The 54,460-nt window shown below is 70.1% G+C and carries 47 protein-coding genes and 1 pseudogene; 25 read left to right on the top strand and 23 right to left on the bottom strand.

The genetic code is table 11. The annotated features are described in order from the left end of the window. From D474_RS0116740 to D474_RS0116720, 5 genes are all read left to right on the top strand, one after another. On the top strand, positions 1-391 hold a 391-nt coding region (locus D474_RS0116740; RefSeq protein ID WP_017614693.1), incomplete at its 5' end, for an alpha/beta fold hydrolase. Between the two features lie 242 nt (positions 392-633). Next, positions 634-1,581 (top strand): siderophore ABC transporter substrate-binding protein, encoded by a 948-nt coding sequence (locus D474_RS0116735; RefSeq protein ID WP_017614692.1) that lies wholly within the window; start codon positions 634-636, stop codon positions 1,579-1,581. Between the two features lie 15 nt (positions 1,582-1,596). Continuing rightward, positions 1,597-2,628: an ABC transporter permease gene (locus D474_RS0116730; protein WP_017614691.1), complete on the top strand. Its 1,032-nt coding sequence runs from the start codon at positions 1,597-1,599 to the stop codon at positions 2,626-2,628. Beyond that, the gene (locus D474_RS0116725) at positions 2,615-3,625 is read left to right on the top strand and encodes an iron chelate uptake ABC transporter family permease subunit (RefSeq protein WP_017614690.1); all 1,011 of its coding nucleotides are present in this window, start codon (positions 2,615-2,617) and stop codon (positions 3,623-3,625) included. Before D474_RS0116730 ends, D474_RS0116725 begins: the two co-directional genes overlap by 14 nt. Then, positions 3,622-4,380: an iron ABC transporter ATP-binding protein gene (locus tag D474_RS0116720; RefSeq protein ID WP_017614689.1), complete on the top strand. Its 759-nt coding sequence runs from the start codon at positions 3,622-3,624 to the stop codon at positions 4,378-4,380. The genes D474_RS0116725 and D474_RS0116720 overlap by 4 nt, the downstream gene beginning before the upstream one ends. 52 nt (positions 4,381-4,432) lie before the next feature. Here the strand turns inward: D474_RS0116720 and D474_RS34305 are convergent, their stop codons facing one another. The 5 genes from D474_RS34305 to D474_RS0116700 all read right to left on the bottom strand — a co-directional run bounded on the left by D474_RS34305 (position 4,433) and on the right by D474_RS0116700 (position 9,929). After that, positions 4,433-4,753: a DUF6177 family protein gene (locus tag D474_RS34305; RefSeq protein ID WP_394296534.1), complete on the bottom strand. Its 321-nt coding sequence runs from the start codon at positions 4,751-4,753 to the stop codon at positions 4,433-4,435. Then, on the bottom strand, positions 4,705-6,396 hold the full coding sequence (locus D474_RS33440) for a DUF6177 family protein (protein ID WP_239647094.1): 1,692 nt from the start codon (positions 6,394-6,396) through the stop codon (positions 4,705-4,707). Before D474_RS33440 ends, D474_RS34305 begins: the two co-directional genes overlap by 49 nt. A 292-nt stretch (positions 6,397-6,688) precedes the next feature. Next, entirely contained in the window at positions 6,689-7,165 is a 477-nt protein-coding gene (locus D474_RS31815) for a hypothetical protein (RefSeq protein WP_152476884.1), read from the bottom strand. A 1,130-nt stretch (positions 7,166-8,295) separates the two neighbouring features. Continuing rightward, positions 8,296-9,513, bottom strand: coding sequence for a hypothetical protein (locus tag D474_RS0116705; protein WP_017614688.1), 1,218 nt, complete (start codon positions 9,511-9,513; stop codon positions 8,296-8,298). A gap of 68 nt (positions 9,514-9,581) precedes the next feature. Beyond that, positions 9,582-9,929 (bottom strand): DUF6507 family protein, encoded by a 348-nt coding sequence (locus tag D474_RS0116700; RefSeq protein ID WP_017614687.1) that lies wholly within the window; start codon positions 9,927-9,929, stop codon positions 9,582-9,584. Positions 9,930-10,242: 313 nt separating this feature from the next. On the opposite strand from D474_RS0116700, the gene D474_RS0116695 reads away from it, so the two are divergent. Continuing rightward, the gene (locus D474_RS0116695) at positions 10,243-10,947 is read left to right on the top strand and encodes a hypothetical protein (protein WP_152476882.1); all 705 of its coding nucleotides are present in this window, start codon (positions 10,243-10,245) and stop codon (positions 10,945-10,947) included. 7 nt (positions 10,948-10,954) lie between these two features. On the opposite strand, the gene D474_RS0116690 is transcribed toward D474_RS0116695, so the two are convergent. Both D474_RS0116690 and D474_RS0116685 read right to left on the bottom strand, forming a co-directional pair. After that, positions 10,955-11,485, bottom strand: coding sequence for a TetR/AcrR family transcriptional regulator (locus D474_RS0116690; RefSeq protein WP_017614685.1), 531 nt, complete (start codon positions 11,483-11,485; stop codon positions 10,955-10,957). Positions 11,486-11,502: 17 nt separating this feature from the next. Further along, positions 11,503-11,826, bottom strand: coding sequence for a DMT family transporter (locus D474_RS0116685; RefSeq protein ID WP_017614684.1), 324 nt, complete (start codon positions 11,824-11,826; stop codon positions 11,503-11,505). Positions 11,827-12,129: 303 nt separating this feature from the next. On the opposite strand from D474_RS0116685, the gene D474_RS0116680 reads away from it, so the two are divergent. Next, positions 12,130-13,407, top strand: a complete 1,278-nt coding sequence (locus D474_RS0116680) for a L,D-transpeptidase (RefSeq protein ID WP_017614683.1) — start codon at positions 12,130-12,132, stop codon at positions 13,405-13,407. Positions 13,408-13,492: 85 nt separating this feature from the next. On the opposite strand, the gene fmdA is transcribed toward D474_RS0116680, so the two are convergent. Beyond that, complete coding sequence (gene fmdA / locus D474_RS0116675; RefSeq protein WP_017614682.1) at positions 13,493-14,752, bottom strand: formamidase; 1,260 nt, start codon at positions 14,750-14,752, stop codon at positions 13,493-13,495. A 23-nt stretch (positions 14,753-14,775) separates the two neighbouring features. Further along, positions 14,776-14,991 (bottom strand): hypothetical protein, encoded by a 216-nt coding sequence (locus tag D474_RS0116670; RefSeq protein ID WP_017614681.1) that lies wholly within the window; start codon positions 14,989-14,991, stop codon positions 14,776-14,778. A 155-nt stretch (positions 14,992-15,146) separates the two neighbouring features. On the opposite strand from D474_RS0116670, the gene D474_RS0116665 reads away from it, so the two are divergent. Next, positions 15,147-15,581 (top strand): MarR family winged helix-turn-helix transcriptional regulator, encoded by a 435-nt coding sequence (locus tag D474_RS0116665; RefSeq protein ID WP_017614680.1) that lies wholly within the window; start codon positions 15,147-15,149, stop codon positions 15,579-15,581. On the opposite strand, the gene D474_RS0116660 is transcribed toward D474_RS0116665, so the two are convergent. Beyond that, positions 15,569-16,183: a hypothetical protein gene (locus D474_RS0116660; protein WP_017614679.1), complete on the bottom strand. Its 615-nt coding sequence runs from the start codon at positions 16,181-16,183 to the stop codon at positions 15,569-15,571. The two genes, D474_RS0116665 and D474_RS0116660, sit on opposite strands and share 13 nt — an antisense overlap. A 491-nt stretch (positions 16,184-16,674) precedes the next feature. On the opposite strand from D474_RS0116660, the gene D474_RS0116650 reads away from it, so the two are divergent. The 10 genes and pseudogenes from D474_RS0116650 (at position 16,675) to D474_RS0116610 (ending at position 25,690) form a co-directional block, all read left to right on the top strand. Further along, the gene (locus D474_RS0116650; RefSeq protein WP_017614677.1) at positions 16,675-17,157 is read left to right on the top strand and encodes a MarR family winged helix-turn-helix transcriptional regulator; all 483 of its coding nucleotides are present in this window, start codon (positions 16,675-16,677) and stop codon (positions 17,155-17,157) included. Between the two features lie 123 nt (positions 17,158-17,280). After that, complete coding sequence (locus tag D474_RS0116645) at positions 17,281-17,745, top strand: DoxX family protein (protein ID WP_017614676.1); 465 nt, start codon at positions 17,281-17,283, stop codon at positions 17,743-17,745. Positions 17,746-18,032: 287 nt separating this feature from the next. Next, positions 18,033-18,452: pseudogene (locus tag D474_RS33430) on the top strand (trypsin-like peptidase domain-containing protein); the annotation flags it as partial. A gap of 98 nt (positions 18,453-18,550) precedes the next feature. Continuing rightward, positions 18,551-18,982 carry a hypothetical protein gene (locus tag D474_RS33425; protein WP_239647095.1) on the top strand — a complete coding sequence of 144 codons (432 nt, stop codon included), beginning with the start codon at positions 18,551-18,553 and terminating at the stop codon, positions 18,980-18,982. Continuing rightward, on the top strand, positions 18,972-20,456 hold the full coding sequence (locus D474_RS0116635; protein WP_017614674.1) for a hypothetical protein: 1,485 nt from the start codon (positions 18,972-18,974) through the stop codon (positions 20,454-20,456). The genes D474_RS33425 and D474_RS0116635 overlap by 11 nt, the downstream gene beginning before the upstream one ends. 34 nt (positions 20,457-20,490) lie before the next feature. Then, a complete protein-coding gene (locus D474_RS0116630) occupies positions 20,491-21,603 on the top strand; it encodes an AAA family ATPase (protein WP_017614673.1) in 1,113 nt (370 codons plus the stop codon). Further along, the gene (locus D474_RS0116625) at positions 21,600-23,240 is read left to right on the top strand and encodes an SAV_2336 N-terminal domain-related protein (RefSeq protein ID WP_026118556.1); all 1,641 of its coding nucleotides are present in this window, start codon (positions 21,600-21,602) and stop codon (positions 23,238-23,240) included. Before D474_RS0116630 ends, D474_RS0116625 begins: the two co-directional genes overlap by 4 nt. Beyond that, positions 23,237-23,575, top strand: coding sequence for a CU044_2847 family protein (locus tag D474_RS0116620; protein ID WP_040703764.1), 339 nt, complete (start codon positions 23,237-23,239; stop codon positions 23,573-23,575). Before D474_RS0116625 ends, D474_RS0116620 begins: the two co-directional genes overlap by 4 nt. Before the next feature lie 48 nt (positions 23,576-23,623). Next, entirely contained in the window at positions 23,624-24,301 is a 678-nt protein-coding gene (locus D474_RS0116615; RefSeq protein ID WP_017614671.1) for a response regulator transcription factor, read from the top strand. A 3-nt stretch (positions 24,302-24,304) separates the two neighbouring features. Continuing rightward, positions 24,305-25,690: a HAMP domain-containing sensor histidine kinase gene (locus tag D474_RS0116610; protein WP_017614670.1), complete on the top strand. Its 1,386-nt coding sequence runs from the start codon at positions 24,305-24,307 to the stop codon at positions 25,688-25,690. Between the two features lie 206 nt (positions 25,691-25,896). Here D474_RS0116610 and D474_RS0116605 read toward each other — a convergent pair whose 3' ends face one another. After that, the gene (locus tag D474_RS0116605; protein WP_017614669.1) at positions 25,897-26,574 is read right to left on the bottom strand and encodes a TetR/AcrR family transcriptional regulator C-terminal domain-containing protein; all 678 of its coding nucleotides are present in this window, start codon (positions 26,572-26,574) and stop codon (positions 25,897-25,899) included. Between the two features lie 37 nt (positions 26,575-26,611). Here D474_RS0116605 and D474_RS0116600 point away from each other — a divergent pair, with 37 nt between their 5' ends. Beyond that, a complete protein-coding gene (locus tag D474_RS0116600; RefSeq protein WP_017614668.1) occupies positions 26,612-27,478 on the top strand; it encodes a CPBP family intramembrane glutamic endopeptidase in 867 nt (288 codons plus the stop codon). A 22-nt stretch (positions 27,479-27,500) separates the two neighbouring features. Here the strand turns inward: D474_RS0116600 and D474_RS0116595 are convergent, their stop codons facing one another. Then, a complete protein-coding gene (locus D474_RS0116595) occupies positions 27,501-28,448 on the bottom strand; it encodes a TAXI family TRAP transporter solute-binding subunit (protein WP_017614667.1) in 948 nt (315 codons plus the stop codon). Positions 28,449-28,720: 272 nt separating this feature from the next. Here D474_RS0116595 and D474_RS0116590 point away from each other — a divergent pair, with 272 nt between their 5' ends. From D474_RS0116590 to atzF, 4 genes are all read left to right on the top strand, one after another. Next, positions 28,721-30,283, top strand: a complete 1,563-nt coding sequence (locus D474_RS0116590) for an SLC13 family permease (protein ID WP_017614666.1) — start codon at positions 28,721-28,723, stop codon at positions 30,281-30,283. 226 nt (positions 30,284-30,509) lie between these two features. Next, complete coding sequence (locus D474_RS0116585) at positions 30,510-31,235, top strand: GntR family transcriptional regulator (RefSeq protein WP_017614665.1); 726 nt, start codon at positions 30,510-30,512, stop codon at positions 31,233-31,235. A 31-nt stretch (positions 31,236-31,266) separates the two neighbouring features. After that, a complete protein-coding gene (gene uca / locus D474_RS0116580; protein WP_017614664.1) occupies positions 31,267-34,872 on the top strand; it encodes an urea carboxylase in 3,606 nt (1,201 codons plus the stop codon). Next, positions 34,872-36,554, top strand: a complete 1,683-nt coding sequence (gene atzF, locus D474_RS0116575) for an allophanate hydrolase (RefSeq protein ID WP_017614663.1) — start codon at positions 34,872-34,874, stop codon at positions 36,552-36,554. Before uca ends, atzF begins: the two co-directional genes overlap by 1 nt. A gap of 69 nt (positions 36,555-36,623) precedes the next feature. On the opposite strand, the gene D474_RS28990 is transcribed toward atzF, so the two are convergent. The 7 genes from D474_RS28990 to D474_RS0116540 all read right to left on the bottom strand — a co-directional run bounded on the left by D474_RS28990 (position 36,624) and on the right by D474_RS0116540 (position 48,752). Beyond that, the gene (locus D474_RS28990; RefSeq protein WP_017614662.1) at positions 36,624-38,438 is read right to left on the bottom strand and encodes a HelD family protein; all 1,815 of its coding nucleotides are present in this window, start codon (positions 38,436-38,438) and stop codon (positions 36,624-36,626) included. A 374-nt stretch (positions 38,439-38,812) separates the two neighbouring features. Next, positions 38,813-40,813 carry an ABC1 kinase family protein gene (locus tag D474_RS0116565; RefSeq protein ID WP_026118555.1) on the bottom strand — a complete coding sequence of 667 codons (2,001 nt, stop codon included), beginning with the start codon at positions 40,811-40,813 and terminating at the stop codon, positions 38,813-38,815. Between the two features lie 280 nt (positions 40,814-41,093). Beyond that, the gene (dacB, locus tag D474_RS0116560) at positions 41,094-42,734 is read right to left on the bottom strand and encodes a D-alanyl-D-alanine carboxypeptidase/D-alanyl-D-alanine endopeptidase (protein ID WP_026118554.1); all 1,641 of its coding nucleotides are present in this window, start codon (positions 42,732-42,734) and stop codon (positions 41,094-41,096) included. 128 nt (positions 42,735-42,862) lie between these two features. Continuing rightward, on the bottom strand, positions 42,863-45,049 hold the full coding sequence (locus D474_RS0116555; RefSeq protein ID WP_017614659.1) for an ABC transporter ATP-binding protein: 2,187 nt from the start codon (positions 45,047-45,049) through the stop codon (positions 42,863-42,865). After that, positions 45,046-45,963, bottom strand: a complete 918-nt coding sequence (locus tag D474_RS0116550) for an ABC transporter permease (RefSeq protein WP_017614658.1) — start codon at positions 45,961-45,963, stop codon at positions 45,046-45,048. Before D474_RS0116550 ends, D474_RS0116555 begins: the two co-directional genes overlap by 4 nt. Next, a complete protein-coding gene (locus D474_RS0116545; RefSeq protein WP_017614657.1) occupies positions 45,956-46,966 on the bottom strand; it encodes an ABC transporter permease in 1,011 nt (336 codons plus the stop codon). The genes D474_RS0116550 and D474_RS0116545 overlap by 8 nt, the downstream gene beginning before the upstream one ends. Positions 46,967-47,054: 88 nt before the next feature. Then, positions 47,055-48,752 carry an ABC transporter family substrate-binding protein gene (locus D474_RS0116540; RefSeq protein WP_017614656.1) on the bottom strand — a complete coding sequence of 566 codons (1,698 nt, stop codon included), beginning with the start codon at positions 48,750-48,752 and terminating at the stop codon, positions 47,055-47,057. A gap of 542 nt (positions 48,753-49,294) precedes the next feature. Between D474_RS0116540 and D474_RS0116535 the strand changes: the two genes are divergently transcribed. Together D474_RS0116535 and D474_RS0116530 are read left to right on the top strand one after the other, a co-directional pair. Next, on the top strand, positions 49,295-49,771 hold the full coding sequence (locus tag D474_RS0116535) for a hypothetical protein (RefSeq protein ID WP_026118553.1): 477 nt from the start codon (positions 49,295-49,297) through the stop codon (positions 49,769-49,771). A gap of 123 nt (positions 49,772-49,894) precedes the next feature. Then, positions 49,895-50,515 carry a rhomboid family intramembrane serine protease gene (locus D474_RS0116530; protein ID WP_017614654.1) on the top strand — a complete coding sequence of 207 codons (621 nt, stop codon included), beginning with the start codon at positions 49,895-49,897 and terminating at the stop codon, positions 50,513-50,515. An 86-nt stretch (positions 50,516-50,601) separates the two neighbouring features. On the opposite strand, the gene D474_RS0116525 is transcribed toward D474_RS0116530, so the two are convergent. From D474_RS0116525 to D474_RS0116510, 4 genes are all read right to left on the bottom strand, one after another. After that, complete coding sequence (locus tag D474_RS0116525; protein ID WP_017614653.1) at positions 50,602-51,531, bottom strand: glycine betaine ABC transporter substrate-binding protein; 930 nt, start codon at positions 51,529-51,531, stop codon at positions 50,602-50,604. A gap of 169 nt (positions 51,532-51,700) precedes the next feature. Then, a complete protein-coding gene (locus D474_RS0116520) occupies positions 51,701-52,633 on the bottom strand; it encodes a glycine betaine ABC transporter substrate-binding protein (RefSeq protein ID WP_017614652.1) in 933 nt (310 codons plus the stop codon). Positions 52,634-52,786: 153 nt separating this feature from the next. Continuing rightward, positions 52,787-53,719, bottom strand: a complete 933-nt coding sequence (locus D474_RS0116515; protein WP_017614651.1) for a glycine betaine ABC transporter substrate-binding protein — start codon at positions 53,717-53,719, stop codon at positions 52,787-52,789. Between the two features lie 52 nt (positions 53,720-53,771). Further along, the coding region (locus tag D474_RS0116510) for an ABC transporter permease (RefSeq protein WP_017614650.1) at positions 53,772-54,460 on the bottom strand (689 nt) is incomplete at its 5' end.

The following is a 54,460-nucleotide window of genomic DNA, read 5'->3' as shown; positions in this document are numbered from 1 at the left end:
CGGCGACCTCATGCGCGCGGCCCTGCCGTGGATGATCGGCCCGCGCGACAGCAAGAGCGCCCGCCTGCTCAACGTGCTGCACGGGCACGACCACCGCATCGAGGCCTCCGACCCGATGGCGCGCTGGTGGACGCTGGTGGCCACGCACTGCCGCTACGCCCTGACGCCGCCGACCCTGACGCTCGAATGCCTGCGGCCGTGGCACGACACCCCCACTGTGGTGGCGACCGGTTCCGAGGACGTGCTGTTCTCCCCGGCGCGTCTGCACGGTCCGGCCCGGCGCCTGCTGAACGCCGACGTCGTGGAGCTGGAGGGGGCGGGCCACCTGTCCCCGTACGAGCGGCCCGGACGTGTGGCCGAGCTGCTCGCCCGCCTGGACCGCCGCACCTGAGCAGACCCCACCACAGAACGTGGGAACCCGCGCACCCTCGGGTGGTGGCGCGGATCACATACATGCCCCCGAGGCGGCGACTCCCCCTGATGGGTCGGGGTTTCAGGTGATCCCCCGACCCTCATGGGGGCGTGTAATACCCCCTGCCCCTTTTGCCTTCCATTGAGCGACATGTAACTTTAGCCTTGCCTTACTAAGCCAAGCCTTACCTGTTGTGAGGCTGCCCCGAGTCTGGAGTCGTCGTGTCCCCACGTTCCGCCGCCTGGTTCTCCCTGCTCCCCGTCTCCGCCCTGGTCCTGGCCGGGTGCAGCACCGGCGCCTCCGGTGAGGACGAGACCGCGGCCGAGACCGTGGCGGTCGACGCCGAGAACGGCGAGATCGAGGTCGAGGCCGACCCGGAGACGGTCGTGGTCTTCGACAACACCCAGCTGGACATCCTCGACGCCCTCGGCGTCGACGTCGCCGGCATCCCCGCCGCCGACGCCGTCCCCGGCTTCTTCGACCACCACGCCGAGGACGAGACCGTCGAGAACGTCGGATCCCTCTTCGAGCCCGACCTCGAGGCCGTCGCCGGGCTCGACCCCGACCTCATCATCAGCGGCGGCCGCAGCTCCGACGCGACCCCGCAGCTCGAGGAGATCGCCCCCACCATCGACATGACCACCGACTCCGCCGACACCCTCGGCAGCCTCAACGACCGGGTGCTGGCCTACGGCGAGATCTTCGACAAGGCCGACGAGGCACGCGCCCTGGCCGCCGAGTTCGAGGAGCGCACCGAGGAGGTCGGTGAGCTCGTCTCGGGGTCCGGTGACGGCCTGGTCGTCATCACCACCGCCGGCGAGATCAGCGCCTACGGCCCCGGCTCCCGCTACGGCTTCTTCTACGACGACCTCGGCCTGGAGCCCACCCTCGACGTGACCAGTGACGACGCCCGCCACGGCGAGGTGCTGTCCTTCGAGGCCCTGGCCGACGCCGACCCCGACTGGCTCTACGTCATCGACCGCGACACCGCCATCGGCGAGGAGGGCGCCTCCCCGGCGGGGCAGGTCCTCGACAACGAGCTGGTCAACCGCACCACCGCCGCCGAGGAGGACCAGATCCTGTACCTGGACTCCGAGGAGGTCTACCTGGTGGGAGGCGTCCAGGCCCATCTCAACGTCCTCGACGACATCGAAGACGCCCTCTCCTAGGAAGCACGCGTCCACGTGGCCTCCACCACAACCGCGCCGGCACGGCCCGGGGAACGGTCCACCGACCGCGCCCCGGGCAGTGCCGCCCCCTACCTCAAGCTCACAGCCGCCGGGCTGGCCGTGCTCGCCCTCGCCGTGGTCAGCCTTTTCGTCGGGGCCAGTGACATCACCCTGCAGCGCCTGATCGAGGACCCCGAGGCACGCGAACTCTTCCTCATCAGCCGGCTGCCCCGCACCCTGGCCCTGCTGCTGGCCGGCGCCGCCATGAGCGTGGCCGGGCTCATCATGCAGATGCTCACCCAGAACCGGTTCGTGGAGCCCTCCACCGCCGGAACGGTCGAGTCCGCCGCACTGGGCATCCTCGTCGTCACGCTGCTCGCCCCCGGGGCCCCGCTCCCGGTCAAGATGACCGCCGCCTGCCTGGCCGCGCTCGTGGGCACGTTCCTGTTCCTCGCGGTGCTGCAACGGGTCGCGCTCAAGTCGTCGCTGATCGTGCCGTTGGTCGGCATCATGCTCGGCGCAGTCATCAGCGCCATCACCACGTTCATCGCGCTGCGCACCGACCTGCTGCAGACGCTCGGGACCTGGCAGTCCGGCGACTTCTCCGGCGTCATGCAGGGCCGCTACGAACAGCTGTGGCTGGTCGGCGCGCTCGCACTGCTCGCCTACCTGGTCGCAGACCGCCTCACCGTCGCGGGGCTCGGACGCGACATCGCCGTGAGCGTCGGGCTCGACTACCGGACCGTCATGGCGCTCGGTGTGGGCATCGTCGCCGTGGTCAGCGGGGTCGTGGTCTCCGTCGTGGGGACCCTGCCGTTCCTCGGCCTGATCGTGCCCAACCTGGTCAGCATGGTCGTCGGCGACCACGTCCGCCGCGGGGTGCCGTGGGTGTGCCTGCTCGGCGGCGGGGTGCTCGTGCTGTGCGACATCCTCGCGCGAGTGATCCGGGCGCCCTTCGAGATCCCGGTCGGCACGGTGCTGGGGGTCGTGGGAGCGGCGGTGTTCCTGTTCATGCTGCTGCGGAGGAGCAACCATGTCCGTCGCTGAACACGAACGCACGACCGTGGCGACGGACGTACCTGATGCTCGCCGCGGCTTCCCCACCTGGGCGCGCATCGCCGTGCTCGCAGGGCTGGCCGTGGTCTTCTCGATCGCATACCTGACCTGGGGCGTGACCGGGAACGTCGCCTACGTCGTCGAGCGCCGGTCGACCGTCCTGTTCACCATGCTCATCGTGGCCTTCGCCGGTGCGATCTCCACCGTCCTGTTCCACACGGTCACCGACAACCGCATCCTCACGCCCTCGATCATGGGCATGGAAGCGCTGTTCGTTCTGGTGCAGACATGCATGGTCTTCGTGTTCGGGCTCGCCGGGCTGTCGATGCTGCCACCGGTCGCGGCGTTCGTGCTCCAGGCCGGGGTCATGGTGCTGTTCGCGATGCTGCTGTTCAAACGCCTGTTCACCGGCGGGATCGGCAGCCTGCACCTGACCCTGCTGGTCGGGATCGTCTTCGGGATCCTGTTCACCAGCCTCGCCCAGCTCATGCAGCGCCTGCTCGACCCGAACGAGTTCACCGCCCTGCAGAGTCGGCTGTTCGCCCGGCTGACCCGCGCCGACCCGGACCTGCTGCCGTGGGTGGCGCTGCTCGTGGTCGGAATCGGGGTGTACGTGTGGCGCCGACACCGACTCTACGACGTGGTCGGGCTCGGGCGTGACACCGCCGTCAACCTCGGTGTCGACCACACCCGGATCGCGATCCGCACGCTCATGATCGTCGCCGTGCTCACCGCGGTCTCCACCGCACTGGTCGGACCGATGACCTTCTTCGGGTTCATGGCGGCCACGCTCGCGTACCAGATCGCCGGGCGGCACGAACACCGCCACGTCATGCCGATCGCGTTCCTCACCGGGCTGTGCGCACTGGTCGGCGGACAGTTCGTGCTCGAACACCTGCTCGGCCACGCCGGCACTCTCACGGTGGTCATCGAGTTCACCGGCGGTGCGCTGTTCCTGTACTTCCTGTTGCGAAAGGCCGCCCGTTGATCGAACTGACCGAGATCACCAAGACGTACGGGGCCGCGACCGTTCTCGACCAGGTCTCGCTGACCATCGAACGCGGCGGTGTCACCTCGATCATCGGGCCCAACGGTGCGGGCAAGTCCACGATGCTCACGATCATCGGGCGCCTGCTCAAGGCCGACGGCGGCACGGTCACCGTCGACGGCATGGACGTGACCCGGGCGCGCGGGCGGGACTTCGCCAAGCGGTTGTCGATCCTGCGGCAGGAGAACCGGTTCACCACCCGCCTGACCGTGCGCGACCTGGTGGCCTTCGGGCGCTACCCCCACTCCCAGGGGCGGATGACCGGTGAGGACAACGACCAGGTCGAGGCCGCACTCGGTTTCCTGGACCTGGTCCCGCTCGGCGACCGGTTCCTGGACGAGCTCTCCGGCGGTCAGCGTCAGCGTGCGTACGTGGCCATGGTGCTGTGCCAGGACACCGACTACGTGCTCCTCGACGAGCCGCTGAACAACCTCGACATGAAACACGCGGTTGCGATGATGCGGCAGATCCGCCGCGCTGCCGATGCTCTGGGCAAGACCGTCGTGATCGTCATCCACGACATCAACTTCGCCTCGGCCTACTCCGACCGGATCGTCGCGATGCGGGAGGGGCGTGTGGCGCACGCGGGTGCGCCGAAGGACATCATGACGTCCGAGGTGCTGCGCGAGGTGTTCGAGCTCGACGTGCGCGTGGAGGAGATCGACGGTTCCCTCATCGGGGTCTACTACCGGTAGCCCTGCCCGGAAGGTTTGCGGTGCCGTGGTGCGGGACAGGACCGTGCGCCCGTCAGACACGCGCGATCCGGTCGCGGCGCAGGTGTTGCACGAGCAGAGGTACCAGGGGTCCCCTTCGTCGGTTCCCTGATCCCCCAGGTCGTACCAGGCGCCGGGCGAGAGCCACGGGCCCAGGGCACACCGCGCACCAGGCCGTTGAGCGCCTCGGACCGGCCCGACCGTGCCACCCCCACGCACCCAGCGCGAACGCTGCCGGCACGGTCGCTCCGGTGAGAAAGGGCCGCCGCGTCAGCTCGGCAGGGCCACGTCCCCGCCGCACCTCCATCACCTCGAGGGAGCCGGCCGCGACCAGTTCCGACGCCGCCTCGGCCACCGGGCCCAGCGGGTGCCCTGTTCCGTGCGATGCGCGTGAGCACGGCGGGGTCCCATCCCATCGACAGCGGTTCGTTCGTTCGCCCCCATGAGCGCAGGCGGGCCACCCACCAGGCCCTCGGCGAGGAACTCGACCGTGCTGCCCAGTTGCACGTCGGGGTCGGCGGGATGGATGGCCTTCACGGAGACCTTCAGGAGGTGCTCGTCCTCACTCGGATCGGGTTCGGAGCGGGGCGGGAACGCGCGCTGTGTTCCGGGCTGCGGTGACACGAAACCGTACGCGGGGTCCCACGACAACGGCTCGGCGGAGAAGCCGTCCCGGTGGCCTCCGCCCTCGGCCACCACCCACCGGATCAGCGGCGTCGTCAACAGTTCCGCCAGAGACCTGGTCACGCGGGCCCCCGGAGAGGTCACGATCTGCACCCCGCGGCGTTCGCGTGCATGAGCGGCCAGGGCCTCCATCACCCACGTCGACGCCGGGACCAGGGGGCGGTCCTCGACGAGAACGGCGGTGTGTTCGGTGACCGCGGCGGTGACGGGGTCGGTCGGCGTAGCGAGGGGAACGCTTCCCGGAATCGATGGGTGATACTCGGGCTCGTGTACGACACCACCGTGATGCCGGACGAGGGAAGCGCAGAGGCGGCGCACCACCTCACCGGCGCCGCGCCGGGCCACGCCCCAGGTCGTCGCCCTCGCTTCGACCCACCACGGTTGCGCCGGGAGGTCGCCCGGGAGTTCCGCGTCGAGTACGCGCTCGGCCTCCGCCGAGGTCGTCTGCTGCTCGGCCGCGCGGACCGTGGCTACGAGGTGGCCGTCCTCGTCCCGGAGCTGCACGAAGGCGCCGTCGGAGACGAGGCGGACCCGGAGTTCGGGGCCGGCCGCGACGAGCGCGCGGGTGAGCCCGTCGATGCCGGGCGGCTGTTCGAGGAGGGCGGTGAGGGTGAGGCTCATGGGGGACTCGTTCTTCAGAGCGGGGAACGTGCGTGACAGGCCACCGAATGATTCAGCTGACCCCTTGTGCTCTTCGCGTGAGTTCCTGCAGGCTGGATGCGGTCTGTTCCTGATCAGCAGGGTCGAGGTATCCGCCGTTGGGATCTTCGGGGCGGCGATCCGCTCACGGAGAGCTTCCACCGGCGTCATCCCTCGCCCGGCTGCTTCTGCAACCTGGTCGATCCACCACCCCTCCGCTTGCCAGGCAGGGGCCCCTGCTGCAGGGCGCGGTACATAACCCCGGGCGTTCTCAGAGTTGGACGCCCAAAGGTAACCGATGATCATCTCGTTCTTGCGCACGGGACGATAAATAATTTCGCCGTCCGCACGGATCTTATAACCAGCGTCGACCTCAGTTGCCACGAAAACGCCCCATTCACGCCCAGCCAGAAAGACGGGATCACTGAGAAATTTTCCTACGATATCCTCAGGTGGCTCGGTTCCCGGATTGAGAATTTGATCCAGGGCAGGCATGTCAGGGCAGGTATGCAAGTCAGCGCCTGGAACGATCTCCCCGGTGTTCGACCGACCTGGCACTCCCTGCCAGCGTTCGATGGACTCGACCGGGGTGAGATCGGCCTCCGCATCGCTCTTCAGCCGATCCTCCCATATTCCGCACATATCGATTCGAGTGTCGATGTCGACCGCATTCATGACGGGCAAGAATTCTGCATCCCGATCCCCCAGGGCAGCAAGCGCACCGACCCTGAGTGGCCAAGGTTCACAAAATAGTAGCGCACGGGACTCGACTCCTTGCCGAGCATGTTTCCTGAATCTTCCGGCCGAACAGGCGCCTTCCTTTGATTTTCGACATCATAAAGTCGGAACCCCTTCCGGATCCTGCCCAGACATCCAGGACTAGGAAGCATAATTCCGTGCCCTCAGCACTCGACTACCCCTTCATACCGGACAACCCATCTCGAGGCCCCTAATTTTTCCCTTCTTCTCAACTGTACATGGCACGGATTTCCGTGAAGGACTCCAGCTGATGCTCATACAGAGGTCGGTTTTTCTGGTCCATGTGAAGCAACATTGAGAAGAAATACTCACCTCCTTCGGTCAATTTTAGAACGAACTCTTTTTCGTCTGCATTCGCAGAAACATCAAGGTCCGGATGGCTAGCCGAGAGAGACACCTCCAGGCGTTGACCTCCAATTCTTTTCATCTCGAACAGAATGGGTTGATCCGGGAAGTAGGTAGATGATTCATCCTTCCTGGACAAGCCCTTTATTGCACTCAGAAGCCCAAGCCAAAGCGGGACAATATAATCCCACATATCCTTGGTCACCAACGGGACTCCGTTGACCGCCATTTCAATCGCACCCTCCGCATAAGAAGGATCTTCGATCCCTGAACTCCAGCCTCTCAGGGGCACGAATGATCCATCTTCGCCACGCAAAAATGACCTGATCTCCACGTTCACGCCAAATCCTCTAATCTCTGCTTGTACTTCGGGTAAAGCATTCCAACTCTTCCAAAAGTAGTACCTACCACATATTCCTGACCTCGCACCACCCCCGTTACCCGGAAACCTCCGTTAGATCCCTCCTGGAGGATCGTTTCCTTGTTTTGCAGAAGAACTGCCTCGACGATGTTCGGGATATCTTCAATTCCGACCGATTCTTCAAAATAGGTTTGGTTCCTCTTGGTCGACCCATTCCAGTAATCTGGGTGGTGCCTCTGCAGAATGTGCTGCATCCCCTCCCGCTGCAGCAGAAACGAATGTGGTCCGATTTTCGTACTCCGAGGGCGGAATCCTCGAAGGTCGTTGATGACCCTCTCTGGCGGTGCTTTCCTCAGAACCTCTGGAGGACCTCCAGAGGTTCCCCCGTTTCTCTCGTCTTCTCTTGTGCCGGTACCTGATGGTTCGTCATGGTCGCCAGGACGGCCATTGTTTTCGGAGTCGCTCGGTCCAGGCCCTTCGCCGGGTGACGTGGGTGGGTCCCCACCTCCGGTCCTGTCTCCGCTGCCGCCACCATCAGTGGACGGGGCCGGTGACCCGCTGTCCTCGCGCGGGGTGGCGGGCGAGGAGCGGTCACCATCCCGCGGGGAGGGGTTCCCGTTCTCGTTCGGGTCACGCAACGCCGGGGCGTCGGGCGAACCCTGGTCACCGCGTGGTGACGTGGTCCAGGGGTCGGTGGAACGGTCCGCTCCGTCGCTCCTGGTGGTGTCGCGCAGGCCTTGGCTGGTGGGGTCCGGTAGGGCACCGGACTCGTCACGTCGACCGTCGTCGGTCCGCGTCCCGGTTCCGGGCTCGCCCCGACCGGAACCGCCCTCGGGGTTCGTGGAGGCCACAGGCCCACCGCCGCCATCGCGAGGACCGTCGTTGGGCGTCGGACCGTTCTCGCCCGGCCGGCTCGATTCCCCGGAGCGGTTCCCGGTTCCCGGACCGCTCCCCTCGCCAGGGCTGGCGGAGCCGGGGCCCTCCGGCCTTGCAGGAGGCGGCGGGGTCGGCGCCCCCGCCCCCGGTCCCGGCCCCGTATTCGGTGCACCGCCCTGGCCTCCGCCCACCTGCTCGTTGAGCCGCTGCAGAGACTCGTCCATGTTCTGCAGCTACGACGTCGGATCAGGGTGGGCAGCCGGCGACTCCGGCGTGTCCACCGTGTCCGTTCCCCTCGCCCCGCCCGGCGTGATGGGCGCGGTCCCTCCGCCCCGGTCGCCGGCGTCCCCACCGGTGCCGGGTGAACTCGTGTCGAAGCTTCCGGACACGTCACCGGACAGGCGCACCCAACCGAAGGGCGCAATCATGGCGAGCGAGTTCAGCCCACCGTTGACAAAGGTGAAGTAGGGACGGTCCTCGTACTCGCTGACCGGGATGATGGAGTCACCGATCACCGCCAGCGCGGCCTGGCTGTTCTCCCACTGGGCCTCGAGACTGCCTGGATCCTCCCACTCGCCTTGAGCGTTGGAGCCGGCGACCGCGAAGAACGTCTCCTTCAGCTCCTCCCAGTTGGCGACCAGGTTCTCGCCGTGTTGGGTTCCGAGAGGGTAGGCAGCTTGTCCGTCACGCCACAGTCCGGTAGTCATCCCGACGCTCGCCACGATGTCTGCGAAGAAGACGCCGCCGCCCGCGAGTCCGTCCTCGGTGTCCCCGGTCGGTATCGCGGCGGCGCCTCCCCACGGGTTGGCGTCGTCCACCCTGTAATTCAGATCGCCGTAGAGTTCTCGGTTCCGCTCTTCGTCATCCCTCGTCTCGGTCTGGTCGTACTGCGCCTTGTCCGAGTTCCCGATGAACCGCGTGCCGTCGTAGTGCTCGCCGATGGCGTTCGCGCATTCGCGCTCCGCCTCTTGGTAGGCCTGGACCGCCTCGGCCACACGGTTGTTGATGCCGTCGTTGGTGGCGCGGTGGATCTCGTCGTCGAGCCACTCGTCGTCCCAGCCGACCTCCTCGCGGAACTCCTGGGCCTCCTCCTTGAGGCCGATGAGTGTGTTCTTGATGGAGCCTGCGCTGATGGCGAAGCCTTCGAGCGCCCAGGCCGCGTCCTCGGCGGCCGCGGCCACATCGGAGGCGTCCACCGTGATCGGGTCGAGGGCGCTCAACAGGGCCTCGGACTCGGGGGCGACGTAGACCGGGCTCAGCGCGCCCCACGAGGTCTTGATGTCGTCGGCGGTTTCCTCGATGTTCTCGCCGGCCGTGCGCAGGGCCGAAGCGGCGGCCTCGAGCGCCTCGCGGTCGACCTTCGGGATGGGGATCATCGACGGGCTGACACCGCCGTCGGAGGCCGGGGCAGCGCACGAGTCGATGTCGAAGGAGGAAGGGGCGTCGTCCATGGTGTGGGGGGTGGGGTGGGGGACGGGGGGTCACGAACAGGCCCGTGAAAGGGCCGGGCCGAGATGGATCAGTCGGAGTACTGGGGGTCGGGGACCTCGCCGATGTTGTCCTGGGCCTCGCTCGCCATCTCCAGGTCTCCTGCCACGTAGTGGCTGGTCGCCTCGCCCGCACCGCCGACGGCTGAGGCGGTCAGCTCGACGACCCCGCCCACGAGGCCGGACACGTACTCGGCGAACTCACCCAGGGCCGCACTGATCGGCACGCTCCCTGCCGCGTCCTCGCAGTCGGCGGTGGCCTCGCCCAGAGCGAGCGAGTCCCCGGTCAGGCCGCTGCTCCCGTCCTCGTCGCCGATCTGGCCGGAGACGGTGGTCAGGACCCCTTGCACCTCGGGGACCTGGATGTTCCAAGCGGACATGGAGCCTCCCTGCGTCTACGGGCACGTAGAGCGCCTCGGTCGTCACGGATGGTGCCGGTCGGGATTCCTCCGGAGCTTCCCGGACAAGGGCCATGGAAGGGACAGACGGATGTCTCACGTTTCCGAGCCCGCTGTCGTGGGACCGCGTTCGAGCAGGGATGACGTGCCCATCCCTGGAGTGGCATCGGAGGTGTGATGCCGGACACCGGACGCCCATCTCGGCAGACCTTCGAGGATCTCCGGGCACACTTCACGTCCGCGTGCGTCCGACGGTGCCGGGTTTGCGGTTCCGTGGTGCGGCTATGGGGTGACCATGGCGCAGGGACCGAAGGAAGCACCGGGCTCCGGGCGGTTCGCCCCCGGGCTCGCCCTCGTGCGCCTGCAGATCCACGCGCGGAGCGATCCGCGCCGCTACGCGCGACGGGCGGGTCTGGTGTGCGTCGGCGTGACCCTGCTCGTGGTGGTCCCGGCGGTCCTGCTCGTGCTGCCGCGGGACGGCCTCGCGCCGGACCAGGCGTGGCTCGCGCTGGGGGCCGCCGTCGGCCTCGTGCTCGTGGGTGTCGGGGTGTTCGCCCTCTGCCAGGCGTTGTTCCGCTGGGTGGTCGGCGGTACCGAGGTGCCCGCCGTCACCGAACCGCACCGCAGGAGGACGGCCGGGCGGTACGTGCGCCGCGGGCAGCTCAGCGGGGACCCCGCGCTGGATGCGCTCGGGCGGCGGTTGAGCGTGCAGGCCGAACGCATGATGTCACCGCTCTACTGGGCTCCCGTGGCGGTGGTGGCGGTGCTCCACGGGCTGACTCTCGTGCTGCAGTTGGCGGGAGGCCAGGTGACCCCATTGCGGGTGACGATGCTCGTGCTCGTGGTGGCGGTGCTCGTGGTGCTTCCGCTCGTGCTGCGGACGCGCCTCCGCCGGGCTCGGGCGTTCCGGGTCGCCCACGACGCCCGGTACGGCATTCCGGCCCCGAATCCACCGCGGGAGCCGTGGGTCTCCGGTCCGCGCAACGCGCCCCAGCGGTGACCCGGCGTCAGCGGTCGAGGAGCCTGCGCAGGACGCGGTGCGCCTCGTCGGGACCTGGTGCGTCCGCGTCCGAGTAGGCGCCGCGCAGGAACATCCCCTCGATGGCGGTGGCCACGCCGGTGCGCCGCACGGGGTCGGCGGCGTAGGGCGCGAGGAAGGCGTCGAGCGTGGCGGTCCAGCGCTGGATCTCCGGGCGCATCGCCGGACGCCGTGCCGCCATGAGGAAGAGTTCGCACTCGGCGACCAGGTGGGCCCGGGCCTCCTCGGTCGTGGGCGCGATGAGCCGGGCCAGCGCGGCGAGCCCCTCGTCGCCGGGGCCGAGGGCGTCGATGCGTTCGACGTAGAGGTCGTTGACGCTGGTCAGAGTGGCCACGAGCAGGTCGTCGACGGCGGCGAAATAGTNGGCGGCCACCCGCCGCTGGCTCACGGATCCGGCCCCGTCGCGTTCGATGACGCGCATGGTCGCCTCGACCAGCAGGCGGCGGCGTTGTTCGCCCTTGCGCCTGCGGCCGTCCTGGATGCGGTCGGGGTCGGTCACGTCGTCTTCCTCCGGTCTCAGTGCTGTCCGCCCATCTCCAGGGCCATCACGCCGGCGATGACGAGGGCGATGCCGCCGGTCTGCACCCAGGTGAGGGACTCCCCCAGGAACACCGCACCGATCACGGCGACAAGAGCGACACCGACGGCCGCCCAAATACCGTAGGCGACTCCGAGGTCCATGCCTTTGACCAGCGCCTGGGACAGCAGGAAGAACGCCGTGACGTAACCCACGACCACGAAGACCGAGGGCAGGAGCTTGGTGAAGCCCTCGGAGAACTTGAGCGAGGTCGTCGCGAACACCTCGGCGGCGATGGCGCCGGCCAGGAAGATCCACTGCATGGCGCACCTCCTTCTGAAACAAACTGTGCATTTGCTCAGGTTTATCGAGAAACTGGTTCGATCGGACTAGATTCTAGACGCAGGGAGGGACCGAACACAACGGGTGCAACATGGGGCTTCCGGCACATATCCTGGTGGTCCTGACATGTACCCCCAGGGTGTACCGTCGGCGGTTCCGGCCCCCCGGAGCCGCGGGGCGTCGGTAACCGCTCGATACCGATGCGGCCGGGATCCGAACCTTTTTCGCTCTCGTGCGTCCAATACAGGGACACGGCGTTCGAGACAATCCATGGAGGTCCAGACGTGACGGGGAAGACCTACGCGGCCGGCCCGCGCCGGTTCGGTGCGGTGCTGGCATCGCTGGCACTGATCGCCACCGCCTGCACTTCCGGTGACGCGGAGACGCAGGGCAGCGACGAGGCCGACGCCGCCCCCGCCGAACTCTCCATCTCCCCCGACACCGGCGAGGAGAACCTCCCGCCCAACTCCCCGGTCAACGTCGCAGCCGAGGGCGGGTCCATCACCGGCGTCGATGTCGACCAGAGCGTCGGCGAGGACGACGAGGAGGACCCCGACCTCTACGAGATGACCGGCACCCTCAACGACGACGACACCGAGTGGGTCAGCGACTGGAACCTGCGCCCCGGCGCCGAGGTCGTGGTCACCGCCACCGCCGAGAACGAGGCGGGTGAGGAGACCGAGCTGGTCCACGAGTTCACCACCGAGGCCGCACCCGAGGGCAACCGCCTGGGCCTGGCCTCCAACTTCCCCAATTCCGGCGACACCGTGGGCGTGGGCATGCCCGTGGTCATCAACTTCGACCACCCCGTGACCAACAAGGTCGAGGTCGAGAACTCCATGGACGTCGAGTCCGAGGAGGAGATCGCCGGCGCCTGGAACTGGGTCGACGACCAGATGGCGGTCTTCCGCCCCGAGGAGTACTGGGAGCCCCACCAGCAGGTGAGCGTCGACCTGAACCTCGCCGGTGTCGAGGCCGCCGACGGCGTCTACGGCAACCGCAACCACGAGATCGACTTCGAGGTCGGGCGCGAGCTCATCGCGACCATGCACGTGCCCGACCACGAGATGGAGATCGAGATCGACGGCGAGCACGACCGCACCTTCGAGGTGAGCAACGGCGCCGCCAACCGCGAGTTCGACACCACCACCAGCGGCACACACGTCCTCATGGAGCGCCACGAGGACCTCACCATGGACGCCGCCACCCTCGGCATCGACGAGGACGACCCCGACTACTACCGCCTCGACGTCAAGTACGCCGTCCGCACCTCCAACAGCGGCGAGTTCGTGCACGAGATGTCGAGCAACGGCAACATCGGGTCGGCCAACACCTCCAACGGCTGCACCAACCTGCGCATGGACGACGCCCAGTGGTTCTTCGAGAACACCCTGATGGGCGACATCCTCGACACCACCGGCACCGACCGCGAGTTCGAGTGGGACAACGGCTGGGGCTACTGGCAGATGTCCTGGGACGAGTGGCTGGAGGCCAGCGAGACCGGTGAACCGCAGATGACCGACGGCTCGGGCACGCCCGCCCCGGTCCACGGCGACGTCTGAGACACCGGCCCGAACGCCCGGCGGGGGTCGCGGAACCGATCGGTTCCGCGACCCCCGCTCTCGTGTGCACCGGGTCGGCCGCGCCTCAGCCGCCGGCCACGGCGACCTGACCGCGGTCCTTGTACACGGGACCGCCCGCACCCGGGCGGATGTCGTCGGTGAAGATCTCCGTCGGCAGGTACACCGCGCAGCACGCGTTGGGCACGTCCACCACCCCACCGATCCGGCCCTCGATCGGGGAGGTGCCCAGGATCAGGTAGGCCTGCTCGCCCGTGTACCCCCACTTCTTGAGGTAGGAGATCGCGTTGAGGCAGGCATTGCGGTAGGCCTCGGTCGCGTCCAGGTACAGGTTGGTGTTGTCGCGGTGGTCCACGCCCACCCCGATGAAGGTCAGGTACTCGGAGTACTGAGGTGCGACCCGGCCGGGCTGGAAGACCGGGTTGCGGTGGACGCCGTAGGACTCCATGCCGCCCTTGATCACATCCACGTGCAGGTCGATGAAGCCGCCCATCTCGATGGCGCCGCAGAAGTTGATCTCGCCGTCGCCCTGGCTGAAGTGCAGGTCGCCCACGGACAGCAGCGCACCGGGGACGTGCACGGGATAGAGGATCCGCGAACCGCGGGTGAGGTTCTTGATGTCGTGGTTGCCGCCGTTCTCGCGGGGAGGCACGGTACGTGCGCCCTCAGCGGCGATGCGGTCGAACAGGTCGCCCTCGGCGGTACCGGCGAGCGTGCCGGAGGTCAGGGGCGGCAGGGCCAGCGGCGGCACCCGTTCGGGGTCGGTGGAGATGAGGGCGCGCTCGCGCCGGTTCCAGCGCTCCAACAGCTCCTGCGAGGGTGCGACCCCCATGAGCCCGGGGTGGGTGATACCGGTGTACTCCACTCCGGGCACGTGGCGCGAAGTGGAGACCTGGCCCTTGAAGTCCCACACGGCCTTGTAGGCGCCGGGGTAGTAGTCGGTCAGGAACCCGCCGCCGTTGACCTTGGCGAAGATGCCGCTGTACCCCCAGCCCTGGCCGCAGACCGGGCCCTTCTCCGAGGCCTCCTGCGGGATCGCGCCGATGTCGAGGATGTCGACGACGAGCAGGTCGCCGGGTTCGGCGCCTTCCACGCGGACCGGGCCGCTGAGCATGTGGGCGTGGTCGAGGTCGACGCCGCGCACGTCGTCGGCCGAGTCGTTGTCACCGATCTGCCCGTCGGTCCACTCCCGGCACTCGATGCGGAACTCCTGGCCGGGACGGGCGGTCGCTGCGGGCGGGACGTCGGGGTGGAAACGGTTGTGTCCGGGCACGGCCTGCCGGGCCATGGGCCTGTCGGGATCGTGGCTGAAGAGGACCTCGGGCATGGGCAACGGCCTTCCTGTCGTGGTCAGGATCGGTGGGCGATGCGGGGGTTCTCTGAGCTCTCGGCTGCCACGTCGCGCATACGGTGGACGGCCCTGGGCACGGAACGCACCATCGGGGCGGTGAACGTGCGGGCGGCGCGGGCTCCGCAGTCGCATTGCACGCTCTCGGGGGCCTCACCCATGGGGGCGTCGGCTGTGGTCTCGTGGCGTTCCGGGCAGCGGTACAGGTAAGCGGCCATGGCGACCTCACTCGTCGGGTGGGCTGTGGTCTCCGGGGCGGGCCCGATCCTGGTGGGGCCCTGTGTCCGCGTTGCTCTCGCCGCGTGACGGTGGTGCTACATTCACATCGGAAGTTTTCCGGAAGGCCGGGCTTCGGGCAAGGGACGGCGCGCGGATGGGTCGACACACCACGGGCAGGGGCATCGACGCACTGTTCCTGCGCCGGATGGCGGCCCGCCTCGACCGCGGGGCCGCCTCGGTCGTGCGCAGCCACGGGCTCACCGTCGACCAGTGGCGCATGCTCGACCTGCTCGCCGGTTCCGGCCCTCTGCCCATGGCCGCGCTGTGCGAGGAGCTCAGTCTGGCCGGGGCCACCGCCACCCGCGTCGCCGACCGGCTGGTCGACGAGGAGCTGGCGCGCCGTTCCATCGACGACAGAGACCGACGACGGGTGGTCCTGCGCATCACCGGGAACGGACGCGACCTGCGCGCGGACCTCGCCGACAGCGTCGAGCACGCCCAGCGCGAGCAGTGGGAGAGCCTGGACGGCCCCGACCACGACCGCCTGGCGCGGCTGCTCCGCTCGGCCGGCGGGCTTCAGGCCCAGTAGGCGAACCAGAGCGGCCCGGGCGTGATGAACGGGGTCGTGGCCAGGAGTGCGGCCAGCAGCGGGGCCGGAACGGGGTGAGGCGCCCGCGGCCCCGGGGGGACGGGCTCCTCGGACATTCGCGTGCACAGGGCCACCGCGGTCCAGGGCGCCACCACCAGCACCCACAGCAGACCGACAGCGGGGTCGATGCGCGCCGCCAAGATCGCCGGGAACAGGGGCACCAGCCCCAGGAGGGCGGGCACCACCCCGAGCGCCGGAAAGCGGGCCGGCCACCGCAGCCTCGGGCGCCAAGCGCGGCCGAGGTCGGGCGCACGCCCCCGGACGGCGTCGGCGGCGACTCGGAGCGCGGCGCACACGGCGATCGGGACCCCCGCCAGCAGGGCCAGGACGCCGGTGGCCGCGAACACCCGGGTGAGCAGGGGGAGAGAGGACCATACGGGAGCCTGTCCACTGGTGATCGCGCCGTGCGCGGTGAGGGCGGCTGCGGTGAGCGCTCCCAACAGCAGACAGGGCAGCAGGGGCATGAGCAGGGCCGTCAGCAACGCCCGGTAGTGCCGTCGCGTGGTGCGTGCGACCTGCCCCACGGCTACGCGTACGCCCATCGCGATCCCTCCCGAGAAGCCCGTGCCGTAGGCAGATTACCCACGGCGGGAGGGGTACGGGCCTACCAGGCGCGCACGCCCGTGGGCGCCGGCAGGTGTTCGCGGAGCCAGGTCCAGGAGCCGTCGTTCTCGGTGAAGCGGCGCTGGGCCAGGGCGGTGTTCCACACCGCGCGGNCCCCCAGCCGGTACCGGTACCCCGTCAGCACAGCGCACACCTCCCCTGTCGATCCTGGTGGGGACCGTAGCGGGAGGCTGTGACATTTCCGGGCCGCGGACGGTCATCCCCGCCCTGAAGGACGGGGTCTGCACCGCCAAACCAGATCACCGGTCCCTGTGTGTTGCGACGGAGGGTGTGACTCTACAGACCCCGATAACATTGCGTGAGTAAAATGGTGCGGATCGTGAGTGGACTCCGGGTGAATCCGAGGCCCCGGACCACCCCGGTAGCGTTGGCACCAGGTACACAGGCGAGCGGTGTGGGGAGCGGCCCGTTGTCCGAGACTCGGTGGCTCGATGGGAACGAGCAGTGGACCTGGCGCAACTTCCTCACCGCGGTGCACCTGCTGGAGGCCCGGCTCGACCGCCAGCTCAGGCATGACTCCGGCCTCTCCCACTCGGCCTACACCACGCTCGCGGCGCTGTCGGAGACCCCTGGGCAGACGATGACGATGAGCGCTCTGGCCGCGTACCTGCGCGCCTCGCAGAGCCGCATGTCGCACGCGGTCTCCAGCCTGGAGCGCGAGGGCCTGGTGCGCCGCTCCAAGCGGCCGGGCGACCGCCGCACCACGGTGGTCGAACTCACCGGGGACGGCCGCGCCGCACTGGAGGAGGCGGCGCCGGGCCACGTCGAGGAGGTCCGGCGTGTGCTCTTCGACTCCCTGACGCCGGATCAGGTGCGCCAGCTGGACGGCATCAGCACCGCCGTACTCGGGGCTCTCGACCCCGAGGGCGTGGAGCCGCGGTACACACGCTGACCGGACCGCGGGCCTCGATCCGGGCGCGGCTTCGCGGTACGGTATAGCTTCCCGGGAAAAGGTTGTACCTTCAAGTTTAGGTGCCACCCCGACCGAACCCGACTCACGAAGCTGGAGGGCACCATGTCCCGACGCCCGCTCACGTCCAAGGTCCACGACGTCACCGCCCTAGCTGCCCGTGCGGTCGTCGGTGTCACCTTCATCGCCCACGGCCTGCCCAAGGCCACCGACATCGGCGGAACCGCCGCGGGCTTCGAAGCCATGGGCATCCCCGCCCCCGCGGCCGCAGCGGTCGTGGGCGCCGTGATCGAGGTCGGCTTCGGCGCCGCGCTGATCCTCGGCCTGCTGCTCCCGCTGACCGGCATCGCCCTGGCCGCGATGATGGGTGCCGCCCTCGGCTTCGCACATGTGGGCGATGCGTTCGTCGGCGGCTTCGAGCTCCCACTGGCCCTGGGCGTGACCGCCCTGGCCCTCGGCTTCTCCGGCGGACGCCTGGCCCTGGACAGCCTCCTGCCCCTGCCGTGGAACGAGCTCCGGGCCGAGAAGCAGCAGACCCCGGCCACCGAGGAGGCACCGGCCTCCGCGTGACCGGCCGGCCGCTCGAGCGAACCACACGGAGGGCCGCACACCGCATCAGGTGCGCGGCCCTCCTCTTTTTCTCCTCTTTCCTTTGCAACAGGAGAAACAACGCTCACAGATATCACCATTACTTCGCGAGAACAATCCTCGTTCTGTCGGCTCCGGATGGTGGCCCTGAGGCGTTTTGGGGGTAAATACGTAGAGTCGAAGCCAATAAACGCCGTGTTGTTTGGATCCGGTGTTCTGGGACCGTCCCCCCATTTCCCGGGTGCCCAACCTCCGACAACGGGAGCGTCGTGTCCGCATCCGCCCACCACAACAGCACACCCGACTGGCAGTTCAGGATCACCGACCGGGACGGCGGAGTCCTCCACGGGGCCGCGGTGCTGGTCTCCCACGACCACGTCCTCACGTGCGCCCACGTCGTGCGCACCGCCGCCGGCGAGGGCGGCCCCGGCACCCGGGTCCGCCTCGATGCGCCCCGCGGCGATCGCGGCTGGCACACCGGAGCCGAGGTCGTCGAGGACGGATGGTGGTGGGAGGACGCTCCCCCGTGGGACGCGGCCCTGCTGCGCCTGGACCGCCGTGCCCCCGCCGCACCCGCGCCGCTCGACACCCGCGCACCGCACACCTTGACCGACCTGGGCATACGGATCCTCGGGTTCCCCCATGCGCCCGCCGGACGCTGGCTCACGGGGACCGTGCGCGGCCCCGGCGGTGCCCGCCCCGAGTACGTGCAGATCGACGTCGACGNGTCCCCCGCGGCTTCAGCGGGAGCGGGGTCAGCGACCGCGACGGCCGCCTCCTCGGCATCGTGCGGGAGGCCGGCGCGCAGGGGCGGTTGGCGTGGATGGTGCCGCTCACGGCCGTGCCCGCGCTGCGCCCGCCACGCACTCCGCGCCCCGCAGGACCCGCGCCCGCCCGGCTCGGACCCGGCCCCGCACCAGCCCTCGACCACGCGAGCCTGCACACGCTCGCCGAGGCCGTCTCCGACCTGGAGACCGTCGCCTCGCGCGACGTACGCGCCCTCTTCGTCAGCGCCCTCGACCCCCGGCTGCGGCGCAGGATCGACTCCGGAGCGGTCCCCGTCGTCTTCTCCCACCAGCTCGTTCTACGGGCACACCGCGACTACGGGATCCTCGGCGAGGTCCTGGACCACCTGGCGGCGTGGGAGGAGGCCAGCGCACCCATGCGGCGTGTCCGGGAGGCCGCCGCTCCCCTGTTGAGGGGGTGCGGTGACACCTGAGGACCGCGAGAGCCTGGTCGACGCCCTGTGCGAGGTCGCCTACGTGCAGGACCGGGAGGGCCAGAGCGACCTGCTGAGCTGTCTGCCCCTGCGTATCCGGCGCGAGGTCGGAACCGGCCAGGTCTACCGCTTCGCCCTGCGCCTGGTCACCGCCTGCGAGACCCAGGGGACACTGCTGCCGCTGGTGCGGTGGGTGCTGCGCAAGGATGCGCGCAGTGTCGCCGCCGAGGCCCTGGCCACCGAGGCGGCTCCCTACGTCCGCGAGGCCGAGGACTCCGTGCTCGGATCCGTGCTCGTGGACGCCGCCACCGCCGGGGCCACCACCGTCGCCGGGGACCTCGCGACCGTGCGCGCCGAACTCACCCTGCTGCCCTGCGAACCCGCCGTCCGCGAGACCTACCGGTCGATCCGCGCCGACCACGCCGGAAAGGGCGGCGGCCTGCCCCCGCCGGAGACCGCGTGGGAGGCGCTGGTCAACCTCGCCCTGCTCCCTGCCTTCGCAGACCCCTCCCCCGCCGCGCGGTTCTGTGCCTGGCTCGCGGGCACCCACCCCGCGCTGGCCTGCGCCGACCTCCTCGGACAGTGGGGCGGGGCCCTGGGCGCCGACCCCCTGCCCCTGCCCGCGCCCGAGGACCTGCCCGCGCGCCTGGTGGTCCGCGTCAGCCGCAGCTGCCGCGACCGCTACGACCTGGAGAGCTGGTCGGTGCTCAGCGACGGGCGCGGCGGTCCTCCCGACTTCGCCGAACACTGGATGGACCGCGACGTGCCCGGCGAGGACGTCAGTGTCCGGGTGGGAGCCCGCCTCGACCTGCTTCTCGCAGATTCCCGCGCCGCACACCACAGCAGCACCCGCGTCGAACTGGTGACCTCGCTCGATCTCATGGCCGAGGCCGTCGCCGAACGCTGGCAGAACGGGCGCACGCTCCAGGGGCGGCCCCTGGGCGAACGCGCCGAGGTCGTCTACCGCGACGAGGCCCTCCTCGACCGGCGCGACCCGGAGGTCAGAAGTGCCCAGAAACGTTTCTCACAACGCTGGTCCGGCCTTATCCGCGACGGCAGTGCCGCTGTTTTCGACCTCTTCCACACGGCGGACATGAATGAGAGACTGATCGCCAAAAGGCTCGATGACGACAGAGTCATCGGAATTTCCGTTCCACGCGGTCTCGGCGAAGTTTTCCTGAGCGTGGCCCTGGCCGTGCGGAGCGGGGTTCCGGTGGTCATCTGGCACTTCGGGGACTCCCCCCGTGCGGTCGGATCCTGGTTGAGCCCGGTGCAGATGGAACGCGAGGTGACGGTGTCCCCCGACGACATGTCCGAGCTGCCCGCCGCCCTGCTGCGCTCCCGGTCGGGGCGCGTGTCGCCCAGTGATTACGGGTACATCGAGAGCAGTTCGCAGATCGCTGTCATCTACCACGACACCCTGCCGGTCCTGCCCCCTCCGCCCCCACCGATGTCCCACCGAAGCATCCAGTAGCCCGCGTCGGGCGCGGTTCGAAGGACAACCCCCCATGACCACACCAGCCGAATCAGGGTCGACCGGTCCCGTGCCGGACGTGCCGGAGTGGTGGATCTTCCACGGAACGGGCCAACCCCGCCCGCACCNCCCCCCCCCCCCGCCACAGTGGCGGACCTTCGGCGGGAGGCCTGACCCCTCCGACCCGCCCCACGACGAGACCAGCGGCCGTTACCTGGGGCCGGCCCGCACCCGGGGTTTCGCCATCCCCCTCGGCCCCGAACGCAAGGACCTGCTCGACAAGGTCAACGCCGCCATCCACCTGCGGCGCCCCCTGTTGCTGGTGGGACCACCCGGTGTGGGCAAGTCCAGCCTGGCCCACCAGATCTCCCGGGAGCTCCAGCTCGGGCGGGTGCTGCGGTGGCCGGTGACGAGCCGGTCGACGGTGCGCGAGGGGCTGTACTCCTACGATCCGCTCACCCAGATCCACGACCTCAACCTGGAGAACGCCCGCGTGCGGCTCACCGGCGACGAACCCCCCGACGGGGGCGACGACCGGCTCGGCAGCAGCGCGCGCTCCATCGGTCGCTATCTCACTCTCGGCCCGCTGGGCACGGCGTTCCTGCCGGCACACCTGCCGCGGGTCCTGCTCGTCGACGACTTCGACCTGGGCGACTTCGACCTGTCGGGAGACCTGCTCGACCTCTTCGAGAGCGGCGGCTTCGACGTACCCGAACTCGCGCGCCTGGCCGGGGTCGCCGAGAGCATAGGAGTGGCCACGGACGACCCGGGCCGTTCGGTCGCGGTCGAGCGCGGTCGTGTGCTGTGCGCGGCCTTCCCCATCGTGGTTCTGACCTGCAACAACGACCGCGATCTCCCACCCGCCTTCATGCGGCGGTGCATCCCCGTGCGTATGGGGCTGCCCCGGGAGGAGGAGCTCCTGGCCGCGGTCGCCGGGCACTTCGACGGCAACCTTCCCACCGGTACACGGGATCTCGTCACCAAGTTCCTCGATGCGGGTGTGCACGGCGACCAGCTCGCACTCGACCAACTGCTCAACGCCGTGCACCTGGTCGGACAGCTCGACCACGAGGGCGGGCCCACGCCCGATCAGGTCGACCACCTGGCCGAGCTCCTCTGGCACCGGCTCACGGAATCCCCAGGATGAGCGGCGGCCCGGAGCCCCTGCCGCTGGGCGAGTACGGTCTCGACGCCACCGACCTCGCCGACGCCGTGCACCTGGCCGCGGTCATGAAACAGGCCGCGGACGGCACCTCCCGGCTGCGGTACGGCCACCTGGCGCACCTGCCCTTCACCGAACCCCTGCCACCGGACCCCGCGTCGCCCGACGCCGTCCCGCGCCGGCACAACGCAGCGCCCGAGGCCCCCGAACCGGCGCCCGGACCGGCGGAAGGGCCGACGTCCGTGCCCGCCGCGCCCATCGACGACCCCGCCCACCAGCGCCTGGAGGACCGTTCCGCCCTCCTGTCGGCATTCGGCCGGTTCAGTCTCAAGGTCCCCCGCGGCCGCCCCGAGCACCCCGACCTCGCCGACACCGCCCGCAACTACGCCCGCGCACTCCTGGACACCGCGCACTGGGAACCGGGGGAACGACGCTCCTCCGGGGTGCCCGTCCTGCCCGCGCTGCGCCCGGGGGCTGCGCGGACCGTGCGCCTGGCCCTGGTCACCGACACCGGGGTATCCATGCTGTTCCAGCGCGGGATAACCCAGGACCTCACGCGCCTCCTGCGCCGCAGCGGCATCTTCCGCTCCGTCGACCTGCTCGGTTTCGACTCCCAGCGGCCCGGTGCTCCCCTGCTCGCCGACCCGGACGGACGCCCCCGGCACCTGCGGCCGCCCGGAGAGACCGGCCCACACGTCACCCTGATCGTCACCGACGGGCTCGGGGCGGCCTGGGGCGACGCCGGGTTCCAGGACTGGGTGGCGCGAGCCGCACGCGGCGGGGCGGTGGCCGTTCTCCACCTGCTGCGCCCGCAGTTGTGGCGGCGCGGGTCGATCCGCACTGTGCCGACACGCATCCGGGCGGCATGGCCGGCGAGCCCCGCCGGTCCCAACACCGGATACGTGCGCGAGAGCACCCGTGCTGGCGCCGTCGGGGAGGAGAGCCCACGCGGAACCCTGATCCCGGTACTGCCGTTGCGCGCCGCCGCCCTGCACGACTGGGCGTCCTTCACGATGGTGCGCAGCCGCGCGCGCCTGTGGGTGCACGCCGCCGAGTATCCCGACCCCGGGGCGCGGGCCGACCCGGAGGTGCCCGAGGGGGACGCGGTGCTGCGGTTCCGGCGCACGGCCAGCCCGGAGGCGTTCGAGTTGGCGGTGTCGCTGGCGGCGGTGCCACTGCACCCGGCCGTGGTCTCGGAGGTGTGCCGGGACGTGTTGGGAGCGGCCTCGCCCTCCGAGCTCACCGAGGTCTTCTTCAGCGGGCTCGTGCGCCTGGCCGACGGTGTGCTGGACGAGACTCCGGGCGAGGAGGTCCGGTGGGACTTCCGTGACGGTGTGCGTGCCCGGCTGCTCGCGCTCGGCGGGCAGGTACCGGAGATCCGCCGGATGCTGCGCCTGGCCGTGCGGGTGCTGGACGGCCGCGACCCCTGGTTCGACGACCTCGCCCGGATGCTCGACGGCGAACACGTCGGCACTCCCCGGGCCGGCGCCGGAGCACGGATGTGGGTCGACGCGATGCTGCCCGCCGTCGAGAGCGCCGCCGTCGCACGCCGGTACCGCTCCCCCGTCGACGTCTACGCCCGCTACGGGCAGGGGCACCCCCGGGAAGGAGACAGGCCGTGACTCGACTCGTGCGTCTGCGCATCGGTGACCAGGGGCCGGAGGAGGACGAGGTGTACGTGGAGGTCGACGGCGATCCCCACGGCACCGAGCTGGTCTCGGGCGGGGACCGGATCGAGGAGGCGGTCGGCACGCTCACCGAACGGCTCTCCTCGGTACGGCGCGCGGTGGGCGCCGCGCTGGACGAGCTCGGCACCGCCCTCGGCCCGGACGTGATACGGGTCACCGTCGGGGTGAAGCTCGGCGCGGAGACCGGCGCGATCATCGCCCGCTCGTCCGCCGAGGGCAACCTGCGCGTGCAGATGGAGTGGGACCGCCGGGACGAGGCCGGGGGCTGAGGGGCCCGCGGGCCGGGTGTCCTCCGCAGGTCGCCGAATCTGCCTACCATGCTGCTCATGCGCATTCTCGTGGTGGAGGACGACGACCGGGTCGCACGGGGGCTGGTGACCGCCCTGCGGTCGGCCTCGTTCGAGGTCCAGCGGGTGGCCACCGCCGAGCGCGCCCTCAGCGCCCCACCTGCCGACGTCGTCCTGCTCGACCTCGGCCTGCCCGACGCCGACGGCATCGAGCTGCTGCGCCGCCTGCGAAGCCGGCCGCAGACCGCCATCATCGCCGTGACCGCCCGCAGCGAGGAACGCGACCGGGTGCGCGGGCTGCGCGCCGGCGCCGACGACTACGTTGTCAAGCCCTTCGGGGTCGCCGAACTCCTCGCCCGCGTCGACGCGGTTCTGCGCCGCACCCGGCCCGCCCGCGCCGAACCCGTGGAGGCCGAGCCGCCGATCCGCGTGGGAGAGGTGGTCGTGCACCCCGACACTCGCACGGCGACCGCGGACGGCGAACCGATACGTCTGGCCCGCAAGGAGTTCGACCTGTTGGCCCTGCTCGCCGGGCGTTCGCCGTCGGTGGTGGCCCGCGACCAGATCCTCGACCAGGTCTGGGGCACCGCCTGGGAAGCCTCCTCGCGCACCCTCGACACCCACGTGGCGTCGCTGCGCGGCAAGCTGGGCGGCTCTGTGCGCATCCGTACCGTGCGGGGCGTCGGTTACGTCCTCGACGGGGGCTGAACCGTGCTTCGGCGCCTGCTCGTCATCCTCGTGCCGTTCGCCGTGGTGCTGGTCGTGGCGGTCCTGCTACCGCTCGGCACGATGACCGCCCAGCAGCGCACACAGGAGGCCTACGTCGACCGCACGGGCGACGCCGGGCGGTTCGCGTCCCTCGCCCGGAGCGCGCTGGAGGCCGAACGGTTGTCCGCGCTCGACCAGGAGATGGAACGTTATCGGCAGCTGTACGCGAGCCCCGTGCTGGTGGTCGCCCCTGACGGCCGGGTCGTGGCCGGGTCGGAGGACGACGAGCGCTCGGCCGAGCTGTTGGAGTCACTGCCCATCGACGTGCAGGTGCGCACCGCCCTGGCCGGCGAGCGTCCTCCGCCGCCGGAGGCCGTGTGGCCCTGGAGCGACGACCCGCTCGTGGTGGTCGAACCCGTCGGCCGCGACAGCGAGGTCGCCGGGGCTGTCGTACTGGTCGCGCCCACCGACCGGCTGGCTTCGGAGGTCCTCGACGCCTGGGTCTGGACGGCCGTCGGCGGACTCGTTCCGCTGGCCCTGCTCGTCGCCGCCGCCCTGCCGCTGTCCCGGTGGGTGCTGCGCCCGATCCGGCGCCTGGACGAGGCCACCGAGGCGGTCTCGGCGGGCGACCTGGAGGTGCGCGCGGACGCCGAACGCGGACCGCCCGAGCTGCGCCACCTCACCGACTCCTTCAACACCATGGTCTCGGTCGTGCAGGCCGCGCTGGAACGCCAGCGCGCGTTCGTCTCCGAGGCCTCCCATCAGCTGCGGAACCCTCTCGCGAGCCTGCGCCTCGCGGTGGAGAACCTCGCGCCGCACCTGCGGACCGAGGAGGCGCGGGAGGCCCATGCGATCGCCGTGGACGAGGCCACCGTCATGCACAGGATGCTGAACTCTCTGCTGGCGGCGACCCGGTTGGAGAGCATCACCGGTTCCGAACCCGTGGACGTGTCGGAGGTACTCGAGACGCGTGTGGAACGCTGGCGCGCCCTGGGCTCCTCGCGCGGTGTCGAGGTCGAGACCGACGTACCCGAAGGGCTGCGTGCGCTCGCGCCCGCGGGCGGGCTCGGCAGCATCCTCGACGAGCTGGTCAGCAATGCGACACGCCTCTCGGGCGGGACGCGGGTCGTGGTACGGGCTCGCGGGGGCGATCCCGTGCACCTGTGGGTGCTCGACGACGGCGGCGGACTGCCGGAGGAGGAGCGCGAGTCGGCCCTGGACCGGTTCTGGCGCTCGACCCGTCACCAGAACACCGAGGGCACCGGGCTCGGACTCGCGATCGTCGCCGACCTCGTGCACGGCAGCGGCGGGCGGCTGTCGCTGACCGACGGCATCGGGGAGGGCGAGCGTCCCGGCTTCGGTGTACTGATCGAGCTCCCGCCGGCCTGAGGGGTCCGGTCAGCGGTCCAGGTGGGCCAGGGCCGCCGGCGCACGGCGGTGCCCGCCCGTCTGCGGATCCGGGTCACGCTCGGTGACGATCGAGCCGATGTGTGCGCACCGCCGTGTCCGACACCACGAGGATGCGGGCGATGGCGGCGTCGGCCCGCCCCGGCCACGGATCCCAGGACCTCGCACTCGCGGGGTTCCAGGCCCCGTCACGACGCGTGGCGTGCGGCGATGCCGTCCACGATCAGGTCGAGGACCTGGTCGAAGTAGGTGTGCTCGACGGCGAGCCCGTCCGGCTCCGACACCGCGGTGGCCAGCGTCGCCTCGTGCTCGTGCGAGGCGTGCGCCTTCGTGGTCTGCATCGCGACGGCGGAGGTGGCCGCGCCGATGATCTGGTTCGAGACCGCGCGGATCGCAACGGCCTGCTGTTCCTCGCCGCCGAGGCCATGGAGCGCGTCGACGATCCGCCGCCCCAGGGCGACCGCGTTCGGGCCGATGAGCGGGCGGGAACCGGCGAACTCCGCTGCCCAGGCATGAGCGGTCAGGGCCGTGTAGAAGCGGCGCGCGGTGTCCCTGATCGCGGTGTCCCAAGGGGCGTCGGGGGCCGGGAGGCCAGCGGCGGCCTCCGCCAGGATCCCGTCCACGGCCAGGTCGACGAGGTCCTCCCGCCGCTTGACGTACCAGTACAGGCTCGTCGCGTGCACGCCGAGCTCGGTCGCGACCTTGCGCATGGTCAGCGCCCGGGCGCCGTCGCGGTCGAGCAGCGCGATGGTGCCCTCGACGATGCGGTCGCGGGTGAGGGAGGGCTGGGAACGGCGGCGCTCCGTCCGGTGGAAGACGCTGTCGAACTGCTGCTCGGATCCGGGGTCGCTCATGACCGCCAGCATAGGAACTCATACGTTGTATGACGCTATCCAACAGTGTATGTTGATGCGCATGATCAACGAACCCTCCACCCAGCGACCTCACACCCCCTCCCCCGCGCAGGCCCCCGACGCTGCGCGCACGACCGCCGTGCACCCCCACGGACTCACCGCGTTCCTCGTGATCGCCTTCGCCTTCTCCTGGACCGCGTGGTGGGCAGCGCCCCGCGTGATCCCGGCGGACGACACGATGCCGTTCGTCGTCGCCGGCGGGTTCGGCCCGATGGTGGGCGCGGTCGTGGTCACCGCCGCCACCCAGGGCGGCGCCGGGGTCCGCGCGCTGTTCCGGCGATACTCGATCGGCCGCAGGGGCGGCCCCGTCCCGTACTTGATCGGGGCGCTCGCCCTGGTCGCCATCGCCGCGGCCGCGGCCCTGCCCGTGTACACGGGGAGCGTGCAGCTCGACGAGCCCGAGCTGCGCGCGGCGCTGATGACCGTGCCCGTGCAGTTCCTGGTCATCGCCCTGGTCGGCGGCGGCAACGAGGAGCTCGGCTGGCGGGGCTTCGCCCAGCCCCGGCTGCAGGGGGTGCTCTCCCCGCTCGGCGCGAACGTGGTCCTCGGCATCGTCTGGGCCGTGTGGCACGCGCCCCTGTTCTCGTTGGCGGGCACGATGCAGTCGCAGATGTCCTTCCCCGCCTACACGATGCTCTGTGTCGGCCTCACGGTCGTGCTCGCCCACGTCTTCAACTCCGCCCGCGGCGGTGTGCTCGCCGCGGTCGTCGTGCACGCCGCCGTCAACGTCACCTCGGGGCTGAAGGCGGTGGTCGTCCACGACCCGGCAGGCGTCACCGAGGTCGCGCTCGTCCTCGCCGCCGCCGGCGTGCTCGTGCTCGCCACCCGCGGACGCCTGGGCCTGCGCCTCGCCTGACCCGCGTACGGCCTCGACCGGTTCAGGCGGGTTTGTGCTCCCGGTACCACTGGGCGGCGCCGGGGTGCAGGGGCACGACGCCGGTGGAGATGCCGGTGCGCACGTTGATCTGCGCAGCCTCGGGCCGCTCCTCCGCGAGGGCCTCCGCACCCCGGTAGACGGAGTCGGTGATGCGGACGACCAGGCCGTCTGGCAGATCGGTGCGGCACAGCAGCAGGTTCGGGATCGACATGGTCGGACAGGCCGCGATGCCCTCGTAGGTGGTCGCAGGGATGTTCGCGGGGAAGTACGCGTCCGGGTGGACCCCCACCATGAGGTCGGCGGTTCCGGCCAGGTCGATCAGCCGCACATCGTGGTTCTCGGCGAGGGAGGCGATGGCGGGGGTCGGCAGGCCCGTCAGGGAGAACATCGCGTCGATCTCCCCCGAGGCCAGGGCCTCGGCCGAGGCCGCCTGGTCCAGGCGCACGGGATCGGCGCCCACCCCGGTCTCGGCGAGGACCTGCTCCGCGGTGAACTCGGTACCGGAGTTGACCTCGCCGATCGACACCGGCCTGCCGTCCAGGTCCTCGATGGATTGCACCGGGGAGTCGCCCATGACGACCAGGTGCACGAAGCTGTCGTACAGCCGCCCGACCGCGCGGATCCCGCTGCCCTCGGCCGCCTCGGTGGAGAGCACCGAGTCGAGGTTGGCCAGCCCCAGGTGGGCCTCACCGCCCTCCAACAGGACGAGGTTGTCGTGCGAGGCACCGGTCTCGACAGTGACGACCTCGGTGCCGTCGAGTTCCTCGTCGAGCAGCATCGCGATCCGGGATCCGATCTCGCGGTAGACGGCCCCGGGCGGCCCGGTCGCCACGACGAGTTCACCGGGACCGGACGCCGGGCCGCGTGTGCATCCACTCACCCCGAGGGCAGCGGCCGCCCCGGCCAGGTTCAGGAGCGCGTCACGGCGGTTGGGTCCACTCAGGTGCATAGGTGCAGCTTAGACACGGTTTGCTCGGGAGCCCGACGTGTTCACCCCCTGCAACGAAGTGTCTCAGGTCACTCACGTTGGGTGGCGCAATGTCAGGAGAATCCCAAGTCTTCCGCAGTTGCGTTGCACACATCATCACCCAGTAACCAGGATCACAGGGTCAGAAGGAGGTAACCCGAGAGAAACCGCAGAGAAACGTGTGGTGCGGCTCGGGTTCCACAGGAGGGGCTTCAAGACGACACCTGCGGCCTCTCGTGACCAGGAGGACTGTGATGGCGACCCAGACTCGTCCCGAGGCGCCGGAGGCGTCCTCGTCCACACAGGACGGGCAGCCGAGCAACGGTGGTTGGACCCGCTCGAGACTCATCGGACTCGTGCTCGGCCCCCTGCTGGCAGCTGTCGTGTACGCCCTTCTGCCCGAGATGCAGATGGAGCTCGGCGGCGGGGAGACCGGCCTCTCCGCCAACGGCGCGGCGGTGGCGGCGGTCACTGCATGGATCGCCATCTGGTGGGCCACCGAGGCCATCCCGATCCCGGCGACCTCGTTGCTCCCGCTGGTCCTGTTCCCCGTGCTGCTCGACGGCGTCGGGGTGGAGGATGTCGCCCCCTCCTACGGATCCGACACCATCTTCCTGTTCATGGGCGGTTTCATGCTCGCCCTCGCCATGCAGAGGTGGAACCTCCACAAGCGCATCGCGCTGACGATCGTCTCCAAGGTCGGCTCCAACACGGCAGGCCTGGTCGGCGGGTTCATGATCGCCACGGGCTTCATCTCGATGTGGGTCAGCAACACCGCCACCGCCGTGATGATGCTCCCCGTCGGCCTCTCGGTCGTCACACTCATCGCGCAGTTCCGCAACGGTCGGACCGACGCCAACTTCGCGACCGCGCTCATGCTCGGCATCGCCTACTCGGCCTCCATCGGGTCGGTGGCAACCCTCATCGGTACCCCGCCGAACGTGCTCATGGTGGGCTACCTCAACGACGCCCACGACATGTCCATCGGGTTCGGCCAGTGGATGCAGGTCGGCGTTCCGCTCGCGGTCGTCTTCATGCTGCTCGCCTGGTTCGTCCTGGTGAAGCTCTGCTTCCGCCCCCAGATCAAGAAGGTCGAGGGTGCACAGGGGCTGATCCGTGACGAACTGCAGAAGATGGGGCCGATGGGGCGCGGCGAGAAGCTCGTCCTCCTCGTGTTCGCTTCTGCGGCCTTCTCCTGGATCTTCATCCCGATGCTCGCCGAGACCGAGAGCATCGGCGGGGCTCTGCCCTGGCTGGCCAGTATCGAGGACGCCGTCGTCGCCATGGCCGTCGCCGTGGTGCTCTTCCTCATCCCGGTGGACCGCCACACACGGCTCCTCGACTGGGAGACCGCGATCAAGCTGCCCTGGGGCATCCTCCTGCTCTTCGGCGGCGGGCTGGCCATCTCGGCCCAGTTCACCGATTCGGGTCTCAGCGAATGGATCGGAGGCCAGGTCACGGCCCTGGCCGGTGTTCCCACCTGGGTGCTCATCCTCGCGGTCGCAGGACTGGTCCTGGCCCTGACCGAGCTCACCAGCAACACCGCGACCGCGGCCACGTTCCTTCCGATCCTCGGCGGCGTGGCGGTCGGCATGGACGTCGACATCCTCGTGCTCATCGTTCCCGCGGTACTCGCCGCCAGCATGGCCTTCATGCTCCCGGTCGCGACCCCGCCCAACGCCATCGCCTTCGGCTCCGGCTACGTGAACATCGCCCAGATGCTCAAGGGCGGGATCTGGCTCAACCTGCTCGCCATGGTCCTGATCCTGGGCACCATGTACGCCCTCGTTGGCTGGGCTCTCGGTGTGAGCCTCTGACCTTCGGCCCGAACCAACCCGGGCGCACCTCGCAGGAGGGCGGACACCCCCGGGAGACCGGCGCGGCCCTGCCCGTCCCAGAGGCCGGCGCCACACAACGAAGGGGCGCCCCGGAACCCTCTCCGGGGCGCCCCTTCGGCGTGTCCGACCCCGTGAAACACGGCGAAACCGACGCTTCACGCGGTGAAACGGAGTCGGAAACACGGGCTTCCTAGCGTCGGGGCCCATGGACACACCGATGTATACACAGGACGCTCCCCCGGGGGCCGAGGCCCCGACCTCACGTCGGGACCGGGTCTACGTCCTGCTGCGCGAGGAGGTCCTCAGCGGCCGTATCGCCCCGCGTACCCGTATGGGGGAGGTCCGCCTCGCCGAACGCTTCGGGGTCTCCCGCACCCCCGTCCGTGAGGCCCTGGCCCGCCTGCACTCCGACGGTCTGGTCGAACGGCGCGACAACGGCTTCTACGCCACCGTCCCCAACCTGGCCGAACTGCGCGACCTCTACGAACTGCGGGTCACCCTCGAGCTGCGCGGCATCTCCCGCGCCATCGAGGACCCGAGCGTGCACCACGACCGGAGGATCCTGGCCGCCGAGCTCGAACGCTGGGAACTGCTGCGCACCTCCCCGCCCGAGCCGGACCCCTCCTTCGTGCTGCTGGACGAGCAGTACCACGCGGCCGTCTCGCGCGCCTCCGGCAACCGGGCCCTCACCGACGCGCTGATCTCGGTCAACCACCGGATCCGGCGCGTGCGCATGCACGACTTCCGGACCGCCGACCGCATCGGTTCCACCATCGACGAGCACATCGCCATCGTCGAACACCTCCTCGCCGACGAGCTCGACGCCGCATACAGGGCGATGTACGAGCACGTCGGCGCGTCCATGGCGGTGGTCCTCGAACGCGCCGAGAGCGCACTCGCCCACATGGCCCTGCACACCGACGTGTTCTGACGGCCCCAGCAGCACGACAAGGGAGACCCCCGTGTTCGACACCGTCCTCGTCGCCAACCGCGGCGAGATCGCCTGCCGCATCATCCGTTCCGCACGCGACCTGGGCCTGCGCACCGTCGCCGTGTACTCCGACGCCGACGCCGGGGCGCCCCACACCCGCATGGCCGACGAGGCGGTCCGCCTGGGCCCCGCGCCGGCCACCGAGAGCTACCTCGACATCGAACGCCTGCTCCTGGCGGCCGAGAACACCGGCGCGGGAGCCGTCCACCCCGGTTACGGGTTCCTGTCGGAGAGCGCGGAGTTCGCGCACGCCGTCGAGACCGCCGGCATGGTCTTCGTCGGTCCCGGCCCCCACCACCTGGAGGAGTTCGGCGACAAGCACACCGCACGCAAGGCCGCCTCCGCCGCGGGACTCCCGATGGTCCCGGGCAGCGAGCCCCTGTCCGACGCCGACGCCGCGGTGGCCGCCGCCGACCGCATCGGGTACCCGGTGATCCTCAAGTCCACCTCCGGGGGCGGCGGGATCGGGTTAAGCCCGTGCGGGGACGAGACCGCCCTGCGCGAGGCGTTCGCCCGGGTCAGCCGCATGGCAGAGACCCACTTCGGTGGGGGCGGGGTCTTCGTGGAGCGCTTCGTGACCCGTGCCCGCCACATCGAGGTGCAGGTCTTCGGCGACGGCGCCGGGCGGGTCGTCAGCCTCGGCGACCGGGACTGCACGCTCCAGCGCCGCAACCAGAAGGTCGTGGAGGAGGCGCCCGCGCCGGGTCTGCCGCAGCACGTGCGCGAGCAACTGCACCGCACGGCCCGCACGCTCCTGGCCGGTGTGTCCTACCGCAGTGCGGGCACGGTCGAGTTCGTCCACGACGTGGACCGGGGTGAGGCCTCGTTCCTGGAGGTCAACACCCGGCTGCAGGTGGAGCACCCCGTCACCGAGGAGGTCACCGGGGTCGACCTGGTCGCGTGGATGCTGCGGCTGGCGCGCGGCGAGGACGTGCTCGCCGGCGTGCCCGACCACGGTCCGCCCCGGATCGGCCACGCCTTCGAGGCCCGGGTCTACGCCGAGGACCCCGCCCACGATTTCCGGCCCAGCTCCGGTCCGCTCACCCGGGTGGAGACACCCGAGTGGGCGCGCGTGGACGGCTGGGCCGAGACCGGGCAGCGGGTGACCAGCGACTACGACCCGATGCTCGCCAAGATCATCGTCGGGGCCGAGGACCGTTCCACCGCGTTGGAGCGCCTCGGCCGGGCCCTGGACCGGACGCGCGTCGACGGGGTACAGACCAACCTCGGGCTGCTGCGCGCGCTCGCCGGACACGACGACGTGCACGCGGTCGAGCACACGACCGCCACGTGTGCCGGGGTGAGCGACCCGGAACCCCGGATCGAGGTGGAGCGCGCGGGCACCCTCACCACGGTCCAGGACTTCCCCGGCCGTACCGGGTACTGGCAGGTCGGCGTACCGCCGTCGGGCGCGATGGACGACCAGGCGCTGCGTCTGGGCAACACGGCGCTCGGCAACCCGGAGGGCACCGCGGGCCTGGAGTGCACCGTCGACGGCCCCTCCCTCCGGTTCTCGCACCCGACGACGGTGTGCGTGACCGGCGCACCAGCCCGGGTGACCGTCGACGGTTCACCGGTCGCACAGTGGGAACCGGTCGAGGTCCCGGCCGGCGCCCTGATCGACGTGGGACCGGCGCGCGGACCAGGCATGCGCACGTACGTACTGGTGCGCGGCGGTATCGACGTGCCGTCCTACCTGGGAAGCGCATCCACGTTCACCGCGGGCGAGTACGGCGGCCATGCGGGCAGGGCCCTGCTGCCCGGGGACGTGCTGCGCCCCGGCCGTGTCCCCGAGTCCGCTCCGGCCCCGGTCCCCGAGAGCGATCGTCCCGCGTTCCCCGAGCCGGTCGAGGGTGTGACGGGCGTGCACTGGGACATCGAGGTCTCCGAGGGGCCGCACGCCGCACCCGAGTTCCTCACGCGTGAGGGGCTGGCCGCCTTCTACGCCGCGGAGTGGAAGGTCCACCCGCAGTCGGCCCGCAACGGTGTGCGCCTGTCCGGGCCGAAGCAGGGGTGGGCGCGTTCCGACGGCGGGCAGGCCGGACTGCATCCGTCCAACGTGCACGACACCGCGTACTCGGTGGGCGCGGTCAACCTGTCCGGCGACACCCCCGTGCTGCTCGGCCCGGACGGCCCGAGCCTGGGCGGGTTCGTCTGCCCGGTCACCGTCGTCACCGGCGCACGGTGGAAGATCGCACAGCTGCGCCCCGGTGACACCGTGCGGTTCCACCCCGTCACCGAACAGGCCGCCGAACGCCTGCACACCGAGTCGACCGCGGCGCCTCTGGTGCGCAGCAGCGGCGCGGACGGCGACGACGGGGTCCTGGCCCGCGTCCCCGCCGGCCCGGGCACACCCGAGGTGACCTACCGGCGCAGCGGGCACGACAACCTCATGGTCGAGTACGGGCCGATGGTGCTCGACCTGGGGCTGCGCATGCGGGTCCACGCCCTCATGCAGGCCCTGGAGCGCCACGCGCCCGCCGGGATCGTCGACACCACCCCGGGTGTGCGGTCGCTGCACCTGCACACCGACCCCGGGGTGCTGCCGCTGCGACGGCTGCTCGGGATGCTGCAGGAGATCGAGCGGGAACTGCCGCCCACCTCCGAACTGCGGGTTCCGAGCCGGACCCTGCGGCTCCCGATGTCCTACGACGACCCGTCGATCCACGAGGCGATCGCACGGTACGAGGCGGGGGTGCGCGACGACGCCCCCTGGAACCCGGACAACATCGAGTTCATCCGGCGCATCAACGGCCTCGACCACGTCGACGACGTGCGCCGGACCGTCTTCGACGCCTCTTACCTGGTGCTGGGCCTGGGCGACGTCTACCTGGGCGCGCCCGCCGCCACACCCCTGGACCCGCGCCACCGCCTGGTCACCACCAAGTACAGCCCGGCCCGCACGTGGACCCCCGAGGCCGGTGTCGGTATCGGCGGCGCCTACCTGTGCGTGTACGGGATGGAGAGTCCGGGCGGGTACCAGCTCATCGGCCGGAGCGTGCCGATCTGGTCGGGGCTGCGCCAGTACGGGGCGTTCGAACCCGGAACCCCGTGGCTGCTGCGCTTCTTCGACCAGCTCACCTGGTACCCCGTCGAGCCGGACGAGCTCATGGACATCCGCGCCGACCTGCTCGCGGGCCGGCACGAGCTGGAGGTGACCGAGGGCGAGTTCGTGCTCGCCGACCACGAGAGGTTCCTGGAGGAGAACGCCGCCTCGATCTCGGCGTTCCGCGAGCGCCAAGCTGCCGCGTTCGAGGAGGAGCGCAAGCGGTGGGAGGCCGCCGGGGAGTTCGACGACAAGCCGGAACCGGAACCGGTGGTGCCCGCCGCCCTCGACCTTCCCGACGGCGCCGCTCTCGTGGAGTCGTCGCTGTCGGCCTCGGTGTGGACCGTCGAGGTCGAGCCGGGTACGACCGTGGCCGAGGGCGACCCGATCGCCCGTCTGGAGGCGATGAAGCTGGAGGTGGTCGTGCGCGCACCCTCCGCGGGCACGGTCTCCGAGGTGCTCGTCGAACCCGGACAGCAGCTGGACCCGGGCGGCGCCGTGGCCGTCCTGACCCGAGAAGAGGACGCCTGATGCACACCCCCGTGGAACGGGTCCGCGCCGCCTACCGCCGCCTGCGCGAGGCCGACCGGCCCGAGGTCTGGATCCACCTGCGCCCGGAGGAGGACGTGGTCGCCCTCGCCGAGCAGCTGGAGGGGCGNCGCCCCCTGCCGCTGGCCGGGACGCTCGTGGCGGTCAAGGACAACATCGACGTGGCCGGGCTGCCCACGACCGCCGGGCACCCCGACTTCGTGTACACCCCGCAGGAGAGCGCGCCCACTGTGCGGCGCCTGGTGGAGGCCGGGGCGCTCGTGCTCGGCAAGACCAACCTCGACCAGTTCGCGACCGGACTCGTGGGCACGCGCAGCCCGTACGGGCAGGTGCGCCACGCGTTCCGGCCCGAGCGGGTCTCGGGCGGGTCGAGCTCCGGTTCGGCGGTCGCGGTGGCACTGGGCGTGGCCGACATCGCGCTGGGCACGGACACCGCGGGGTCGGGCCGGGTCCCGGCGGCGCTGCACGGCATCGTGGGGCTCAAACCGACGCTGGGTCTGGTCCCGACCGACGGTGTGGTTCCGGCCGCCCGGCCCTACGATTGCGTGACCGTCTTCGCGCCCGACCTGGCGGCCAGCGAGCGCGCCATGGCGGTGATGGCCGGGCCCGAGCCGGGTGACCCGTCGAGCCGCGGAGCACCCTCTGACCTGCGGTTGGCCCCGGGCGCGCCCGCGCAGGTGGCGGTCCCCGACCCCGACGGGCTGGCCCCGCTGAGCGACGCGGAGCGCGAAGTTTTCCACAGGGCTGTGGACAACCTCGCACGCTCCGGGGCGATCGTCACCGAGGTGGACATCGCGCCCCTGCTGGAGGCGGCGCGGCTGCTCTACGACGGTGCGCTCGTCGCCGAACGCCACGCCGCCGTCGGCGCGTTCCTCGACAAACACCGGGACGCACCCGGGACCGACCCGACCGTCGCCGGCATCGTGCTCGACGCGGAGGGGATCCCCGCCGCCGCGCTCGCCGTCGACCAGGCCCGCCTCGCCGAGTACCGGGTGGTCGCCGAGCGGTTGTTGCACGGCTGCGACGCGCTGCTTCTGCCCACCACCGTCGGGCACCCGACCCGCGCGGAGGTCGACGCCGACCCCGTGGTCGCCAACTCGCGCCTGGGCACGTACACCAACTTCGTGAACCTGCTCGACATGGCGGCGGTCGCCGTGCCCGCCGGGCAGGCGGACGGGCTCGAGTTCGGGGTCAGTGTCGTCACCCGCGCCTTCGAGGACCAGATCGGGCTGGACCTCGCCGCCGTCCTCACCGGCGACGAACCGGGCCCCGGCCTGCTCGCGCCCGGAGTGGAGCTGGCGGTCTTCGGCGCTCACCTGCGCGGGCAGCCGCTCAACCACCAGCTCACCGCGCGCGGCGCCCGGTTCCTGCGCGCGGCGGAGACCAGCGCCGACTACCGGATGGTCGCGCTGCCCACGATCCCGCCCAAGCCGGGCCTGCAACGGGTCACCGAGGACGGACACCGGCTGGCGTGCGAAGTCTGGCGCCTGTCCCCCGCCGCGCTGGGAAGCTTCCTCGCGGAGCTGCCCTCTCCCATGTCGCTCGGCGCGGTCACCCTGGCGGACGGATCCACCGTCGTCGGGTTCGGGTGCGAGGCCTCCGCCGCCGAGGGCGCCCCCGACATCACCGGGTACGGCGGGTGGGTCGCCTACCTGGGCTCCTGACGGCCCCGTGGCGGGCGTGTGCCACGCCCCCGCACACGCCCGCCGCGCCCGCCCGGAGCTCAGCCGGGGTCAGACGGGCAGGTGCGGGCTCGGGCGGCCAGGGTGGGTCACCGTGAGCCGGTGCAGTGCGCGGGTGCAGGCGATGTAGAGCAGCGACCGGTCGGCGTCGGCCGCGTACTCCTCTGCGGAGGCGCGGGCGACGACGACCTCGTCGAACTCCAGCCCCTTGGCCAGGCCCACGGGCAGGACCGTGACGTCGTGGCCGAGGATCCCGCGTGAATCGGCGCTCGCCAGGGTGAGGTCCTCGACCTTCTCCGCCAACTCACCGTGGAGCGCCCGCGCCTGGGCGTGCGAGCGTGTGATGATCGCGAGCCGACCGCCGCCGGCCGAGCGGAAGCGGGCGATCTCGTCGGCGAGCCACCCGGCCTCGGCCGCCCCGGTGTCGAAGCCCAGCACTTCGGGTTCGTCGCCATGGCGGTCGATCGTGGTGACTTCGTCGCCCCGGATCCCGCAGGCGAACCGCATGATCTCGGCCGTGGACCGGTAGCTGCGGGTCAGCTTCATGACCCGGGCGTCGCGGAAGAGCCCGCCGAGCGAACCCGGGGTGTAGTCCTCGGTGTTGCCCAGCGCCTGGGCGACGTCACCGAGCACGGTCATGTTGCACCGGTACAGCTGCTGGAGCACCGCGCACTGGGTCGGCGAGTGGTCCTGCACCTCGTCGATCACCAGGTGCTGGATCTCCTGGTCCGGTGCACTCCCGTGGAAGCGTGCGGCCACGAACAGGAACGGGTAGACGTCCCCCCACTCCAGGGTCTTCGCGGACGGAGCCCGGAACGCGGCCGGGGCGTCGGGGCGCCGGTACAGGTCCCGGTACAGCGCTCGCGCGGTCTTGACCTTCAGCATCGCGGTGAGCTCCTTGTTCACCTCCCCGGGTTTGGGCGGGAACGCTGCCGTGGGGTCCTCGAGGCGGGCGGCGGCGCACAGGTGCTCGGCCATGGAGCGCAGCCGGGCCCTGAGCGGGACGTGCGACAGGGCGGCGAACCGGGTGCACAGGTCCTCGGCGTCCACCCGGAACGTGCGCACCCGCAGGTCACGGGCGACGAAGCTGTCCTCCACGGCCTCGGTCACCGCGCGTTCCAGCCACTGGTGGAAGGCGAGGGTCGCCTTGGCGCGAGCGCGCTCGTGCGCGGCCCCGTCCCCGGGTTCGACCGGGTCGACGGGGGCGGTGAAGTCCATGCGGTGCTCGGCCAGCCGGGTGCGGGCGATGCTCTCGAGGTCGAGGGGGACGACGGGTTCCTCGCCCAGTTCCGGCAGCACCTCGGAGACGTACTCGGCGAAGAGGCCGTTGGGCGAGACGATCGCGATGTTGTGCGCCTGCAGCCGCCCGCGCAGCCGGAACAACAGGTAGGCGATGCGGTGCAAGGCGATCGAGGTCTTCCCGGAGCCGGCGACCCCCTGGATCAGCAGGGTGCTGTCCGACTCGTTGCGGATGATGGCGTTCTGGTCGCGCTGGATCGTGGAGATGATCGAGCGCATGTGGGCGTCGCTGGTGCGCCCGATCTCCTCCAGCAGGATCTCGTCACGGATCGCCTCGGCGGTGTCGACGGCGAACCGGAGCTTGCCGCCCTTGACCTTGATCTGGCGCTTGCGTTCGATCCGCCCGCCGATCTCGCCGGAGGGCGCCTCGTAGGCGGCCGGTCCGGGCTCGGACTCGTAGAACATGCCGCCGAGCGGGGTGCGCCAGTCCACGACCGCGGTTCCCTCGGCGTCCTGCAGGCCCTGGCGGCCGATGTAGTGCGCCTCCGCCCCGGCGGCGGTGTCCGGGGTGAAGTCGAGGCGCGCGAAGTAGGGCGAGCCGCGCATGGTCTCCAGCCGCTCGCGCACGCATGGCGTGGGCACCCCGGGCGTCGATGCCGTCGAGGATCAGCTCGTTCTGGTACATCTCCGCGGGGTCGAGCTCGCCCCGGTTCTCGGCCATGTAGGCCTTGAGGCCGCGGTAGTCGGTGTCGTGGGATCCGAGCGTCTCGGTGAGCGCCGCGATCTTGGCCTCGAGGCGGTCGAGGGTCGCGGCGAGGTGCTCGCGTTCTTCGGTCCGTACGTCCGATGGTTCCCCGGTCATGGCGGTGCTCCTGATGGTCGTGGTGGGGTGCATCCCCAGGCTACCTAACGGACGGTAGGTTGAGGTTGTGAATCGAGTCGCCCGAAGGAGAAGTTGTCCACAGGCTGGGGACGGCCCCGCGCCACTGATCCCGCGGGGCTCAGCGTCTTCGGTCGGTGTTGTCCCGCGCCACCCCGACCAACAGGCGCAGCATCATCAGCGCCGCCGTCCCCAACAGCACCCATGCACCCGCGTCCAGCACCTGCGCCTGGATCGACATCTCCGCCCACGCGGTCTGCGACCCGTCCGTGGCGATGAACAAGCCCACGGACATGAGCCCCGTGACCACCGTCAGCACCATGAGCACCACCCGCGTCACCATGTCCCGCACCATGCGCCGGTCGTCGGGGTGGGCGAAGGGGCGCACCTGCACGGTGAACCGGCCCCGGTGCAGCTGGTCGGTGATGCGGTCGATGCGGCGCGGCAGCCGGCGCAGGGTCGGCAGCATCGCCACGACCTCCCCCAGCGCCATGTCCCGCAGGTCCTCGGGGTTGACCCGCTCGGCCACCCGTGCGCTCACGAAACGCTTGGCCTCCGCGACCGCGTCGAACCCCGGGGACAGGCGCACGAGGGTGCCCTCCACCGTCGCCAGTGCCCGGAAGACCGCCACCAACTCCCCCGGCAGCGCCAGCCCGAAGCGCGTGACGACGAGCAGCAGCTCGGTGAACATACGCGCGTGCGCGCCCGTGCCCGTGTTGAGGTAGCGCACCATGAACTGCCCCAGCGCACGCCGCAACCGTTCGGCGTCCACCCCGTCGGCGTCTGTGGCCACGTCCAGGAGCGTGTCGGTGAGCAGCACGGCGTCCGCGCGGTCGATGGCCAGCATCATCAGCTGCAGCGCCTCACGGGTGTGCCCGTCCAAACGCCCCACGGAGCCGTGGTCGAGCAGCCCCACCTCGCCGGTGTCGAGCAGGAAGATGTTGCCTGGATGCGGGTCGGCGTGGAAGATCCCCTTGATCAGAACCTGGTCGAGCAAGCACTGCAGGAGCCCGTGTGCGACGCGGTCCCCGTCCATGCGTGCAGGGTCGACCGACCCGATGGGTGTTCCGTGGAAGCGCTCCATGACCAGCACTCGCCGGCTCGTCCAGGCCTCGTGTACCCCGGGGATGCGCACGGGCGAGGCCGCGGAGGCCTCGGCCATGGCGGCGATGTTGGCCGCCTCGACCTCGAAGTCGAGTTCCTCGCGCAGTGCCTCGGCGAACCCGTCGGCCAGGTCCACGACACCGATCGCCGGACCCCAGTCGGTGTGCTCGTCGAAGCGGCGCGCGAGCCGGCCGATGATGTCGAGGTCGCGTTCGACGACGGGGGCGATGCCGGGGCGCTGCACCTTCACCACGACCTGCTCCCCGGTGTGCAGGCGGGCTGCGTGTGCCTGACCGATGGAAGCGGCGGCCAGCGGGACGGGCTCGAACTCGGCAAAGAGGTCGTCCAGGGGGCGGCCGAGCTCGTCCTCGATGCGGGTGCGCACAGCGTCGAAGGGCACGGGCGCGACCTCGCTGTGCAGGCGGCCGAGCTCCTCGACGAAGACCGGCGGCAGCAGGTCCCGGCGTGTGGCGAGCACCTGGCCGAGCTTGACGAAGACGACCCCGGCCTCCTCGAAGGAGCGCGCCAGCGAGCGGGCGAGGCGGCGCTGGGTGGAGGCGTCCTCCCCTCCTTCGCGGCCCCCGCCGACGTAACCCCACAGGCCGTGGCGGGCGAGGATCCATGTGATTGTGCGGTAGCGGCGCACACGGCCGACCCAGTCCTTGATCGCCAGCGCCATCGCCACCGGCCGCACGCGGGTGCCGCGCGGAACGACCAGTTCGGTCGCCACGAGGACGAGCATCGCAAGGGCGGCCATGACCACGTGCACCACGGCCACGAACGCGGGTTCGTAGGCGTCGCCCTGTTCGTTGGCCGCCTCGAACGAGCCGTAGTAGAGAACCACCGACAGCACGCTGCCCAGAAGCATGCCGACGGTGCCGGAGAACACCAGGCGCGGCACGCTGAAGGGCACGCCCATCATGCGGCCGGCCAGGAACCCCAGCAGGAGCAGGATCGGGACGAAGACGAGGACGGACAGGAGCTGACCTATCCACGCGCCGATGTCGGGCATAGCCATACGTGCCTTCCGGGTGGTGTCGCACCCCTGTCGGGGGCGCAGGAGGGGGGTGAACCGGAGGGCCGACCGGGGTTCGGCAGGTCAGGGGTCGGTGTCTCCTCCGTCTCCAGACTGCCAGCCCCTTTCTCGGAGCAGCAGCCGGGTTTTCCCACCTGTGGACAACCACGGGAACGCCGCCCCGGCCCCCTCATCCGGGAACACGTCGGGCCCCGGATCACCGGAGGGTTTCCGGCCTCCCGGGGCCCGATCGGGTCGTTCCCGCCTCAGCGGGGACCGCCGGTCAGCAGGTGCCCGACCACGAGCACTCGGTCCCACCGCCGGGGGACTCCCCCGCGCGCAGCGGTGCCGTACCGGAGTCGGCCTCGTGGCCCAGGTGCTCGGCCACGGCGATGCCGATGGCGTCCTGCACGTGGGTGGGGGCCGAACCCTCGTGCCCGTTGTTGACGATGCTGAAGACGAGCTCGCCGCCGTCGGGCGCGGGCACGTACCCGGACAGCGCGCTCACCCCGGACAGCGTTCCGGTCTTGGCGGCCAGGACCCCCTCGGCGGCGCTTTCGGTCATTCGCTCGGACAGCGTTCCTCCCACGAACGGGTCCTCGTCCCCGGCCACCGGCAGAGAGGCGCGGAAGTTGTCGGACCATTCGGTGCCGCGGGCCTGGACGAGCAGATCACTCACCGTCGATGCGGTGACGAGGTTGCTGCGCGAGAGCCCGGAACCGTCGTTGAGCTCGAGCCCCGCGGTGTCCACACCGATGTCGTCGAGGACGGACCCGAGCTCGGCGAGCCCGGCCTCCCAACTGCCCTCGCCGGAGGCCTCCCGGCCCATCTCCTTGACGAGCATCTCCGCGTGGGCGTTGTTGCTGAACTTCATGAACGGCACCAGAACCTCGGCCAGTTCGGGCGAGGTGTGACCGGCCAGGTCCAGGGGGTCGTCCCAGTCGCCCGGCAGCTGCCCGTACTGGAGGCCGCCCTGCACTTCGACGCCGTGTTCCTCCAGCGCGACGGCGAACAGGTGCCCGGCCAGGCCGGCGGGCTCGTCGACGGTGCGCAGTTCCTCGACCGGACCGGCGTCAGCGGGCAGGGAGCCCGTGACCTCGATGGTGTTCGTGCCGGTGGGCCGGTCGATCCGGAGAGTGTCCTCACTGCCGGGTGCACCGGTCTCGGCGCTGTTGTCGATCTCGGCGTAACCGTCGGCGGCACCGAGGTCGACCGTGACGGCCTCACCCTCGTCGGCGGGTTCGACGGCGACGGCGGTGACACCGGTGTCGAAGCGGTCCCCGTGGGCGACGGTGAGCGCGGAGATCTGCGCACCGTAGGCGAAGGGTTCGTCCTCCTCCCACCAGTCGTCGACCAGTCGCTGCCCGTCGAAGCGGCTGTCGTCGGCGAGCAGGTCGCCCTCGACGGTCTCGACGCCGGCGTCGGCCACCTCGGCAGCCAGAGTGTCGATGTCGCCCGCGGACAGGGTCGGGTCCCCGCCGCCGACCAGGTGGAGGTCCTCGACCGAGGCCGGGGCACCGTCGCGGTTCTCGGCCACCACCCGGGTCTCGAAGGTGTGGTCGGGGCCGAGGGCCTCCAGGGCCGCAGCGGCGGTGAACATCTTCATGTTGGAGGCGGGCAGCAACGGGGTTCCGGTCTCGTCGCCGTGGAGGACCTCGCCGGTGTCGGGGTCCTCCACGAGCACACCGGAGGTGGCGCCCTCCAGGGCCGGGTCGTCGAGGGCCTCCTCGATGCGTTCGACGAGCTCCTCGGAGCCGGGTCCGGGGACCACGTCGGCGTGGGCCGCGGGGGCTCCGACCGGGGCCAGGGACACCAGGGGGACGGCGGCGAAGGCGGCTGAGGCCAACCACGTACGCTCACGTCGGGGGCGGGGGGTGCGGGACGGGCCGCGGCGTGTGCGGTCCGGTGACGGAACGTGATTCATGTGTCTCCTACCGGTCACCAACGAAGCCACGAAGGTACCGCCGGAACCGGGCGTGCGCCATGCTTGCGCGCCGTTTTGTCCCCGTTTCGAACGCGATGGGCGGTCGCCCGGTTCCGGTCACCCTCCGTTCAGAGGAGCTCGACCACCTCCGAGTAGTGGCAGGCGTCGCGGTGCCCCGATCCGCGTTCCCTCAGTTCGGGAACCTGGTCGACGCACTTGTCCCTCTCGGTCTCCGACAGCTCGTTCGCGAACTTCGGGCACCGCGTCCGGAACCGGCACCCCGATGGCGGTTCGGCCGGGCTCGGAACGTCACCGGTGACCACGATGCGCTCGCGCGTGCGCTCCTTGACCGGGTCCGGGAGCGGGATCGCCGAGATGAGCGCCTGTGTGTACGGGTGCGCGGGCGCCTCGAACAGCTGCTCCGTCGTGGCGGTCTCCACGATCTTGCCGAGGTACATCACGGCCACCCGGTCGGCGATGTGCTTGACGACCGACAGGTCGTGCGAGACGAACAGGTACGACAGCCCCAGCTCCTCCTGGAGGTCCTCCAACAGGTTGATCACACCCGCCTGGATCGACACGTCCAGGGCCGAGACCGGCTCGTCCAGCACCAGCACCTTCGGGTTGAGGGAGAGCGCCCGGGCCACCCCGATCCGCTGGCGCTGCCCGCCGGAGAACTCGTGCGGGTACCGGGACCCGTGCTCGGGGTTGAGCCCGACCAGCTCCAGCAGCTCCTTGACCCGCTTCTTCGCGTCCCCGTTGCGGGTGCGGTGGATCAGCATCGGCTCGGCGATGATGTCGGCCACCGTCATCCGCGGGTCCAGCGACGCGAACGGGTCCTGGAACACGATCTGCAGGTCGCGGCGGAGCGGCCGCATCTGCTTGTCCGACAGCCCCTGCAGCGGCTTGCCCAGGTAACTGACACCGCCCGAGGTCAATCGCACGAGGTTGAGCAGCATGCGCGCGGTCGTGGACTTGCCGCACCCGGACTCCCCCACCAGTGCGAGGGTCTCGCGTTCGCGCAGCTCCAGGGAGACCCCGGAGACCGCCTGGACGTCGCCGACCTTGCGCTTGAGCAGGCCCTTGGACCGGATCGGGAAGTTCTTCACCAGGTCCTCGGCCCGCAGCAGCACCTCGGGTTCCGGTTCCGGACCGCCGGCGCTCGGGGCCCCCTCGGCGGCCCGGGCGACCTGTGCCTCCACCCCGTCGAGCTCCTCCACCGTCTCCACGCCCTCGGTGTCCGCGGCCGTGGCCCGGAAGAGGTCCTCGGGCCGGGTCTCGGCGCGCAGCTCGTCGCTGAAGTGGCAGGCCGCGACGTGGGCGACGGAGTCGCCCGGCTGTGCGGGCACCCGGTCGCCGCCGTCGAGGGTGCGCAGCAGCACCGGTTCCTCTTCGTGGCACTGCTCCCGCGCCATGGGACAGCGGGGCGCGAACGTGCACCCCTGCGGCATGGCCACCAGGGAGGGCGGGGTGCCGAGGATCGGGGTGAGCCGCTCGGCGCGTTCCTCGTCCAACCGGGGCAGGGAACCCAGCAGGCCGAGTGCGTAGGGCATGCGCGGCCGGTAGAAGACCTCCTCCACCGGCCCGGACTCCACGATGCGCCCGCCGTACATGACGGCGACCCGTTCGACCTGGCCGGCGACCACACCCAGGTCGTGGGTGATGAGAACCAGAGCCGCACCCGTCTCCCGGCGCGCGGACTGCAGGGCCTCCAGCACCTGCGCCTGAACGGTCACGTCCAGCGCGGTGGTGGGCTCGTCGGCGATGATGACGTCCGGGTCGTTGGCCATCGCGATCGCGATCACCACACGCTGGCGCATTCCGCCGGAGAGCTCGTGCGGGTACTGGCGCAGCCGCTGGTCCGGCGAGGGGATGCCCACGATCTCGAGCAGCTCGCGCGCGCGTTCCCACGCCTTCTGCTTGCCGACGGCGTTGTGCGCGAGCACCGCCTCGGCGATCTGGTACCCGATCGTGTAGACGGGGTTGAGGGAGGTCAGCGGGTCCTGGAAGATCATCGCGATCTTCTGCCCGCGCACCTCGCTGATGGCCTTGTCGGGCAGCCCGAGGATCTCCTCGCCCATGAGCCGGACAGAGCCCTCGACCTTCGCGTTCTTGGGCAGCAGGCCCATGACCGCCATGGAGGTCACCGACTTGCCCGACCCGGACTCCCCCACGATGCCCAGGGCCTCCCCCCGGCGCAGGGTGTAGGAGACCCCGCGGACCGCGGGCAGGGGCCCGTCGTCGGAGGGGAAGGTGACGCTGAGCGCGTCGACCTCGAGGGCCGTGTCCGTGGTGATGGTGTTCTCTGTCGTCATCGCCGCACCCTGGTCTGTTTCGGATCGAGCGCGTCCCGGAGGCCGTCGCCGATGAAGTTGATCGTCAGGCAGATCAGCACCAGCAGCACACCCGGCGGGTAGAAGGTCCACGGCCGGGTGGAGACCGCCGTGCGGGCCTCACCGATCATCTGGCCGAGTGAGATGTCGGGCAGCTGGATCCCGAACTGGAGGAAGGACAGCCCCGCCTCCATGAGGATCGCGATCGCCACGAGCAGTGTCGCGGCGACGATGATCGGGCCCGCCGCGTTGGGCAGCAGGTGGCGGATGATGATCCACGGGGCGGATGCGCCGGAGGCCTTGGCCGCCTCGACGAACTCCTGTTCCCGCAGGGACAGCACGACGCCCCGCACCACACGGGCGATCTGCGCCCACGAGAAGAGCGCGATGATGACCGCGATGGTGGCCCAGGTGGTGCCTCCGCTGGTGTTGCCGGACAACGCGGCGACCGCGACGAGCGGCGGGACGATGAGGAACACGTCCACGACCCGCATCATGATCGCGTCGGTCCGTCCGCCGAAGTAGCCGGCTGTGGCGCCCCACAGGGAGCCGAACGCGGTGGCCGACAGCGAGACGGTCAGGGCGACCTTGAGGGTCTGCTGGGCGCCGCGCATGAGCTGGCCGAGCACGTCGTGGCCGGCCGAGGACGTGCCGAGCGGGTGATCGCCGCCGGGCGGCTGGTTGCTGAGGATCTCCGTGGAGACCGTGTGGTCCCACTTCCAGATCAGCGGCCCGATGAACGCGAACCCTGTGATGACCGCCAGCAGGAAGAGGCTGATCATCGCGGGACGGTGCCGGACGAACCGGATCACGATCGTCTGGAGCTGGGTGCGGTCGGCCGCCGACCGCTGCGCGGCCCTGCCGGGCGAGGTGGTGGGCGTGCCGTTGTCACTCATAGCGGATCCTCGGGTCGAGCACGCCGTACAGGAGGTCGGCGATGAGGTTGGCCAGGATGACCAGGACGCCGCTCAGCAACAGCCATCCCATCAGCGCGTAGGAGTCGTTGTTCTCCACGGCGGTGATGAAGAAGTCGCCGAGACCGCGCCACTGGAAGACCGTCTCAGTCAGGATCGCGCCGTCGATGATGCCGGCGACGCCCAACGCGAACACGGTGGTCAGCGGGATCAGCGCGGTCCGCAGTGCGTGGCGGCGGATCACCGTCTTGTTCCGCAGACCCTTGGCCCGGGCCAGCCGCACGTAGTCGCTGTTGAGGACCTCCAGCATCGACGTGCGCTGGTACCTGCTCCATTGGGCGAAGCTCGTCAGCATGAGCACGATGGTGGGCAGGGCCATGTGGGCGAACGCGTTGGCGAACTGGTCCCAGGGGGGTTGGCCCTCGGCGTCGTACCGGCCGTCGCCGATGGTGTTGAAGACCTGTCCGCCGACGAGCTGGTTGAGCTCCACGCCGGAGGCCTGGACGATGCCGGCGAGCCAGAAGGTCGGCATGGCCAGGCAGAGGAAACCGATGAAGGTCAGGGTGTAGTCGAGCTTGGAGTACTGCCGCATGGCGCTGACGCAGCCGGCGATGATCGCCAGGCCCAGCGCGAGCATCATCGCGATGCCGACGAGGCGCAGGGTGGTCCAGAGCCGTTCGGCGATGGCGGGGCCGATCTCGTACTGCTGGCCCTGCGTCGAGGGGCCGAACTCCCCCTGGAGCAGGCCGATGTCGCCGTTTCCACCGATACCGGTGATCCAGAGCCAGTAGCGCTCAGGGCTAGACCGGTCCAGGTAGAGGCGTTCGGTCTCCTGCTGGATGACCTCCTCCGTGGGAGCCGGGGTCGCCATCCTCAGCTCGGCGAGGGGGTCTCCGGAGACGTCGATCATCACGAACGTGAGAAGGGATGCGAGGACGAGGACGGGTATCGCGCCCAGGATCCGCCGCACCGTGTAAACGAGCATGGGTGTGATCCTTCGGGGTGACGAGGACCGGCCCGGCCCAGGCGGGGGTGTTCCTGGGCCGGGCCGCGTGGAACCTGGCGGACAGGGCCTACTGGTCGGCCAGGGCCCACTCACCGATGTTGTACGTGGCGCGGTAGCTGGAGTTCAGGTTGTCGTGCACGTTCTCCAGTTGCTCGTCGACGAAGAAGTAGTTCGGCTCCGCCATGATCGGCATCACGTAGGCGTCCGGGACGAGGATCTCCATGGCCCGGTTGGCGTTGTCGGCGGCTTCGTCGAGGTCGGTCGCGTTGGTGACCTCCTCGGTCAGCTCGTCGACCTCCTCGTTCTCGTAGTTGCCGTAGTTGCTGCCGCTCCCGGAGTGCCAGTACTGCTCGGGGTTGGTGGCGAACCAGGGGGAACCGGACCAGCCGTACTGGATGATGTCGTAGTCGGCCTCGGAGGTCATGGCGCCGAGGTCGTCGGTCATCTCGATGTTGGCGGTGATACCGATCTCGGCGAGCTGGCTCTGGATCAGCTGGACCGACGTGTTGCGCACGTCGGTGTCGGTGCTGCGCAGGCGGAACGGACCGATGTCCTCGCCGTCGAGGGTGAGCTGGTCGCCCTCGAGCTCGTACCCGGCCTCATCGAGGATCTCCCGGGCGGCCTCGATGTCGCCGGTTCCCTGGGTCTCGCCCTCGTAGTGGTCGACGTAGTACTCGCTGTCGCTCGCGAACATGTGGTTGTTCTTCAGCTCGTACTCGGGGAACCCGGCGCCGAAGTTGCGGTTGGCGATGTCGTCGCGGTCGATCGCGGTGAAGATCGCCCGGCGCAGTTCGACGTCGTCGAACTCCTCGACCCCCATGTTGAAGTCGACGTGCTCCCAGGTCTCGCCCTCGTCGATGTCGGTGACGGCGTTGTCGGTCTCCTCCATCTGGGTGAAGACGTCCTCGTTGTAGTCGGCCGGGCTGCCGCCGTCGATCTCGCCGTTGACGAAGGCGTTGTGGAAGGTGCCCTCGTCGTCGTTGAACTGCATCGTGATGCGGTCCAGGCCGGGCTCGTCACCCCACCACTCGGGGTTGGGCTCCTTGATGACCTCGTTCTCGAGGTCGCCCTCCACGATCTGGAAGGGGCCGCCTGACCACTCGGGCATGGTGGAGTGCAGCCACTCGTAGTACTCGCCGAGCTCGTCCGGGTCGTCGATGTCCCAGCCGTTCTCCTCGGCCAGATGTGCGGGCAGGAAACCACCGGAGGTGCTGTGGGCGTCGAAGGTGCTCTCCCACTCGGGGTCGGCGAGGCCCTCCTTCAACCGAACGGTGGCGGTCTGACCGTCGGTCTCGATCTCCTCGATCTTGTCCTCGCTCATACCGCCGCGGCTGTCGCAGCCGTTGCAGTGCTCCTCGCCCGGCGTGGCCGCCATCATCCAGGTGGCACGCAGGTCCTCACCGCTCATCGGGGTGCCGTCGCTCCACACGGCGTCCTCGTTGAAGGTGAACTGCCACTCGAACGGGCCCTCGTCGGGGTCGTCGTTGAGGAGTTCGGGTTCCTCGGCGAGCACGTCCATGTTGAACTCGTACTCGCCCTCGGGGTTCCACTGCCCCGTGAACGGGATGGTCCCGGACAGCATCTGGACGTTGTAGACACTGCCGCCGGCGAGGCTGATGCTCTGCCAGGCGCCCGGGAGACTGTTGATCACCCAGGTGACCTCGTCGGGTCCGCTGTCGCCGCCCTCACCGGAGCAGCCGCTCGCGACCAGCACGGCCGACGAGGCGGCCGCGGCCAGCGCCAGCGTTTTCCTGCGTTTGTGCATTGGAGACACCCTTGATCCGTGAGACGAGCCGTGCTCGCGGCGAGGGCGCTGCTTCTGCACCCCGCCGAACTTAGGCGATTAGTCGCATACAACACCATTCAGCGAAATGTCTGTATAGCCCCAATGCCGGTTTCGTGACCCATCCGCAACCCGCCCGCGGTTCTCGGGGCGCGGATGTCGACACACACCCTCGGACCCGCATCCACAACAGCGTTTACGCAGGCCAACAGGGAATCGATCACCGCACCCGACCGGATTCGGCCAACGCGGGAAAACCCTTCTCCGGACCCTTGCGTAAACAGCGCTGACTTTTTCTCGACCGGCCTTTTCTCACGGAACAACGCCGAATAGTGACACAGGGAAAACCAGACATAAGCCCCACAAGGGCATTTAGTTCACACGGGCAGCGCCGGGGCCGGCGACCGCAATCGAGCGTCCTGGATGTCCGAAACCCGGGATGCCGTACCGCCCGAGCCGATAGGATCGCGACAGGACCCCCGCTGCCGCCCCCGCTCAGCGCCCCACCGAGAGAGGCTTGTGTCGTGCCCGAGACAGTCCGCATGGTCTGCCCTGTCGGCCGCAAACACGTGGAGCTGTGGTCCGGTTACACCATGCTCGTACTCGCGGTGGTCACGACCGTGCTCGCCCCCGCACACTGGGCGAGCATCGTGCTCGCCGCCCTCCTCGTCGCCATCGGCTGCGCCCTGGCCGTGCACGGCCACCGCATCAACGCACCCGTGCTCGAGTTCGACGAGCAGGAGTTCCGCTACACGCTCGGCCGGTACACCGTCAGCCTCGACCCCGAGCAGATCGGCTCCTACCACGTGCTCCCCGGGCGCATCCGCTCTCTCGGCCTGTGCGACACCACCGGGCGCCCCATGCGCTTCCCGTCGCTGCGCAACCGGCGCACCGCCCGCTCACACCTGCCACTCACCGGCATGACCGACCCGGGCCGGGTGGAGATGTTCATGGCCGCCGCCGGGATCCCGCCGCGCGACCGCTCCCTCACCCGGGGCTGAGGAAGCCCCCGGGCTGTCGGAACAGAACGCTCATCCCGGGCTTTCCCCAACACATCGGCCCATCGCGCCACACACACCCCATGGGCATGCTCGACCCGAGTCGCGTGTTCTACCCTCGATGGCGTGAAGGAGTCCAGAATCACCGCCATCCTGACCGTGGCCGGCATGCTCGCGGCCATGTGGGTGTTCGAGCTGATCGACAGCTTCCTGATGTTCGGTCACCTCGACCGCGCCTTCGGCCTGCGCGCCTGGGACCTCGACTCACCCTGGACCGTGTTCACGGCGCCGTTCATGCACGGGAACCTGGAACACCTCATCGGCAACTCGCTGCCGTTCCTGGTCCTGGGCTCGCTCGTCGCCTTCAGCGGGCTGGGTCGGTTCCTGCTGACCACTCTCATCATCATCGTGGTCAGCGGCGTGGGCGTATGGCTGTTCAGCACCCCTTACAGCCTCACCGTCGGGGCCAGCGGCCTCGTCTTCGGCTACTTCGGCTACACGGTCCTGCGCGGAGTCATCGAACGCAAGACGGTCGACATCGTCATCATGATCTGCGTCGTCCTCTTCTACGGGACGATGATCTGGGGCGTACTGCCCCAGTACCCGGGGGTCTCCTGGCAGGCCCACCTGTTCGGGTTCATCGGCGGCCTCGTGGCCGCCTACGCCCTGCCCCGGCGCGATGCCCGCCGGGCGCAGATCAACCCCGGGCACGAGGGCGGCGCCCAGGGGCGCTACTACGGCATCTGACCCGAGGCCGGCCCTTGCACGACGACGCGGGCCGTCTCCCACCCGGGAGGCGGCCCGCGTTCTTGTGCAGGCTCGGACGACCGGCGTCAGAACTCCAGGCCCTCGGCGTCCTCACCCAGGGTGAGCTCCAGAAAATCGGGGTTCTGGCGGAGCCACTCGCGCGCACCCTCCTTCGGGTCGTCTTCGTACTCGACCAGGGTGAGGCCGGCGAGGTCGGCGAGCTCGGCGTCACTCATGTCCCACTCGTCGATCCAGCCGGTCAGGGCCGGGTAGTCCTCCCGGAAGCCCTCGCGGCCCACGGCGTGCAGGTCCTCGGCCTCGCCCATGTAGGCGGCGGGGTCCTCGAGGTCCTTCAGGTCGTGCTGGGAGTAGGCGGAGTGCGGGCGCCACAGCGTGACGACGACGGGTTCCTCCTCGGCGATCGCGGAGGACAGCTCGGCCTGCATCGCGGCGTCGGAGGAGGTGACCAGCTCGAAGTCGTCCTCCAGGCCGTAACCCGGCATCGCTTCTTCCTCGGTCACACGGGTCAGACCGGCACCCGGGTCGATGCCCACGATCCGGTTCCCGAACTCGTCGGCGTGGTCGACCAGGTCCGGGATCTCGTCGACGTCCTCCATGTAGGAGGGGACCGTCAACGTCAGGACCGCGTTGTCGTACCAGACACCGAGGCTCTCGAGGCTCTCGCCATAGTCCTCCCAGTACTCCTCGTGGGTCACCGGAAGCCAGACACCAAGGTAGGCGTCGATGTCTCCGTTCTCCAGGCCCTGGAACGCGGGGGCCACGTCGATCTCCGTGATGTCGACGTCGTAGCCCTTCTCCTCCAGGATCACCGCCCACATCGAGGTCACGGCGATGCTGTCGTCCCAGGCGATCATCGCGAGATCGATCTCCTGGACGTCCTCGGCGGCCTCGCCGTTCTCGCCGGTGAGGTCCTGGCCGTCGCCGCACGCGGTGAGCAGCAGGGCGCCGCTCATTCCGGCGGCCGCGAGCCCGGTCAGATGTTTGTGGCTGTACATCGTGGGGTTCCTTCCTTAAGGGGATGGCCGTCCGGATGCTCCGTCCGGACGGGGGGATCAGGACCTGTCCGCCGAACGCCGGCCCACCGCGCCGCCCGGCACCGCCCTCGGCGGACGCCCGGCGGCGCGGTGCCCGTCGGAGCGACGGAAGGCGCCCGCCGAACAGCCCCTAGAACTCCAGGTCCTCTGCGTCCTCGCCCAGGGTTTCCTCGAGGAAGCCGGGGTTGTCGCGAAGCCACTCGCGCGCACCCTCGACCGGGTCGTCCTCGTGCTCGTGCACCGTCAGCACCTGCAGCTCGGCGAAGGCGTCGTCCTCGATGTGCGCGTTCTCGAGCCACCCGGCCAGGGCGGGGTACTCCTCGGAGAAGCCGTCGCGCCCGACCGAGTGCATCCCGTCGGGCTCGCCCAGGAGCGTTTCGGGGTCCTCGAGGTCCTTCAGGTCGTGCTGCGCGTAGGCCGGGTGCGGGTGCCACAGGGTCACCACGATCGGTTCCTCCTCCGCGATGGCACCGGCCAGCTCGGCCTGCATCGCGGCGCTGGAGGAGTTCACGAGTTCGAAGTCATCGCCGAGCCCGTACCCGGGGATGACTTCCTCCTGCATCAGTCGGGTCTGGCCCGCGCCCGGGTCGATGCCCACGATCTGGTTGTCGAACAGTTCGGGGTGGTCGAGCAGGTCGGTGATCGAGTCGACCTCGTCGACGTAGTCGGGCACCGCCAGGACCCGGGACGCGTTGTCGTACCAGGGCCCGAGGTTCTCCAGGTCGTCGCCGTGGTCCTCCCAGTACTCCTCGTGCGTGAGCGGGTAGGACATGCCGAGGAACAGGTCGACGTCGCCGTTGGCCAGCCCCTGGAACGCGGGGGCGATGTCGACCTCGGTGATCTCGACGTCGTAACCCTTCTCCTCCAGGACCGCCTCCCACAGCGCGGTGACCGCGATGCCGTCCTCCCAGGGCACGAGCGCGATCTCGATGGACCGGGCGTCCTCACCGCCGCCGTCCTCGCTGCCGGTGAGGTCTTGGCCGTCACCACCGCAGGCGGTGAGCAGCAGAACACCGCTCATACCGGCGGCTGCCAACCCGGTCATGCGCTTACGGCTGTACATCTGGGGTTCCTTATCGTCAGGGGACAGTTCACGGGGGGCGCGGGGGGTGGCAGTGGATTCCGGGGGTCTTCCGGACACAGGAGGACCCGGTTCCCCACGGCCTCTGGCAAGGGGAACCGGGTCCTGTGGATCACATGCGGCGCGGGAGCGGGATCAGAACTCCAGGCCCTCGGCGTCCTCGCCCAGGGTGCGGTCCAGGAACTCCTGGTTGTCCTGCAGCCAGACGCGGGCGCCCTCCTGCGGGTCGTCCTCGTACTCGTCCAGGGTGAGGACCTCGAGCTCGGACAGCTCGTCGTCGCTCATCTCCCATCCCTCGATCCAGCCGGACAGGGACGGGAACTCCTCGCCGAAACCGTCACGTCCCAGGGCGTGGATCTCCTCGGCCTCGCCCATGAGGCCCTCGGGGTCCTCGAGGTCCTTCAGGTCGTGCTCGGCGTAGGCCGGGTGCGGACGCCACAGGGTCACCACGACGGGCTCCTCGTCGGCGATCGCGGCGGCCAGCTCGGCCTGCATCGCGGCACCCGAGGAGGTGACCAGCTCGAAGTCGTCCTCCAGGCCGTAACCCGGCATCGCTTCTTCCTCGGTCACACGGGTCAGACCGGCACCCGGGTCGATGCCGACGATGCGGTTGTCGAGCTCGTCGGCGTGGTCGACCAGGTCCGGGATCTCGTCGACCTCGTCCATGTACTCGGGGACCGTCAGCGTCAGGACCGCGTTGTCGTACCAGACACCGAGGTCCTCGAGGTCGTCGCCGTAGTCCTCCCAGTACTCCTCGTGGGTCACCGGGAGCCAGGTGTCGAGGTACAGGTCCATGTCGCCCTGGGCCAGACCCTGGTAGGCGGGCGCCACGTCGACCTCGGTGATGTTGACGTCGTAACCCTTCTCCTCGAGGATCACCTCCCACATGGCAGTGACCGCGATGGCCTCCTCCCACGCGATCAGCGCGATGTCGATGGACTGGGCGTCCTCGGCAGCCCCGTTGTCGTCACCGGTCAGGTCCTGTCCGTCACCGCCACACGCGGAGAGCATCAGAGCACCTGCCATGCCGGCCGCAGCCGGCCCGATCATGCGCTTACGGCTGTACATCTGGGCATCCTTCCCTCAGGGAATTCGGTTGTGCGGGGCTTGGCGGGGTGGGTCAGGCTGCGGCCCGCGACTGCGGGCCGTTCTTGGTCACTGCCACGGTCAGGCGGTCCAGGAAGATCGCCAGGATCACCACTGCGATACCCGCCTCGAAGCCGAGGGCACCGTCGTTGCGGGTGATGCCCTGGTAGACGTCGCTGCCCAGGCCGCCGGCGCCGACCATGCCGGCGATGACGACCATGGACAGGCCGAGCATGATGACCTGGTTGACACCGGCCATGATGGTCGGGAGAGCCAGCGGGAGCTGGATGCCGGTGAGGATCTTGCGGCTGGACGCGCCGAAGGCCTCACCCGCCTCGACCAGCTCCTTGTCGATCTGGCGGATGCCCAGCTCCGTGAGGCGCACGCCGGGAGGCATCGAGAAGACGATGGTCGCGACGACACCGGGAACAGCCCCGATGGAGAAGAAGAAGATCGCGGGGATCAGGTACACGAACGCCGGCAGGGTCTGCATGAGGTCCAGGACCGGCTTGACGACCTTGCTGACGGTGTCGTTGTAGGCGGCCAGGACACCGATGGGGATCGCGATGACGACGGCGATCGCCGCGGCCACCAGGACGAGCCCGAGGGTGTCCATCGCGTTGTCCCACTGGCTGACCGAAGCGACCAGGGTCAGTGTCAGGAGTGCGAAGAGGCCCATGCGCCAACCGGCCACCGCGAGGGCGAGCAGGCTGAGCAGCAGGA

The sequence above is a fragment of the Nocardiopsis salina YIM 90010 genome (assembly GCF_000341025.1).
Lineage (GTDB): Bacteria > Actinomycetota > Actinomycetes > Streptosporangiales > Streptosporangiaceae > Nocardiopsis > Nocardiopsis salina.
The sequence above is the reverse complement of the archived record's forward strand: the minus strand, read 5'-3'. Positions and strand labels throughout refer to the sequence as shown.

Bases quoted from the DNA above. Each gene is read 5' to 3' on its own strand.
- D474_RS0116555 (WP_017614659.1), bottom strand. From the start codon at position 45,049: ATGACGACAGAGAACACCATCACCACGGACACGGCCCTCGAGGTCGAC.
- D474_RS0116515 (WP_017614651.1), bottom strand. From the start codon at position 53,719: ATGTACAGCCGTAAGCGCATGATCGGGCCGGCTGCGGCCGGCATGGCA.
- D474_RS0116600 (WP_017614668.1), top strand. From the start codon at position 26,612: ATGTTGATGCGCATGATCAACGAACCCTCCACCCAGCGACCTCACACC.
- D474_RS0116595 (WP_017614667.1), bottom strand. From the start codon at position 28,448: ATGCACCTGAGTGGACCCAACCGCCGTGACGCGCTCCTGAACCTGGCC.
- D474_RS0116605 (WP_017614669.1), bottom strand. From the start codon at position 26,574: ATGCTGGCGGTCATGAGCGACCCCGGATCCGAGCAGCAGTTCGACAGC.
- D474_RS0116695 (WP_152476882.1), top strand. From the start codon at position 10,243: ATGGCGCAGGGACCGAAGGAAGCACCGGGCTCCGGGCGGTTCGCCCCC.
- fmdA (WP_017614682.1), bottom strand. From the start codon at position 14,752: ATGCCCGAGGTCCTCTTCAGCCACGATCCCGACAGGCCCATGGCCCGG.
- D474_RS0116685 (WP_017614684.1), bottom strand. From the start codon at position 11,826: ATGCAGTGGATCTTCCTGGCCGGCGCCATCGCCGCCGAGGTGTTCGCG.
- D474_RS0116525 (WP_017614653.1), bottom strand. From the start codon at position 51,531: ATGTACAGCCACAAACATCTGACCGGGCTCGCGGCCGCCGGAATGAGC.
- D474_RS0116615 (WP_017614671.1), top strand. From the start codon at position 23,624: ATGCTGCTCATGCGCATTCTCGTGGTGGAGGACGACGACCGGGTCGCA.
- D474_RS0116540 (WP_017614656.1), bottom strand. From the start codon at position 48,752: ATGCACAAACGCAGGAAAACGCTGGCGCTGGCCGCGGCCGCCTCGTCG.
- D474_RS0116550 (WP_017614658.1), bottom strand. From the start codon at position 45,963: ATGAGTGACAACGGCACGCCCACCACCTCGCCCGGCAGGGCCGCGCAG.
- D474_RS0116670 (WP_017614681.1), bottom strand. From the start codon at position 14,991: ATGGCCGCTTACCTGTACCGCTGCCCGGAACGCCACGAGACCACAGCC.
- D474_RS0116565 (WP_026118555.1), bottom strand. From the start codon at position 40,813: ATGGCTATGCCCGACATCGGCGCGTGGATAGGTCAGCTCCTGTCCGTC.
- D474_RS0116660 (WP_017614679.1), bottom strand. From the start codon at position 16,183: ATGGGCGTACGCGTAGCCGTGGGGCAGGTCGCACGCACCACGCGACGG.
- D474_RS33440 (WP_239647094.1), bottom strand. From the start codon at position 6,396: ATGAATGCGGTCGACATCGACACTCGAATCGATATGTGCGGAATATGG.
- D474_RS0116625 (WP_026118556.1), top strand. From the start codon at position 21,600: ATGAGCGGCGGCCCGGAGCCCCTGCCGCTGGGCGAGTACGGTCTCGAC.
- D474_RS0116645 (WP_017614676.1), top strand. From the start codon at position 17,281: ATGTCCCGACGCCCGCTCACGTCCAAGGTCCACGACGTCACCGCCCTA.
- D474_RS0116665 (WP_017614680.1), top strand. From the start codon at position 15,147: ATGGGTCGACACACCACGGGCAGGGGCATCGACGCACTGTTCCTGCGC.
- D474_RS0116585 (WP_017614665.1), top strand. From the start codon at position 30,510: ATGGACACACCGATGTATACACAGGACGCTCCCCCGGGGGCCGAGGCC.
- D474_RS0116545 (WP_017614657.1), bottom strand. From the start codon at position 46,966: ATGCTCGTTTACACGGTGCGGCGGATCCTGGGCGCGATACCCGTCCTC.
- dacB (WP_026118554.1), bottom strand. From the start codon at position 42,734: ATGAATCACGTTCCGTCACCGGACCGCACACGCCGCGGCCCGTCCCGC.
- D474_RS0116725 (WP_017614690.1), top strand. From the start codon at position 2,615: ATGTCCGTCGCTGAACACGAACGCACGACCGTGGCGACGGACGTACCT.
- D474_RS0116700 (WP_017614687.1), bottom strand. From the start codon at position 9,929: ATGTCCGCTTGGAACATCCAGGTCCCCGAGGTGCAAGGGGTCCTGACC.
- D474_RS0116520 (WP_017614652.1), bottom strand. From the start codon at position 52,633: ATGTACAGCCGTAAGCGCATGACCGGGTTGGCAGCCGCCGGTATGAGC.
- D474_RS0116705 (WP_017614688.1), bottom strand. From the start codon at position 9,513: ATGGACGACGCCCCTTCCTCCTTCGACATCGACTCGTGCGCTGCCCCG.
- D474_RS0116590 (WP_017614666.1), top strand. From the start codon at position 28,721: ATGGCGACCCAGACTCGTCCCGAGGCGCCGGAGGCGTCCTCGTCCACA.